Annotated in this window: 58 protein-coding genes and 1 tRNA gene (1 of these 59 only partly in view); 31 read left to right on the top strand and 28 right to left on the bottom strand. The window is 66.7% G+C overall.

The features are described from left to right. Nucleotides 1-131, top strand: partial view of a zinc ABC transporter substrate-binding protein gene (locus E1832_RS18745; RefSeq protein WP_133361312.1) — the end only. It extends 892 nt beyond the left edge of the window; only the last 131 of its 1,023 coding nucleotides appear in the window; the start codon falls outside the window, past its left edge; its stop codon occupies nt 129-131. Between the two features lie 49 nt (nt 132-180). Here E1832_RS18745 and E1832_RS18740 read toward each other — a convergent pair whose 3' ends face one another. The 3 genes from E1832_RS18740 to E1832_RS18730 all read right to left on the bottom strand — a co-directional run bounded on the left by E1832_RS18740 (nt 181) and on the right by E1832_RS18730 (nt 2,126). Continuing rightward, the gene (locus E1832_RS18740) at nt 181-1,239 is read right to left on the bottom strand and encodes a YeeE/YedE family protein (RefSeq protein ID WP_133361311.1); all 1,059 of its coding nucleotides are present in this window, start codon (nt 1,237-1,239) and stop codon (nt 181-183) included. 78 nt (nt 1,240-1,317) lie between these two features. After that, nucleotides 1,318-1,653 carry an ArsR/SmtB family transcription factor gene (locus tag E1832_RS18735; protein WP_133361310.1) on the bottom strand — a complete coding sequence of 112 codons (336 nt, stop codon included), beginning with the start codon at nt 1,651-1,653 and terminating at the stop codon, nt 1,318-1,320. Between the two features lie 92 nt (nt 1,654-1,745). Next, nucleotides 1,746-2,126: a thioredoxin domain-containing protein gene (locus E1832_RS18730; protein WP_245514048.1), complete on the bottom strand. Its 381-nt coding sequence runs from the start codon at nt 2,124-2,126 to the stop codon at nt 1,746-1,748. A gap of 107 nt (nt 2,127-2,233) precedes the next feature. On the opposite strand from E1832_RS18730, the gene E1832_RS18725 reads away from it, so the two are divergent. The 15 genes from E1832_RS18725 (at nt 2,234) to E1832_RS18655 (ending at nt 14,303) form a co-directional block, all read left to right on the top strand. Next, nucleotides 2,234-2,971, top strand: a complete 738-nt coding sequence (locus E1832_RS18725) for a cytochrome c biogenesis CcdA family protein (RefSeq protein ID WP_133361308.1) — start codon at nt 2,234-2,236, stop codon at nt 2,969-2,971. A 26-nt stretch (nt 2,972-2,997) separates the two neighbouring features. Further along, on the top strand, nt 2,998-3,579 hold the full coding sequence (locus E1832_RS18720; RefSeq protein WP_133361307.1) for a thioredoxin family protein: 582 nt from the start codon (nt 2,998-3,000) through the stop codon (nt 3,577-3,579). 207 nt (nt 3,580-3,786) lie between these two features. Next, complete coding sequence (gene soxX, locus E1832_RS18715; protein WP_133361306.1) at nt 3,787-4,260, top strand: sulfur oxidation c-type cytochrome SoxX; 474 nt, start codon at nt 3,787-3,789, stop codon at nt 4,258-4,260. Between the two features lie 50 nt (nt 4,261-4,310). Next, nucleotides 4,311-4,727 carry a thiosulfate oxidation carrier protein SoxY gene (gene soxY, locus E1832_RS18710; RefSeq protein WP_133361305.1) on the top strand — a complete coding sequence of 139 codons (417 nt, stop codon included), beginning with the start codon at nt 4,311-4,313 and terminating at the stop codon, nt 4,725-4,727. A 42-nt stretch (nt 4,728-4,769) separates the two neighbouring features. After that, on the top strand, nt 4,770-5,099 hold the full coding sequence (soxZ, locus tag E1832_RS18705; protein WP_133361304.1) for a thiosulfate oxidation carrier complex protein SoxZ: 330 nt from the start codon (nt 4,770-4,772) through the stop codon (nt 5,097-5,099). Nucleotides 5,100-5,169: 70 nt separating this feature from the next. After that, nucleotides 5,170-6,024 carry a sulfur oxidation c-type cytochrome SoxA gene (gene soxA, locus E1832_RS18700; protein ID WP_133361303.1) on the top strand — a complete coding sequence of 285 codons (855 nt, stop codon included), beginning with the start codon at nt 5,170-5,172 and terminating at the stop codon, nt 6,022-6,024. Nucleotides 6,025-6,128: 104 nt separating this feature from the next. Next, nucleotides 6,129-7,826 (top strand): thiosulfohydrolase SoxB, encoded by a 1,698-nt coding sequence (gene soxB, locus E1832_RS18695; protein ID WP_133361302.1) that lies wholly within the window; start codon nt 6,129-6,131, stop codon nt 7,824-7,826. Between the two features lie 49 nt (nt 7,827-7,875). Then, nucleotides 7,876-9,159 carry a sulfite dehydrogenase gene (soxC, locus tag E1832_RS18690; RefSeq protein WP_133361301.1) on the top strand — a complete coding sequence of 428 codons (1,284 nt, stop codon included), beginning with the start codon at nt 7,876-7,878 and terminating at the stop codon, nt 9,157-9,159. Next, complete coding sequence (locus tag E1832_RS18685) at nt 9,143-10,240, top strand: c-type cytochrome (RefSeq protein ID WP_133361300.1); 1,098 nt, start codon at nt 9,143-9,145, stop codon at nt 10,238-10,240. The genes soxC and E1832_RS18685 overlap by 17 nt, the downstream gene beginning before the upstream one ends. Before the next feature lie 220 nt (nt 10,241-10,460). Then, entirely contained in the window at nt 10,461-11,090 is a 630-nt protein-coding gene (locus E1832_RS18680; RefSeq protein ID WP_133361299.1) for an ATP-dependent Clp protease proteolytic subunit, read from the top strand. 151 nt (nt 11,091-11,241) lie between these two features. Continuing rightward, on the top strand, nt 11,242-12,510 hold the full coding sequence (clpX, locus tag E1832_RS18675) for an ATP-dependent Clp protease ATP-binding subunit ClpX (protein WP_133361298.1): 1,269 nt from the start codon (nt 11,242-11,244) through the stop codon (nt 12,508-12,510). A gap of 71 nt (nt 12,511-12,581) precedes the next feature. Then, on the top strand, nt 12,582-12,944 hold the full coding sequence (locus tag E1832_RS18670; RefSeq protein WP_133361297.1) for a RidA family protein: 363 nt from the start codon (nt 12,582-12,584) through the stop codon (nt 12,942-12,944). A 90-nt stretch (nt 12,945-13,034) separates the two neighbouring features. Continuing rightward, nucleotides 13,035-13,418, top strand: coding sequence for an NADH:ubiquinone oxidoreductase subunit NDUFA12 (locus tag E1832_RS18665; protein WP_133361296.1), 384 nt, complete (start codon nt 13,035-13,037; stop codon nt 13,416-13,418). Nucleotides 13,419-13,446: 28 nt separating this feature from the next. Beyond that, on the top strand, nt 13,447-13,926 hold the full coding sequence (gene mlaD, locus E1832_RS18660) for an outer membrane lipid asymmetry maintenance protein MlaD (protein ID WP_133361295.1): 480 nt from the start codon (nt 13,447-13,449) through the stop codon (nt 13,924-13,926). Then, the gene (locus E1832_RS18655) at nt 13,923-14,303 is read left to right on the top strand and encodes a DUF2155 domain-containing protein (protein WP_245514047.1); all 381 of its coding nucleotides are present in this window, start codon (nt 13,923-13,925) and stop codon (nt 14,301-14,303) included. The genes mlaD and E1832_RS18655 overlap by 4 nt, the downstream gene beginning before the upstream one ends. On the opposite strand, the gene aat is transcribed toward E1832_RS18655, so the two are convergent. The 4 genes from aat to E1832_RS18635 all read right to left on the bottom strand — a co-directional run bounded on the left by aat (nt 14,267) and on the right by E1832_RS18635 (nt 17,472). Next, on the bottom strand, nt 14,267-14,899 hold the full coding sequence (gene aat / locus E1832_RS18650; protein ID WP_133361294.1) for a leucyl/phenylalanyl-tRNA--protein transferase: 633 nt from the start codon (nt 14,897-14,899) through the stop codon (nt 14,267-14,269). The two genes, E1832_RS18655 and aat, sit on opposite strands and share 37 nt — an antisense overlap. Before the next feature lie 33 nt (nt 14,900-14,932). Further along, a complete protein-coding gene (gene accC, locus E1832_RS18645) occupies nt 14,933-16,282 on the bottom strand; it encodes an acetyl-CoA carboxylase biotin carboxylase subunit (protein ID WP_133361293.1) in 1,350 nt (449 codons plus the stop codon). A 9-nt stretch (nt 16,283-16,291) separates the two neighbouring features. Further along, nucleotides 16,292-16,789 (bottom strand): acetyl-CoA carboxylase biotin carboxyl carrier protein, encoded by a 498-nt coding sequence (accB, locus tag E1832_RS18640; RefSeq protein ID WP_133361292.1) that lies wholly within the window; start codon nt 16,787-16,789, stop codon nt 16,292-16,294. Between the two features lie 146 nt (nt 16,790-16,935). Next, nucleotides 16,936-17,472 (bottom strand): PAS and helix-turn-helix domain-containing protein, encoded by a 537-nt coding sequence (locus tag E1832_RS18635; RefSeq protein WP_133361291.1) that lies wholly within the window; start codon nt 17,470-17,472, stop codon nt 16,936-16,938. An 89-nt stretch (nt 17,473-17,561) separates the two neighbouring features. On the opposite strand from E1832_RS18635, the gene E1832_RS18630 reads away from it, so the two are divergent. From E1832_RS18630 to E1832_RS18620, 3 genes are read left to right on the top strand one after another with little or no spacing between them, the layout of a single operon-like run. Continuing rightward, entirely contained in the window at nt 17,562-18,722 is a 1,161-nt protein-coding gene (locus E1832_RS18630) for an acetyl-CoA acetyltransferase (protein ID WP_133361290.1), read from the top strand. Next, nucleotides 18,719-20,227: a class I adenylate-forming enzyme family protein gene (locus tag E1832_RS18625; RefSeq protein WP_133361289.1), complete on the top strand. Its 1,509-nt coding sequence runs from the start codon at nt 18,719-18,721 to the stop codon at nt 20,225-20,227. Before E1832_RS18630 ends, E1832_RS18625 begins: the two co-directional genes overlap by 4 nt. Further along, nucleotides 20,224-21,027, top strand: a complete 804-nt coding sequence (locus E1832_RS18620; protein WP_133361288.1) for a 3-hydroxybutyrate dehydrogenase — start codon at nt 20,224-20,226, stop codon at nt 21,025-21,027. Before E1832_RS18625 ends, E1832_RS18620 begins: the two co-directional genes overlap by 4 nt. Nucleotides 21,028-21,068: 41 nt before the next feature. On the opposite strand, the gene E1832_RS18615 is transcribed toward E1832_RS18620, so the two are convergent. Together E1832_RS18615 and E1832_RS18610 are read right to left on the bottom strand one after the other, a co-directional pair. Continuing rightward, complete coding sequence (locus E1832_RS18615; RefSeq protein ID WP_133361287.1) at nt 21,069-21,521, bottom strand: L,D-transpeptidase; 453 nt, start codon at nt 21,519-21,521, stop codon at nt 21,069-21,071. 5 nt (nt 21,522-21,526) lie between these two features. After that, nucleotides 21,527-21,895, bottom strand: a complete 369-nt coding sequence (locus E1832_RS18610) for a tellurite resistance TerB family protein (protein WP_245514057.1) — start codon at nt 21,893-21,895, stop codon at nt 21,527-21,529. 176 nt (nt 21,896-22,071) lie between these two features. Between E1832_RS18610 and E1832_RS18605 the strand changes: the two genes are divergently transcribed. After that, a complete protein-coding gene (locus E1832_RS18605; protein ID WP_133361285.1) occupies nt 22,072-23,646 on the top strand; it encodes a lysine--tRNA ligase in 1,575 nt (524 codons plus the stop codon). Between the two features lie 4 nt (nt 23,647-23,650). Here the strand turns inward: E1832_RS18605 and E1832_RS18600 are convergent, their stop codons facing one another. After that, the gene (locus tag E1832_RS18600; protein ID WP_165978929.1) at nt 23,651-24,541 is read right to left on the bottom strand and encodes a CHAD domain-containing protein; all 891 of its coding nucleotides are present in this window, start codon (nt 24,539-24,541) and stop codon (nt 23,651-23,653) included. Nucleotides 24,542-24,669: 128 nt separating this feature from the next. On the opposite strand from E1832_RS18600, the gene E1832_RS18595 reads away from it, so the two are divergent. Continuing rightward, a complete protein-coding gene (locus E1832_RS18595) occupies nt 24,670-26,952 on the top strand; it encodes a glycosyl hydrolase family 28-related protein (protein ID WP_133361283.1) in 2,283 nt (760 codons plus the stop codon). A gap of 18 nt (nt 26,953-26,970) precedes the next feature. On the opposite strand, the gene E1832_RS18590 is transcribed toward E1832_RS18595, so the two are convergent. Both E1832_RS18590 and E1832_RS18585 read right to left on the bottom strand, forming a co-directional pair. Beyond that, on the bottom strand, nt 26,971-27,474 hold the full coding sequence (locus E1832_RS18590; RefSeq protein ID WP_133361282.1) for a HugZ family pyridoxamine 5'-phosphate oxidase: 504 nt from the start codon (nt 27,472-27,474) through the stop codon (nt 26,971-26,973). Between the two features lie 45 nt (nt 27,475-27,519). Then, nucleotides 27,520-28,188, bottom strand: coding sequence for a hypothetical protein (locus E1832_RS18585; RefSeq protein ID WP_133361281.1), 669 nt, complete (start codon nt 28,186-28,188; stop codon nt 27,520-27,522). 129 nt (nt 28,189-28,317) lie between these two features. Here E1832_RS18585 and parA point away from each other — a divergent pair, with 129 nt between their 5' ends. From parA to E1832_RS18565, 4 genes are all read left to right on the top strand, one after another. Further along, complete coding sequence (gene parA, locus E1832_RS18580) at nt 28,318-28,977, top strand: ParA family partition ATPase (protein ID WP_133361280.1); 660 nt, start codon at nt 28,318-28,320, stop codon at nt 28,975-28,977. Between the two features lie 29 nt (nt 28,978-29,006). After that, nucleotides 29,007-29,327: an antibiotic biosynthesis monooxygenase family protein gene (locus E1832_RS18575; RefSeq protein WP_133361279.1), complete on the top strand. Its 321-nt coding sequence runs from the start codon at nt 29,007-29,009 to the stop codon at nt 29,325-29,327. Nucleotides 29,328-29,585: 258 nt separating this feature from the next. Further along, on the top strand, nt 29,586-29,993 hold the full coding sequence (locus E1832_RS18570; protein ID WP_133361278.1) for a universal stress protein: 408 nt from the start codon (nt 29,586-29,588) through the stop codon (nt 29,991-29,993). 36 nt (nt 29,994-30,029) lie between these two features. Continuing rightward, nucleotides 30,030-30,614, top strand: a complete 585-nt coding sequence (locus E1832_RS18565) for a rhodanese-like domain-containing protein (protein WP_133361277.1) — start codon at nt 30,030-30,032, stop codon at nt 30,612-30,614. 57 nt (nt 30,615-30,671) lie between these two features. Here the strand turns inward: E1832_RS18565 and E1832_RS18560 are convergent. The 5 genes from E1832_RS18560 to E1832_RS18540 all read right to left on the bottom strand — a co-directional run bounded on the left by E1832_RS18560 (nt 30,672) and on the right by E1832_RS18540 (nt 33,568). Further along, a tRNA-Arg gene (locus E1832_RS18560) sits at nt 30,672-30,748 on the bottom strand. An 82-nt stretch (nt 30,749-30,830) separates the two neighbouring features. Then, nucleotides 30,831-31,712 (bottom strand): LysR family transcriptional regulator, encoded by an 882-nt coding sequence (locus E1832_RS18555; protein ID WP_133361276.1) that lies wholly within the window; start codon nt 31,710-31,712, stop codon nt 30,831-30,833. After that, on the bottom strand, nt 31,709-32,761 hold the full coding sequence (locus tag E1832_RS18550; RefSeq protein ID WP_133361275.1) for a YeiH family protein: 1,053 nt from the start codon (nt 32,759-32,761) through the stop codon (nt 31,709-31,711). Before E1832_RS18550 ends, E1832_RS18555 begins: the two co-directional genes overlap by 4 nt. A gap of 239 nt (nt 32,762-33,000) precedes the next feature. Then, nucleotides 33,001-33,243, bottom strand: coding sequence for a GNAT family N-acetyltransferase (locus E1832_RS18545; RefSeq protein ID WP_245514046.1), 243 nt, complete (start codon nt 33,241-33,243; stop codon nt 33,001-33,003). 13 nt (nt 33,244-33,256) lie between these two features. Further along, nucleotides 33,257-33,568, bottom strand: a complete 312-nt coding sequence (locus E1832_RS18540) for an ETC complex I subunit (protein ID WP_133361273.1) — start codon at nt 33,566-33,568, stop codon at nt 33,257-33,259. A gap of 327 nt (nt 33,569-33,895) precedes the next feature. Between E1832_RS18540 and uvrB the strand changes: the two genes are divergently transcribed. After that, on the top strand, nt 33,896-36,091 hold the full coding sequence (gene uvrB / locus E1832_RS18535) for an excinuclease ABC subunit UvrB (protein WP_133361272.1): 2,196 nt from the start codon (nt 33,896-33,898) through the stop codon (nt 36,089-36,091). A gap of 202 nt (nt 36,092-36,293) precedes the next feature. Here the strand turns inward: uvrB and E1832_RS18530 are convergent, their stop codons facing one another. From E1832_RS18530 to E1832_RS18515, 4 genes are read right to left on the bottom strand one after another with little or no spacing between them, the layout of a single operon-like run. Beyond that, the gene (locus E1832_RS18530) at nt 36,294-37,535 is read right to left on the bottom strand and encodes an efflux RND transporter periplasmic adaptor subunit (RefSeq protein ID WP_245514045.1); all 1,242 of its coding nucleotides are present in this window, start codon (nt 37,533-37,535) and stop codon (nt 36,294-36,296) included. 3 nt (nt 37,536-37,538) lie between these two features. Next, complete coding sequence (locus E1832_RS18525; RefSeq protein WP_245514044.1) at nt 37,539-39,914, bottom strand: ABC transporter permease; 2,376 nt, start codon at nt 39,912-39,914, stop codon at nt 37,539-37,541. A 3-nt stretch (nt 39,915-39,917) separates the two neighbouring features. Beyond that, nucleotides 39,918-40,625 carry an ABC transporter ATP-binding protein gene (locus tag E1832_RS18520; protein ID WP_133361271.1) on the bottom strand — a complete coding sequence of 236 codons (708 nt, stop codon included), beginning with the start codon at nt 40,623-40,625 and terminating at the stop codon, nt 39,918-39,920. Between the two features lie 30 nt (nt 40,626-40,655). Then, complete coding sequence (locus E1832_RS18515) at nt 40,656-42,113, bottom strand: amidase (RefSeq protein WP_133361270.1); 1,458 nt, start codon at nt 42,111-42,113, stop codon at nt 40,656-40,658. Between the two features lie 132 nt (nt 42,114-42,245). On the opposite strand from E1832_RS18515, the gene E1832_RS18510 reads away from it, so the two are divergent. After that, nucleotides 42,246-42,773, top strand: coding sequence for a thioesterase family protein (locus tag E1832_RS18510; RefSeq protein WP_133361269.1), 528 nt, complete (start codon nt 42,246-42,248; stop codon nt 42,771-42,773). Nucleotides 42,774-42,780: 7 nt separating this feature from the next. Here E1832_RS18510 and E1832_RS18505 read toward each other — a convergent pair whose 3' ends face one another. After that, nucleotides 42,781-43,644, bottom strand: coding sequence for a 2-dehydro-3-deoxygalactonokinase (locus E1832_RS18505; RefSeq protein ID WP_133361268.1), 864 nt, complete (start codon nt 43,642-43,644; stop codon nt 42,781-42,783). 9 nt (nt 43,645-43,653) lie between these two features. Continuing rightward, a complete protein-coding gene (locus E1832_RS18500) occupies nt 43,654-43,962 on the bottom strand; it encodes an EthD family reductase (RefSeq protein ID WP_133361267.1) in 309 nt (102 codons plus the stop codon). 638 nt (nt 43,963-44,600) lie between these two features. Here E1832_RS18500 and E1832_RS18495 point away from each other — a divergent pair. The 3 genes from E1832_RS18495 (at nt 44,601) to E1832_RS18485 (ending at nt 47,700) form a co-directional block, all read left to right on the top strand. Further along, a complete protein-coding gene (locus E1832_RS18495) occupies nt 44,601-45,284 on the top strand; it encodes a sugar transferase (RefSeq protein WP_133361266.1) in 684 nt (227 codons plus the stop codon). A 40-nt stretch (nt 45,285-45,324) separates the two neighbouring features. Then, nucleotides 45,325-46,194, top strand: coding sequence for a CpsD/CapB family tyrosine-protein kinase (locus tag E1832_RS18490; RefSeq protein WP_133361265.1), 870 nt, complete (start codon nt 45,325-45,327; stop codon nt 46,192-46,194). Between the two features lie 222 nt (nt 46,195-46,416). After that, a complete protein-coding gene (locus tag E1832_RS18485; protein WP_133361264.1) occupies nt 46,417-47,700 on the top strand; it encodes a GumC domain-containing protein in 1,284 nt (427 codons plus the stop codon). A gap of 24 nt (nt 47,701-47,724) precedes the next feature. Here the strand turns inward: E1832_RS18485 and E1832_RS18480 are convergent, their stop codons facing one another. Continuing rightward, nucleotides 47,725-49,089 (bottom strand): oligosaccharide flippase family protein, encoded by a 1,365-nt coding sequence (locus tag E1832_RS18480; RefSeq protein ID WP_133361263.1) that lies wholly within the window; start codon nt 49,087-49,089, stop codon nt 47,725-47,727. A 250-nt stretch (nt 49,090-49,339) separates the two neighbouring features. Here E1832_RS18480 and E1832_RS18475 point away from each other — a divergent pair, with 250 nt between their 5' ends. Then, nucleotides 49,340-50,560 (top strand): glycosyltransferase, encoded by a 1,221-nt coding sequence (locus E1832_RS18475; protein ID WP_133361262.1) that lies wholly within the window; start codon nt 49,340-49,342, stop codon nt 50,558-50,560. Here the strand turns inward: E1832_RS18475 and E1832_RS18470 are convergent. The 4 genes from E1832_RS18470 to E1832_RS18455 form a co-directional block, all read right to left on the bottom strand. Further along, nucleotides 50,544-52,298, bottom strand: coding sequence for a hypothetical protein (locus E1832_RS18470; protein WP_133361261.1), 1,755 nt, complete (start codon nt 52,296-52,298; stop codon nt 50,544-50,546). The genes E1832_RS18475 and E1832_RS18470 overlap by 17 nt on opposite strands. After that, the gene (locus E1832_RS18465) at nt 52,295-53,248 is read right to left on the bottom strand and encodes a hypothetical protein (RefSeq protein ID WP_133361260.1); all 954 of its coding nucleotides are present in this window, start codon (nt 53,246-53,248) and stop codon (nt 52,295-52,297) included. Before E1832_RS18465 ends, E1832_RS18470 begins: the two co-directional genes overlap by 4 nt. Before the next feature lie 67 nt (nt 53,249-53,315). Further along, entirely contained in the window at nt 53,316-54,014 is a 699-nt protein-coding gene (locus E1832_RS18460; RefSeq protein WP_133361259.1) for a 4'-phosphopantetheinyl transferase family protein, read from the bottom strand. After that, nucleotides 54,011-54,402, bottom strand: a 392-nt coding sequence (locus tag E1832_RS18455; protein ID WP_133361258.1) for an acyl carrier protein, incomplete at its 5' end; no start/stop codon positions are given. The genes E1832_RS18460 and E1832_RS18455, both read right to left, overlap by 4 nt.

Below are 54,402 nucleotides of genomic sequence, written 5' to 3'. Positions count from 1 at the left end.
CGGTGGCCGGGCGCGATATTCCGATCCTGGAACTGGACCCGCTGGGGCGCGCGCATGAGCTGGGCAAGGATCTCTATCCCGCGCTGATCCGCGATCTGGGTGCGGGGTTTGCGGCCTGCGCAGGCAACTGACGGCCCAGGCTCAGGCAGGCGGGGCGGAGGCATCCGGTCCCGGCCCCTCCTATTCGGCGGGATTGAACCCCTCGATCAGTTGTCGCAGGCCAAGGGCAGCGCCGGCGAAGATCGACAGGAAGGTGACCGGGGCGCTGATCGCCAGCACCGAAAAGGCGGACATACCCTGACCGACGGTGCAGCCCATGGCGATCACAGCGCCGGCCCCCATCACCGCCGCGCCGATGATCTGGCGGCGCAGCTCGCGCGGGTCTTCGCAGGCCTCCCAGCGGAAATGCCCCTTGATCAGCGACCCGATGAAGGCCCCCAGCCAGACCCCGGCGACCGAGCCCACCGCGAAGCTGACCGGGCGCAGGCTGCCGGTCATCGCCCAGAGGATGGATTCGCCCACCGGGGCGGAAAAGCTGTGCGACACCACCGGCAGCGCCTCGAAGCCGTGAGACGAGATGTATTGCGTCCCGCCCCAGCCCGAAACGATGGCGAGCCCGACCATGACGGACCAGAACATCGCCTTGGGATCGCGCCGCAGCGCCGGAGCCCAAAGGGCCGCGGCGGCGATCGCCAGCCCCACCGCAATGCCGATCACATGCACCGGCAGGCCGGTCAGCGCGGCGGCGTGGTGGGCCAGCCCGGGCGGAATATCCGAGGTGACGTCGACCTGTTCGAAAAAGAAATTGCGGATCGGGGCCAGCGGGCCGGCCAGCACCACATAGGTGGAGACCCCCATCACCAGCACGATCACGAATGAGCGAAGATCGCCGCCGCCCAGACGGGCAATGGTGCCAAATCCGCAATTGCCGGCCAGCGCCATGCCATAACCGAACATCAGCCCGCCGAGAACCGAGGCGACCGGCATCCAGCGGATGGAGAGATAGAAGCTCCGGGATTCGTCGAGCAGTCCGGCGCCGGTCAGGGCAAAGGTGCCTGTGACCGCCGTGCCGATGGCCAGGGCCCACATGCGCATCCGGGTGTCGCTGCCGCCGTAGAGCAGATCCTCGATCGCGCCCAGCGTGCAGAACCGCCCCAGCCGGGCGGCCAGCCCCAGCAACAGTCCGCCGAAGACCCCGACAAGGGCCACGGCCTGGCTCTCCGTCAGCCAATCAGGCATGCGGCTCCTCCCATCGGCGCGCGTTGCGCCGGGTTCAGCTTGTTGGAAATCGCGGCGACCCGCAAGGGGGCGCGGAGGTTAGTCGGCGTCGCAGAACAGGTCGTAGACCACCTCGAGGATGCGGCGCGGCTTGTCATCCGCCAGCCGGTAGTAGATCGCCTTGCCCTCGCGCCGGGGCACCACCAGCCCCTCGAGCCGCAGCCGCGACAGCTGCTGCGACACCGCAGCCTGACGCGCCGCAAGCAGCTCTTCCAGCTCGGTCACCGATTTTTCGCCCGTCACAAGGTGGCACAGGATCATCATCCGGCCTTCGTGGCTGATCGCCTTGAGGAAGTTGGACGCATCGGTGGCGTTTTCGACCATCTTGTCCAGTTCGTCCTCGGACATGTCCGTGGAGAATTGCGGGAGCGCCATGGGTTCGGTCCTCGTACTTGTCGCGGTTCAGGCCCTTACAGGGTGATCATGGTCTTGTCAGCCGTGCCGTCGGGGCGTCGTTCATTTTATTGTTACCCGTTGCCCTCCGTCCCGGCCGGGGCGTAATCGGTGTATCGGGTCAGCATCTGATCGAGCAGCGGCCAGAAGAAATCCTCTCCCGGATAGCCCTCCATGCGGGCGATCTCGCGGTTGTCCTCGACCAGCAGGAAGGTGGGGGTAAAAGTGACGCGGCGGGCAATTTCCAGATCGTCCGGCATGTTGCGCAGATCGACCCGGCGCAGCGGCGCGAATTTACCCTCGTCGGTCTTGGGGTAGGCCGGCGCGATCTCTTCGTTCCAGCGCGCGCACCAGGCGCAGCCGGTCTGCTCGACCATCACCAGATCGGTGGCATGCGCGGGAGCGGCGAGCATCAGCACGGCAAGCAGGCCCCCGAAAACTTTGTCGCGCAACATCAAACCACCCATTGACCTTAAATCGTTACACAAGATAATTTGAATATTTGAATAGATCAAGCCAAAGCCCGTCTGACGCGGCGGCTGAGGCCCTGGGAGGGGTTTAAATGCTGGAAATTTCGTTGTTCGGCGCCTTGGCGGCCGGTTTGCTGAGCTTTTTCACGCCCTGCATCCTGCCGATGGTCCCCTTCTATCTGTCCTACATGGGCGGGCTGAGCATGGCGGAACTGCGCGGCGACGGCGAGATTGCGCCGGGGGCCCAAAGGCGGCTGATCACCTCGGCGGTGTTCTTTGCGCTGGGGGTTACCACGATCTTCATGCTGCTGGGCATGGGCGCCACCGCGCTCGGCTCCATGTTCGGCCAATACCTGGATACGCTTGCCTATGTTGCGGCGGCGATCCTGCTGGTGTTCGGTCTGCATTTCCTCGGCGTGATCCGGGTGCCGCTGCTGTATCGCGAGGCGCGGATGGAAAGCAGCGCCGAGGCCAGCACGATCCTGGGCGCCTATCTGATGGGGCTGGCCTTTGGATTCGGCTGGACGCCCTGCGTCGGTCCGGCGCTGGCGTCGATCCTGATGATCGCCAGCGGCATGGGCGATATTTGGCGCGGGGCGCTGCTGCTGTTCGTCTATGGCGTCGGGATGACGGCGCCCTTCATCGTGGCGGCGTTCTTCGCCCGGCCCTTTCTGGCCTGGGTTCAGCGACATCGCACCGCCTTTGCCTGGGTGGAAAAAGGCATGGGGGCAATGCTGATCGTTTTTGCTATCCTGATCGCCACGGGGGGCGTGAATTTGATCGCCGACGCGATGATCCGGTGGATCCCGGGCTTTGCCAGCGTCGTCTGATGTCAACGAGTATTGGAGGACTACCCATGAAACGCATGTTTGCAATGCTGGCCGCCGTGGCGATGCTGGCGCTGCCGGTTGCGGCGGCCGAGGTCGGCGACGACGGGCTGCACAAGGAAGACTGGATGCGCGATACCTTCAAGGATCTGCGCGAGGACTTTGCCGAGGCAAGCGCCGAGGGCAAGCGCCTGCTTCTGATCGTCGAACAGCGCGGCTGCATCTACTGCAAGGAGATGCACGAGAAAACCTTTCCCGACCCGCGCATCCGCAAGCTCATGCACGAGACCTATTTCGTCGTGCAGCTGAACCTGCATGGCGACACCGAGATCGTCGATACCGATGGCGAGTCGCTGTCGGAAAAGGCCGCGGCGCGGAAATGGAACGTGATGTTCACGCCGACGATGGTCTTTCTGCCGCCGGAGCTGGACGAGAGCAGGCCGGCCGCCGCACAGGCGGTGTCGATCATGCCCGGCGCCTTTGGTCCGGGCACAACTTTCGACATGCTGACCTGGGTCGCCGAGGAGCGGTATCTGGACCAGTCGGAGGAGGATTTCCAGCGCTATCACGCGCGGATGATTCGAGAGCGTTCGGACGGAAGCACCGAGTAGGGAGGCGGTCTCCGGGGCGTCTCGGAGGCGGATGAGACGGCGAGGGGGCAGGAAAATATTCCGAAAATATCGACCCCTTGCGGCAAAACTTTCTAACAATTCACAATCGTGAATTTGTTGTTGCGACGCTGCTTTCGGTAGCCTACGGTATGCAGTGAGATAAAATAGCAGGCCGTTCCGGCAGGGCGGCAGCAATCGGGAGGAAACATGAAACTTACATCTGTGACATTGGCGGCGGCCCTGATCGGAAGCGCAGCCTTCGCGGCCGAGGTTGGTCCCAAAGAGGTCAAGTTCAATGACGACAGCGCCATTGAGATGTCCCTGACCGGCGTGGCCGGGGATGCGGCCAACGGGGCTGTGATCATGGCCACCAGATCGAAGGGCAACTGCGTTGCCTGTCACCAGATCACCGCGCTGAGCGCGCCCTTCCAGGGCAACGTGGGTCCGAGTCTGGACGGCGCCAGCGATCGCTGGAGCGCGGGAGAGCTGCGCGGTCTGGTGGTGAACGCCAAGATGATGTTCGAGGGAAGCGTGATGCCGGCCTTTTATCGGGTCGACGGATTCACCCGCCCTGGCGACGGCTATACCGGCAAGGCCGGCACGGAGCCGCTGCCGCCGATCCTGACGGCGCAGGAAATCGAGGATGTCGTCGCCTTCCTGACGACGCTCAAAGACGAATAAAATACCGCACGGGGCAGCCCGGGCGGATCGAAACGCAAAGGAGAGAGTAAATGGAGTTCACACGTCGCGATACCCTGGCCATGGGTCTGGGCGCTGCGGTTCTGACCCTGGTTCCGTTCCGGGCCTCGGCCGCGGTGGATGCCGCTGTCGAAGCCTTCACCGGCGGTGCCGCAATGGCCGATACCGGGGTGGAGCTGACCGCACCGGAGATCGCCGAGAACGGCAACACCGTGCCGATCGCGGTCAACGCGCCGGGCGCAACCGCGATCATGGTGCTGGCGGCCGGCAACCCGACCCCGGGCGTGGCCACCTTCAACTTCGGCCCGCTGTCCGGCAGCCAGAGCGCATCCACCCGGATCCGTCTGGCCGGCACGCAGGACGTCGTTGCGATCGCCAAGATGGCCGACGGCAGCTTTGCCCGCGCCTCGTCCACCGTGAAAGTCACCATCGGGGGCTGTGGCGGCTAAGCCCGCCTGGTCATCCAAACCCGAGACAAGGAGAATCTGAATATGGCATCTGGTGTTAAACCCCGCGTCAAAGCCCCGAAAAGCGCCGCAGCGGGCGAAGTGGTGACGATCAAGACCCTCATCAGCCACAAGATGGAAAGCGGTCAGCGCAAGGACAAAGAGGGCAACCTCATCCCGCGTTCGATCATCAACCGCTTCACCTGCGACTTCAACGGGCAGAACGTGATCGACGTGGAACTGTTCCCGGCGATCTCGACCAACCCGTACTTCGAGTTCGAAGCCACGATCCCCGAAGCCGGTGACATGAAGTTCACCTGGTACGACGACGACGGCTCCGTCTACGAAGATTCCAAGTCGATCCAGGTGGGCTGAGATAACAACATAATACGGCGCCCTGCTTCCGGTCCGTCCGGGGCAGGGTGATCCAAAGGGAGGATGTTTCATGAAGTTCAAGGCACTGACGGCAGCGGCAGCACTTATTGTTGCGATGCCCGTGATGTCGCTGGCCGATCCGGATGACGACCAGCTGGTGATCAACGGCGATCTTGAGATCACCACCAAGGCCGCCGCTCCTGCGCATATGGAAGAGACCGGCATCGACACCATCATGTCGGGCTGGCATTTTCGTTCGGACGAGACCCAGGCGCTGGAGATGGACGATTTCGACAACCCGGGCATGATCTTCGTCGACAAGGCGATCGATACCTGGAACGCGGTCGAGGGCAGCGCAGGTAAGTCCTGTGCAAGCTGCCATGACGATCCGTCCAGCATGAAGGGCGTTCGCGCGGTCTATCCCAAGTGGAACGAAGAGGCCGGCGAGGTGCGGACCATCGCGGCGCAGGTCAATGACTGCCGCAAGACCCGTATGGGCGCCGAGACCTGGAAGTACGACGGTGACGATATGGCCGCGATGGAAGCGCTGATCACGCTGCAATCGCGCGGCATGCCGGTGAATGTCGCGATCGACGGCCCGGTCCAGGCAGTCTGGGAGCAAGGCAAGGATCTGTACTACACCCGGACCGGTCAGCTTGATCTGTCCTGCGCCTCCTGCCACGAGCAGAACTATGGCAACATGATCCGCGCTGACCATCTGAGCCAGGGCCAGATCAACGCGTTCCCGACCTACCGGCTCAAGAACGCCAAGCTGAACACCGTGCATGCCCGCTTCAAGGGCTGTGTCCGCGACACCCGCGCCGAGACCTACAAGCCCGGCTCGTCCGAGTTCGTCGCGCTGGAGCTTTATGTCGCCAGCCGTGGCAACGGCCTGTCGGTCGAAGGACCCTCGGTCCGCAACTAAGTCAACCCGACCCCGCGCTTCGAATTCCGGAGCGCGGGGTCGTTTTCGCAATAGGTATTCACATATGCGAATGTGTGTGCCGCAGGAACGGAAAGCTGTTTTCCATGATTTCTCGTCGTGATTTTCTTCAGGTTTCGATGGCGGCCTCGTCTTTGGTCGGGGCGTCGGGGTTTGGCAACTGGGCGCGCCTGGCGGCGCAGCAATCGCTGAGCCAGGACCAGCTGCTGCAATTCGATACGTTCGGCAATATCAGCCTGATCCACGTCACCGACATTCATGCGCAGCTGAAACCGATCTATTTCCGCGAGCCCTCGATCAACCTGGGCGTCGGCGCCAACAAAGGGCAGGTGCCGCACATCACCGGCGCCGATTTCCGCAAGGCCTACGGCATCGCCGACGGCTCGCCCTCGGCCTATGCGCTGACCTATGACGATTTCTCCTCGCTGGCCGGGACCTATGGCCGCGTCGGCGGGCTGGACCGGGTGTCCACCGTGATCAACGCGATCCGCGCCGACCGCCCCGACGCGCTGCTGCTGGACGGCGGCGACACCTGGCATGGCTCGATGACCTGCTACAAGACCGCCGGCCAGGACATGGTCAACGTGATGAACGCACTCAAGCCTGACGCGATGACCTTCCACTGGGAGTTCACGCTGGGCAGCGACCGGGTGAACGAGATCGTCGAAGGGCTGCCCTTCGCCGCCCTTGGCCAGAACATCTTCGATGCCGAATGGGACGAGCCGGCCGAGCTGTTCAAGCCCTACAAGTTCTTCGAACGCGGCGGCGCCAAGGTGGCGGTGATCGGTCAGGCCTTCCCCTATATGCCGATCGCCAACCCGGGCTGGATGTTCCCGGAATACTCCTTCGGCATCCGCGACGAGCACATGCAGGAGATGGTGGACGAGGTCCGCGCCGCTGGCGCCGATGTTGTCGTCCTGCTCAGCCACAACGGTTTCGACGTCGACAAGAAGATGGCAAGCGTGGTTTCGGGCATCGACGTGATCCTGTCGGGCCACACCCATGACGCGCTGCCCGAGCCGGTGCAGGTGGGCCAGACCTTCATCATCGCGTCCGGCTCCAACGGCAAATTCGTCAGCCGCGTCGATCTTGACGTGCGCGACGGTCGGATGATGGGGCTGCGGCACAAGCTGATCCCGATCTTCTCGGACGTGATCGCGCCCGATCCCGTGATCACCAGGCTGATCGACGAGCAGCGCGCGCCCTTCAAGGCCGAGCTGGAAGAGGTGATCGGCAAGACCGACAGCCTGCTCTACCGCCGCGGCAACTTCAACGGCACCTGGGACGATCTGATCTGCGACGCGCTGCTGGCCGAGCGCGAGGCGGATATCGCCATGTCGCCCGGTGTGCGCTGGGGGCCGTCGATCCTGCCCGGCCAGGACATCACCCGCGAGGATATCTTCAACGTCACCTCGATGACCTACGGCAAGGCCTATCGCACCGAGATGACCGGCGAGTTCATCAAGGTGGTGCTGGAGGATGTCGGTGACAACCTGTTCAATCCCGATCCCTATTACCAGCAGGGCGGCGACATGGTCCGCGTCGGCGGCATGGGCTTCAGGATGGATATTTCCAAGCCGCAGGGCGAACGGATTTCCGAGATGACCCTGCTCAAGACCGGCGAAATGATCGATCCGGCGAAGACATATGTCGTCGCCGGCTGGGCCTCGGTCAACGAAGGCACCGAAGGGCCGCAGATCTGGGACGTGGTGGAAAACCACATCCGCAAGCAGGGCACCGTGACGGTCGCCCCCAACAATTCGGTCAAGGTCGTGGGCGCCTGAGCGTCCCCGGCCCGACCTGATGACGAAATCTCAAAGGAGGCAAATCCAGATGAGTGACAGCTCCAATGCAAAGTCGCCCTCTCGCCGCCAGTTCCTGACCGGGGCGGCGGCAGCGGGCGCCGGCGCGGTCGCGGCGGGCGCTGCCCGCGGCGCTACCGCCGATCCTCTGATCACCGAGGTTCAGTCCTGGGCATCGGGCACCGGCGAGGGCGTGGACGCCACCCCCTACGGCATGCCGATCCGTTTTGAGACCGATGTGCGCCGCCGCAACGTGGAATGGCTGACCGCCGACACCATCAGTTCGATCAACTTTACCCCGATCCATGCGCTGGACGGGACCATCACGCCGCAGGGCTGCGCCTTTGAGCGTCACCACTCCGGTGCGATCGAGATGCGCAAGCAGGACTACCGGCTGATGATCAACGGGCTGGTCGATACGCCACTGGTCTTCACCTATGAGGATCTGGAGCGGTTCCCGCGCGAAAACCGCGTCTATTTCTGCGAGTGCGCGGCAAATACCGGCATGGAATGGGCTGGTGCCCAGCTCAACGGCGCGCAGTTCACCCATGGCATGATCCACAACATGGAGTATTCCGGCGTGTCGCTGCGCACCCTGCTGGAAGAGGCCGGACTGGATGCGGCGGGCGATCTCAAGGACAAATGGGTTTATGTCGAGGGCGCCGACGCCTCGTCGAACGGCCGCTCGATCCCGATGGAAAAGGCGCTGGACGATGTGCTGGTGGCCTTCAAGGCCAACGGCGAGGCCCTGCGCAAGGAGCACGGCTATCCGGTGCGCCTGGTCGTTCCCGGCTGGGAAGGCAACATGTGGGTCAAATGGCTGCGCCGCATCGAGGTGACCGACCAGCCGGTGCAAAGCCGCGAGGAAACCAGCAAGTACACCGACACCCTGGCCAACGGCACCAGCCGCAAATGGACCTGGGCGATGGACGCCAAGTCGGTGGTCACCAGCCCCAGCCCGCAGGCGCCGATCAAACATGGCAACGGGCCGCTGGTCATCACCGGTCTGGCCTGGTCGGGCCGCGGTGCGATCAAGCGTGTCGATGTCTCCAAGGATGGCGGCACGACCTGGGAAACCGCCCGTCTGGCCGCCCCGGGCGAAAAGATGGCGCTGACGCGCTTCTATCTGGATACCGAATGGAACGGCGAGGAGATGCTGCTGCAATCGCGCGCCATGGACGAGACCGGCTATGTCCAGCCCACCAAGGCCGAGCTGCGCGACGTGCGCGGCGAGAACTCGATCTATCACAACAACTGCATCCAGACCTGGTGGGTCAAGCCGAACGGAGAGGCCGAGAATGTCGAAGTATCGTAAGCTGATCGTCACCACGGCGCTGGCGGCAACCCTGACAGCCGGCCCGGCGCTGGCCGAGAAACTGGGTCTGGGCCGTCCCGCCCTGCCCGAAGAGGTCGCCGCCTGGAACCTCGATGTCAGCCCCGACGGCACCGGACTGCCGGATGGCTCGGGCTCGGTCGAGGAGGGCGATGCGCTGTTCGCCGACTATTGCGCCGTCTGCCATGGCGACTTTGCCGAAGGCGTGGACAACTGGCCGAAACTGGCGGGCGGCGCCGGCACGCTGGCCGACAAGGATCCGCTCAAGACCGTGGGGTCCTACTGGCCCTATCTGTCGACCACCTGGGACTATGTGCATCGGTCGATGCCCTTCGGCAACGCGCAGACGCTGGCGCCGGACGAGGTCTATGCCATCGTCGCCTATATCCTCTATTCCAACGATCTGGTCGAGGATGACTTCGTGCTGTCCAAGGACAATTTCCTGGATGTCGAGATGCCCAACAAGGACGGGTTCATCATCGACGACCGGGAGTCCGCCGAGGCGCATTTCTGGAAAGACGAGCCTTGCATGACCGACTGCAAGGAGACCGTCGAAATCACCATGCAGGCTGCGGTTCTGGACGTGACGCCGGAAGAGACCAAGGCGCGCAAGGTCCAGGAGATGATGGACGCCACCAACCCCGCCAACAAGGCTGGCGATGCTGAGGCCAAAACCGAAGAGCCGGCGGCGGCGGACGAGGCCGCGGCAGCGGAACCGGCCGCCGAGGAGACCGCATCGGTGGATCCGGCGCTGGTCGCCGAGGGCGAAAAGGTGTTCAAGAAATGCAAGGCCTGCCACCAGATCGGTGACGGGGCCAAGCACCGCACCGGGCCGATCCTGACCGGCATCGTCGGTCATGGCGCCGGCGTCGCCGAGGGCTTCAAGTATTCCAAGGACATGGCGCAGGCCGGCCAGGACGGTCTGATCTGGACCGAGGAAGAGCTGGCCGCGTTCCTGACCAAGCCCAAGGCCTATATGAAAAAGACCAAGATGTCCTTTGCGGGCCTGAAAAAGGAAGATGACGTTCAGGCGGTCATCGCCTATCTGAAGTCCTTCAACTGAGCGGACTCCTCCCGCGTGCCCCCGTGGCACGCCCGCCCCGGTGCCCTGTGGCGCCGGGGTTTTCCGTTGGCTGTCGCGCGGCCGAGGGCCGGTGGCGTCTGGGACCCTTGCGGGAGGGCCCCGGCGCCACGCCCCCTTGCAGCCCCCACCGGGCGACACTAAGACTCATGTAACGCAGCATCGGGTATGGTCCCGATCCTTCAGAAGACAGGCAGTTTACATGTTCGATCCGAAAGAAACCTACATGAACACCCTGGTCCCGATGGTTGTCGAACAGACCAGCCGCGGCGAGCGGGCCTATGACATCTTCTCGCGCCTGCTCAAGGAGCGTATCATTTTCATCAACGGCCCGATCCATGACGGCATGAGCCACCTGATCGTGGCGCAGCTGCTGCATCTGGAAGCGGAGAATCCGAACAAGGAAATCAGCATCTACATCAACTCGCCCGGCGGTGTGGTGACCTCTGGCCTGTCGATCTACGACACCATGCAGTACATCAAGCCGAAATGCTCGACCCTGGTGATCGGGCAGGCGGCCTCGATGGGATCGCTGCTGTTGGTGGGCGGCGAGCCGGGGATGCGCTTTTCCCTGCCCAACAGCCGCATCATGGTGCACCAGCCCTCCGGCGGCTATCAGGGCCAGGCCAGCGACATCATGATCCACGCGGCCGAAACCCAGAAACTGAAAGACCGGCTGTACGAAATCTATGTCAAGCATACCGGCCAGTCGAAAAAGGCCGTGGAAAAGGCGCTCGACCGGGACAACTTCATGTCTCCGGAAGAGGCCAAGGACTGGGGCCACATCGACGAAATCGTCGAAAGCCGTGTCAAACCGGGCGAAGATGGCTGATTGTGCGGGGCTCGCCGCACCGCAAACCGGTGCCGGCGGCCTTGGCAATTTGCGATTGTGGTGCCCGGATCGCTGTCTTAAGCTGACCGGAATCCGGGGGAATCCGCCCGGCAGCAGGGGCAACGCGGAACTCGAAGCCGAAAGGTAAATCATGGCAACGAACTCAAGCGGCGACAGCAAGAATACGCTTTACTGCAGCTTCTGCGGCAAGAGTCAGCACGAGGTGCGCAAACTCATCGCAGGTCCGACCGTGTTCATCTGTGATGAATGCGTTGAACTGTGCATGGACATCATCCGCGAGGAAACCAAGGCCAGCGGGCTGAAAGCCACCGACGGCGTGCCCACGCCCAAGGACATCTGCAAGGTGCTGGACGATTATGTGATCGGTCAGGCAATGGCCAAGCGGGTGCTCTCGGTCGCTGTGCACAATCATTACAAGCGTCTGAACCACGCCCAGAAGGCCGGCAACGATATCGAACTGGCGAAGTCCAACATCCTGCTGATCGGCCCCACCGGCTGCGGCAAGACGCTGCTGGCGCAGACGCTGGCGCGCATTCTCGACGTGCCCTTCACCATGGCCGACGCCACCACGCTGACCGAGGCCGGTTACGTGGGCGAGGATGTTGAGAACATCATCCTCAAGCTGCTGCAATCGAGCGAATACAACGTCGAACGGGCGCAGCGCGGCATCGTCTATATCGACGAGGTCGACAAGATCACCCGCAAGTCGGAAAACCCCTCGATCACCCGCGACGTCTCGGGCGAGGGGGTGCAGCAGGCGCTGCTGAAACTGATGGAGGGAACCGTTGCCTCGGTCCCGCCGCAGGGCGGGCGCAAGCATCCGCAGCAGGAATTCCTGCAGGTGGACACCACCAACATCCTGTTCATCTGCGGCGGCGCCTTTGCCGGGCTCGACAAGATCATCGCGCAGCGCGGCAAGGGCAGCGCAATGGGCTTTGGCGCCGATGTGCGCGACAATGACGAGCGGGGCGTGGGCGAGATATTCCAGGATCTGGAGCCTGAGGATCTGCTGAAATTCGGCCTGATTCCCGAATTCGTCGGCCGCTTGCCGGTTCTGGCGACTCTGGAGGATCTGGACGAGGAGGCGCTGGTGACCATCCTGACCCAGCCCAAGAACGCCCTGGTCAAGCAATACCAGCGCCTGTTCGAGCTGGAGGATACCGAGCTTCAGTTCACCGACGACGCGCTCAAGGCGATCGCGAAACGCGCCATCCAGCGCAAGACCGGCGCGCGCGGGCTGCGCTCGATCCTCGAGGACATCCTGCTCGACACGATGTTCGACCTGCCCAGCATGGAGAACGTGACCAAGGTGGTGGTGAACGAAGAGGCGGTCATCTCGGACGCGCAACCGCTGAAGATCTATGCCGACGCCGATAAGGAATCCGCGACGGCGGGCTGATCTCGGTGACCGGTGTGACGTAATCGCGGCGCGGGGCCTTCCCGCGCCGTTTCTTCTTTCAAGGGGGTATCATGACAGTCAGGCGCATCTCATCCGGGGGGGAGTTCGAGGCGAAAATCGGCTATTGCCGCGCGGTCGTCGCCGGTGGTTTCGTGCATGTGGCAGGCACCGTCGGGCAGGGCACGGACGTGGTCGCGCAATGCGATGCGGCGCTGGAAATCATAGGCAAGGCGCTGACCGAGGCGGGCGCCGGGTTCGCGGATGTCGTGCGGGTGAATTACTACCTGCCCGACGCGGCGGAGTTCGAACCCTGCTGGCCGCTGTTGCGGGCGGCGTTCGGGGACAACCCGCCGGCGGCGACGATGATCGAATGCAACCTGATCGACCCGAAATTCCGCATCGAAATCGAAGTGACCGCCCTGCTGCCCGCATAGGCGGCAGGGCGCGGCCGATCGGTCCTTGGGCACTGGACCTTGGCGCGCGCTTGGTCCATACCTGCGCTCAGCGAAAGGCCGGAGATACCAATGGGAATCCTCAACACTCTTCTGCGCGCCGTGACCTGGTGGAACGGGCAGACCCTGAATACCCAGATCTGGACCGCCCGACATGGCGTCAGGGTCGGTGAGGACAATCAGGGCAACGTGTTCTACCGCACCGCCGATGACAGCCGCCGCTGGGTGATCTTCAACGGCGAGATCGAAGCGAGCCGGGTTGATCCCGACTGGCACGGCTGGCTCCACCGCACCTGGGACGAGCCGCCCACCGAACGGCCGCTGGCGCACAAGCCCTGGGAAAAACCGCATCACGAAAACCTGACGGGCACGGCGATGGCCTATGCCCCGGCGGGGTCGATTCGCAAACCGCACCCGGTCGAGCGTAGCGATTACGAGGCCTGGAGCCCGGAATGACCGGCCCCGATTGAACGGAGCGCGCGCGATGTCGCACAACACGACCGAGGTTCTTGTCGGGGGCGCCGTTCTGGCCGCCGCGATCGTCTTTGCAGTCTATGCCGGCCAGACCACCGGCTTCAGCACCAGCAGCCGCGGGTATGAGCTTACGGCCTCATTCCGCTCGCTCGAAGGGGTGACCGTCGGCACCGACGTGCGGCTTGCCGGGGTCAAGATCGGCACCGTCACCGGCGTCATCCTCAACCCCGAGACATACCGCGCCGACACCATGCTTTCGGTGCAGGAGGGGGTCGTGATCCCCGATGACAGCTCTGCCGTGGTCTCGTCCGAGGGCCTTCTGGGCGGCAATTTCGTCGAGATCATGCCAGGCGGTTCGCCCGGGTATTTCGTGCCCGGCTCCGAGATTATCGACACTCAGGGCGCGGTCAGCCTGGTGTCGCTTCTGTTGAAATTCGTCTCTGGCGGCAGCGGCTCGGGCAGCGGGGCCGACAGCGGGGCGACCAATTGAGACGCCGGCTCGCGGCTGCGATTCCCGCTGCGATCCTGACCCTGGTCCTGGCCGCCCCCCTTGCCGCGCAGAATAACGAGGCGAAGTCGGGCAGCGGCGCGGTTCTGCGCGGGCTCGACAAGGTCAATGGCGAAACCCGCGACATCGATATCGCACGGGGCGAAACCGGATCTGTTTTCGGACTGGACCTTGCGCTGGCCGATTGCCGCTATCCGGCCGAGAACCCCACCGGCGATGCCTTTGCCTATCTGACCATATGGGAGCATGGCACGGAGCAGGCGATGTTCGATGGCTGGATGATCGCCTCGTCGCCCGCGCTCAACGCGCTCGATCACAGCCGTTACGACATCTGGGTGTTGCGCTGTATCACCCCCTGAGCGGTGGGGGGCGGCGGGCCGGTGAAATCGGCCTCCATCCGGATCGCGCGGCGCAGTTGCCGGTGGTACTCGGCACGCGGGATCTCCACCGCGCCAAGGCTGGCCAGATGCTTGGTCAGGAACTGCGTATCGAACAGCTGAAAGCCCCCCTGCCGCAGCCGGTCGACCAGATAGGCCAGCGCGATCTTTGACGCATCGGTACGGCGCGAGAACATGCTTTCACCGAAAAAGGCCGCCCCCAGTACCACGCCATAGACGCCGCCGATCAGCGCGTCGCCCTCCCAGACTTCCAGGGAATGGGCTAGGCCACGCGCGTGCAGCTCCAGATACAACGCCCGGATCTCGGCGCTGATCCAGGTCTCGGCGCGGTCGGCGCAGCCGTCCAGCACGCCGGCGAAATCGCGGTCGATGGTGACGCTGTAGCCGCCTCGCCGCATCCGGCGGGCCAGCGAGCGCGAGATGTGGAACCCGTCCAGCGGGACCACTCCGCGCCGCTTGGGATCGACCCAGAAGATCTCCGGGTCGTCCCTGTGCTCGGCCATCGGAAACACACCGATGGAATAGCCGTGCAGCAGCAGTTCTGGGCTGATCGACATCAGCGCGTCCGCACGCCCGACGGCATCATCCGTTCACCCGCCGAGATTTTCCTCAAGCCACTTTTCCAGCCAGTGGATATTGTACTGCCCGCTTTGAATGGCGGGCTCCTGCAGCAGCGCGCTGAACAGCGGCACGGTGGTATCCACGCCGTCCACGATCAGCTCGCCCAGCGCCCGGTTGAGCCGCGCCAGCGCCTCGGGGCGATCGCGGCCATGCACGATCAGCTTGCCGATCAGGCTGTCGTAGTAGGGCGGGATCACATAGCCGTCGTACAGCGCGCTGTCCATCCGCACACCCAGGCCGCCGGGGGCGTGGAAATGGCTGATCGTCCCGGGGCAGGGCGAGAAATTCGGCAGTTTCTCGGCGTTGATCCGAACCTCGATCGCGTGCCCTTTCAGCCGCAGATCCTCCTGGCTGAACGACAGCGGCTCGCCCGCCGCGACGCGGATCTGCTCGCGCACCAGATCGACGCCAAAGATCGCCTCGGTCACCGGGTGTTCCACCTGCAGCCGGGTGTTCATCTCGATGAAATAGAACTCGCCGTTCTCATAAAGGAACTCGATCGTGCCGGCGCCGATATAGTTGATCCTGGCCACCGCATCGGCACAGACCTTGCCGATCCGTGCGCGCTCCTGCGGCGTGATGACCGGACCCGGCGCTTCTTCCAGAACCTTCTGGTGACGGCGCTGCAGCGAACAGTCGCGCTCGGCCAGATGCACCGCCTTGCCCTTGCCGTCGCCGAACACCTGGATCTCGATGTGACGCGGCGTGGTCAGGTATTTCTCGATATAGACCTCGTCGTTGCCAAAGGCCGCCTTGGCCTCGGCCCGCGCGGTCTGAAAGGCGCGCTCGATATCGGCCTCGGTGTGGGCCACCTTCATGCCGCGGCCGCCGCCGCCGGCGGTGGCCTTGATGATGACGGGATAGCCGATCTCGGCCCCCAGACGTCTGGCGGTCTCCACGTCCGGGACGCCGCCGTCCGAGCCGGGCACGCAGGGAACCCCCAGCGCCTTCATCGTGTCCTTGGCGGTGATCTTGTCGCCCATCAGGCGGATGTGCTCGGCGGTCGGCCCGATGAAGGTGATGCCGTGATCCTCGACGATCTGCACGAAATTGGCGTTCTCGGACAGAAACCCATAGCCGGGGTGAATCGCCTGCGCGCCGGTAATCTCGCAGGCCGAGATGATCGCCGGGATCTTGAGATAGCTTTCGGTGCCGGGGGGCGGGCCGATGCAGATCGATTCGTCGGCCATGCGCACATGCATCGCGTCGCTGTCGGCGGTGGAATGCACCGCTACGCTGGCGATGCCCATCTCGCGTGCGGCGCGTACCACGCGCAGGGCGATCTCGCCCCGGTTGGCAATCAGGATCTTGTCGAACATCTGTGCCCCTTACTCGAGGATGACCAGCGGCGTGCCGAACTCGACCGCTGCGCCGTCATCGACCAGGATGCGCTTGACCGTGCCGGCCTTGGGCGCGTGGATGTGGTTCATCGTCTTCATCGCCTCGACGATCAGCAGCGTGTCGCCCTCGTCCACGGTGCTGCCCACCTTGATAAAGGCGGGCGCGCCCGGCTCGGGCTGCAGATAGATCGTGCCCACCATCGGCGAGGTGACCGCGCCGGGATGGCTGGCGGGATCCTCGGCAACGGCTGCGGCTTCCGCCTGGGGGGCGGGGGCGGCAGCGGCCGGCGCTGCGGCCATGGCCGCCGGGGCCGGTGCATAGGCGGCGGGGGCGGCGGCGGGGGCCGCGCGGCTTACCCGGACATTCAGGCTGTCATCCTCGCCGAATTCGCGTTTGACCTCCAACTCTGTCAGATCGTTCTCGCGCAGAAGCTCGGCCAGCGCCTTGATGAATGCCACGTCCGCGTCGGTAGTCTTCTCTGTCATCTGTGTCCTCGACCGGTTTCGCCCGCGCCGCTCGCCCGCGCCGGCATGCAAATCCTTCGCGCTTATAGGCCATGGCGCCTGATGTGAAAAGCGCCGTTACCCGATCCTGCCCTGCCGAGGCAAGGGCGAACCGGTCCGCGCGCGGCCTAAAGCGGCATTCCCGACAGTTTGGCCACCAGTTCCGGCAACTTGCGGGCGCCGAACTTTTCCAGCAGCCGGGCGCGATGCGCCTCGACCGTGCGATAGGACAGCGCCAGATCGACGCCGATCTCCTTGGCCGAGAGTCCGCGGCAGGTCAGAATCGCCACCTCGCGCTCGCGCGGGGTCAGATGGACCACCGGCCGTTCGTCCGAGATGTCGGCAAAGGACCAGATGCCGTGCCGGAACGGATTCTCGGGGGTCAGCGACTGACCACGGACCCGGCACCAGAACAGATCGCCATCGGCACGGCGCATGATGCGCTCGTCGTGGTACTCGCCGGTTTCGCGCATCGCCGCCAGCCCGCGCGCGCCGATCCGCTCGAACTCGGCCTCCGAGGGGTAGAAATCGCGCAGCGGCCGGTCCTCGTAATCCGCCGGCGCCCCGCGAAAAATGCGGACAAAGCAAAGATTGGCGCGCCGGATCACCCGGTTTTCCAGCTCGACCAGACCGATCGGGGCGTTTTGAAAGGCGATGTCGCTCATATGCGTGAGAGTGCCGGGTATTTCTACGGAATTGAAGAGGGCGCGCATCGGGGTCTACTCTTCGCCCGACATGAAATAGGAGAAGTACCATGGTCTATATCGCAGGCTGGGGCCACACGAAATTCGGCAAACTGACTGACCAGAGCCTTGAGGATCTGGTGATCGAGGCCGGTGGCCAGGCGCTGGCCGATGCCGGGATCGCGGGCGCGGACGTCGACGGCATCTGGATGGGGCATTTCAATGCCGGCATGGTGCCCGACGGCTTCCCCTCGTCGCTGGCAATGGGGATCGACCCTGGGCTGCGCTACAAGCCCGCCAACCGGCTGGAAAATGCCTGCGCCTCCGGCTCGGCGGCGGTCTTTGCCGCGCGTCAGGCGATTATGGCGGGCGAGGCCAAGGTCGCGCTGGTGATCGGGGTCGAAAAAATGACCCACCTGCCCGGCGCCGATGTCACCGCCGCGCTCGGCCATGCCTCGTACCAGAAGGAAGAGGCCGGAGTGTCCTTTCCCGGCATCTTCGCGCAGTTCGCGCAGGCCTATTTCGACAAATACGGCGATCACAGCCGGGCGCTGGCCCGGATCGCCGCCAAGAACCACGGCAATTCGGTCAACAACCCGCTGGCGCAGCTGCAAAAGCCGATGGATGAGGAGTTCTGCGCCACCGTCTCCGACCGCAACCCGATGATCGCCGCGCCGCTGAAAAAGACCGACTGTTCGCTGGTCTCCGACGGCGCCGCCGCCATCGTTCTGGTCGCCGACGACGTGCTGGGCAGCGTTCAGAAGGCGGTGAAGATGCGCGGCGTGGCGCAGGTCAACGACGTGATGGCGATGTCGCAGCGCGATCTGCTGGCCTTCGAGGGGCCGCGCAAGGCGATCCACTCGGCCTATGCCCGCGCCGGGATCACCGTCGATGATGTCGATGTGGCCGAGGTGCACGATTGCTTCACCATCGCCGAGCTGCTGATCTACGAGGCGATGGGGCTGGCCGCCCACGGCCATGCCGCCGATCTGCTCGAAGGCGGCGTGGTCCATGCGGGCGGACGGCTGCCGGTGAACCTTTCCGGCGGGCTCAAGGCCAAGGGGCACCCGGTGGGGGCCACCGGCGTGTCGATGCATGCGCTGATCGCCCGGCAGGTTCTGGGGCAGGCTGACGCGATGCAGCATCCGGGCGCCGAACTGGGGCTGGTGTTCAACATGGGCGGCTCGGGCGTGGCCAACTATGCCAGTATCCTCGAAGGCGTGAAGGGATGAACCTGGGAAACTGGCTGCGCCGGACGGCGCAGCTTTCCCCGAACCGGCCGGCGCTGTTTCTGGGGGAGGAGGAGATCGCCGATTATCGCTGCTTTGACGCGGGCGCGGCCCATGTGGCCGGCTGGCTGCGGTCGCAGGGCATCTCCCCCGGTGACCGCGTCGGGATCTTCATGAAGAACTGCCCCGACTACCTGATCGCCTTCTACGGAATCTGGTACGCGGGCGCGGTGGCGGTGCCGATCAATGCCAAGCTGCACGGGCGCGAGGCGGCCTTCATTCTGGAGAACTCCGGAACCGGGCTCTGCTTCACCTCGCCGGGGCTCGCCGAGGCGCTGGAGGAGGCCGGCGCACCGGGACTGCGGGTCGACATTTCCGGTGCGGATTTCGCCGCGGCGCTGGATCACGACCCGGTGGCGGACCCCGCACCGCGCGACCCGGACGACCTCGCGTGGCTGTTCTATACCTCCGGCACCACCGGGCGGCCCAAGGGGGTGCAGATCACCCACCGGATGCTGATGGCGGTGTCGCTGTGCTATCAAACGGATGTGGATCAGGCGACCGCTGCGGATGCGATCCTCTACGCCGCGCCGATGAGCCATGGGGCGGGCCTTTACAACATGGTCCACGTGCTGCTCGGCGCGCGCCATGTCTGCCCGGCCTCGGGCGGGTTCGACCCGGCGGAGATCTTCGCGCTCGCCCGTCAGCACCGCAATATCCAGATGTTCGCCGCCCCGACCATGGTTCACCGCATGACCGCCGCCGCCAAGGCCGCGGGCGAGAGTGGCGAGGGGCTGCGCACCATCGTCTATGGCGGCGGTCCGATGTACCTGGCCGATATCACCGAGGCGGTTGAACATTTCGGGCCGATTTTTGTACAGATCTACGGTCAGGGCGAATGCCCGATGGGGATCACCGCGCTGCCCCGCGATCTGGTCGCCGACCGCGACCACCCGCGCTGGCGCGAACGGCTGCTCAGCGTCGGCCGGGCGCAATCCCCGGTGCAGGTGAGGATCGGCGATGCGAACGGCAACCCGGTGCCGCCGGGCGCGCATGGCGAGATCATGGTCAAGGGCGACATCGTGATGCCGGGATACTGGAACAACCCCGAGGCCAACGCCAAGACGTTGGTGAACGGCTGGTTGATGACCGGCGACATGGGCTTCATGGACGCGGACGGCTTCGTCACCATGCAGGACCGCTCCAAGGACATGATCATCACCGGTGGCACCAACGTCTATCCGCGTGAGGTCGAGGAGGTGCTGTTGACCCATCCGGCGGTGAGTGAGGCCTCGGTGGTGGGGCGGCCGCATCCCGACTGGGGCGAGGAGGTGGTCGCCTTTGTCGTCGGCGCGGCCCCCGAGGCCGAGCTCGACGCGCTATGCAACGACAACATCGCGCGGTTCAAGCGGCCGAAAGCGTACATTTTCGCCCTCGAACTGCCCAAGAACAACTATGGTAAGGTCCTCAAGACCGAGCTGCGCAAGATGCTGGAGGAAGACACATGACGGATCTGACGGGAAAGACGGCGCTGATCACCGGCTCGGTACAGGGCATCGGGCTGGCGATCGCCGAGGTGCTGGCCAGGGCCGGCGCGCGCATCGCCGTTCACGGCATCGCGGGGGATGCCCAGATCGACGAGGTCTGCGCTCATCTGCGCGATCTTGGTGCGCCGCAGGCAGAGTTCTTCGACGGCGATCTGCGCAATCCCGACCGCAACACCGATCTGATGGCGGCGGTCTCGGCCTGGGGCGGGCCGGATATTCTGGTCAACAACGCCGGCATCCAGCACACCGCGCCGCTGGCCGAGATGCCGCGCGAGACCTGGGATGCGATTCTGTCGGTCAACCTCAGCGCCGCCTTCGACACCATGCGCGCGGCGATGCCGGGCATGGCCGCGCGCGGCTATGGCAGGGTGATCAACATCGCCAGCGTGCACGGGCTGGTCGCCAGCCGCGACAAGGCGCCCTATGTGGCGGCCAAGTTCGGTCTGGTCGGCCTCTCCCGCGTGGCGGCGCTGGAATATGCCGCGACGGGGGATCGGGCCAAGGGCGGGGTGACGGTGAACTGCATCTGCCCCGGCTGGACCGAAACCGCCATCCTCGATCCGCAGATCGAGGCGCGCGCGGCGCAGTTCGGCGGCGACCGGGAGGCCGGCATCGCCGATCTGCTGTCGGAGAAGCAACCCTCCCGCCGGATGTCCGACCCGTCCGAGATCGGCGAGCTGGCGCTGTGGCTGTGCAACCCGATCGCCCATAACGTTACCGGCACCGCGATCCCTGTCGACGGCGGCTGGACCGCGCAGTGAGGCGATGGCAGGCCCCGCGCAGGGCGCGCGGGGCCTGCCGCTCAGTCGCGGATGACGATCAGGGTCCGCTCGGGGCCGATGGCCCGGACAAGGCCGAACAGGATCCGGGCGTATTCTGGATGCAGGCGGATGCAACCGGCCGAGGCAGGGCGGCCGAGCCGGGCGGTCTCGGTGGTGCCGTGGATGGCGTAATCACCGGAAAAGAATATGGAAAATGGCATCGGCGCATTGTCGTATAGGGTCGAGTAATGCATCCGCGCCAGCGACTGCGGCTGAAAGGTTCCGCTTGGGGTTTCCTTGCCCGGCCTGCCGGTCGAGACCGCCCAGAGATAGGCCGGTCGATGGTCGATATAGACCGTCATCGTTTGGGCGGACTTGTCGATCCAGGCCTCCAGCGGGTCGGCGAAGGTCTGGCCGCAAAGCGCGAGGACGGCGCACAGCGCCGCCCCGAGCCACAGGACCGGGCGTAACAGGTGTCTGCGCCGCCCGTTCATCCCGCTCAGGTCAGGTGCCGGGCCCGGGCGCCGCGTTCGATGGCGGCGGCGTGCAGCCGGTCGATGTCCAGCTCATAGCGGATCTCTTCGAGCAGGCGCAGTTCCGCCGCCGCCAGCTTGCCGTCGGCGGCAGCCACGTCGCAGGCCAGCGCATAGGCGGTTTCGAACAGCCGCTCGGGCAGGTCGTCACGGATAAGGCCGAAGAGGGCGTCCAGCCCATCCTCCTGCTCGAACAGGTCGAACACCATCTGCGACATGGTGTTCATGCGGTCGATGTCGTAGCCGGCAAAGACCGGCAGGTGATTGACCGCCGCCTGGATCTTGACCAGTTCGGCAGTGCGGATGTTCTCGTCCGAGGCGGAAACGGCGATCATCAGCGCGACGAGACAGTCCTGTGCGCTGAGCACATGTTGGTTGGTGCTGGTCACGGGGGGCGCTCCTTTGGTTTGCGCATGTTGCAGTGCAGAATATTGACGCGCCAGCGCCAGCACAATAGGTAGCGGCGCATGGTCGCGCGCCATTGCGTGGCCCAAATTCTTCGGAGAATGTGATGTCGGAATTGCGCGAAGCCGCCCTGCAATCGAAAGCCTGGCCTTTTGAAGAAGCGCGCCGCGTGCTCAAACGGTATCAGAAGACGCCGCCGGAAAAGGGCCATGTCCTGTTCGAGACCGGCTATGGGCCGTCGGGGCTGCCGCATATCGGCACCTTTGGCGAGGTGTTGCGCACCACGATGATCCGCCACGCCTTTGAGGTGATCAGCGACATTCCCACCCGGATGATCTGTTTTTCCGACGATCTGGACGGGATGCGCAAGGTGCCGGGCAACGTGCCCGATCAGGAGATGCTGAAGGAGCATCTGCAAAAGCCGCTGACCAGCGTGCCCGACCCGTTCGGCACGCATGACAGCTTTGGCGACCACAACAACGCCATGCTGCGCCGGTTCCTCGATACCTTCGGGTTCGAGTACGAGTTCTATTCGGCGACCGATTTCTACAAATCCGGTCAGTTCGACGAGGTGCTGAAACGCGCGGTCGAGAAATACGACGACATCATGCAGGTGATGCTGAAGAGCCTGCGCGAGGAGCGCCGGCAGACCTATTCGATCTTTCTGCCGATCCATCCGGAAACCGGCCGCGTGCTTTACGTGCCGATGAAGGAGGTGAACGCGCAGGATTACACAATCACCTTCGACGACGAGGACGGGCGGGAATGGACGCTGCCGGTCACCGGCGGCAACGTCAAGCTGCAGTGGAAGCCCGATTTCGGCGCCCGCTGGGCGGCGCTGGGCGTGGATTTCGAGATGTACGGCAAGGACCATTCGACCAACACGCCGATCTATGACCGGATCTGCGAGATCCTGGGTCAGCGCAAGCCCGAGCATTTCACCTATGAGCTGTTCCTGGACGAGAACGGGCAGAAGATCTCCAAGTCGTCGGGCAACGGCATCAGCATCGACGAATGGCTGACCTATGCCAGCACCGAGAGCCTGAGCTATTTCATGTATCTCAAGCCGAAGACGGCCAAGCGGCTGTATTTCGACGTGATCCCCAAGGCGGTGGACGAGTATCACCAGCAGCTTCGGGCCTATGCCGGGCAGGACGTCAAGGCGCGGCTGAACAACCCGGTCTATCACATTCATGGCGGCGAGGTGCCCGAGAGCTATATGGTGGTGCCCTTTGCCATGCTGCTGAACCTGGCCTCGGTGGCCTCGGCGCATGACAAGGACACGCTGTGGGGATTCATCCGCCGCTATGCGCCCGAGGCCAGCCCCGAGACCCATCCCGACCTGGATGCCGCCGCCGGGTTCGCGGTGAAGTATTTCGAGGACTTTGTGCAGCCGCACCGGGTTTACCGCGCGCCGACCGAGCTTGAGCGCGAGGCGCTGGTGGAGTTGCGGGACGTGCTGGCCGGGTATGACGGGCCGGTCGAGGACGAGGCGCTGCAATCGATCGTCTACGCGGTCGGGCGGGATCGGTTCGACCCGCTGCGCGACTGGTTCAAGGCCCTCTACGAGGTGCTGCTGGGCGCCAGTCAGGGGCCGCGGTTCGGCGGGTTCATCGCGCTTTACGGCGTTGCCGAGACCGTGGCGCTGATCGACAAGGCGCTGGCCGGGGAGCTGGGCTGAGGGGTCAGCCCCTGCGCCAGTCTTTCCACCAGCGGATCCAGAGTTTGGGGAGTTTTCCTGGCTTTTCGTACGTCATCGCGGCGCCGATCGCGAGGGCATCGGCCTCAAGCCGGGATTTGCGGTCGAGGGCGCGGGATTTCAGATCCGCGATCAGCGCAGGCGTGATCGCGGGCAGGGCGTTTTGCGCCAGCCGGTCGAGTTCGTCCAGATAGACGGCGATGTCGTGATGCTCGCCCAGCAGGCCGGCCAATCGTTTGGCCGCCTCGCGGTGGGGCTGCACCCGGCGCTTGTTGATGTCGCGCAGCAGGCGGCTGTGATACCAGTTGTATTTCACCCGCTTGCGCCATTCGTGGATATTGGCGGGGCTGGAATCCTTGCTCGCGGCGCGGTAGCCGGCGGCAGCGCGGGCCCAGGTCAGGGCCAGCCCTGCGCGCAGGATCGCCCCGTCCTTGCCCCTGAGTGTCCAGGCCGAGGCGCGATCGCGCAGCGCCCGCAGCGCATCGCAAAAGCCCTCGGGCAGGGGGAGGGGGGCCTTGCCGCCGGGCGCCCGCGCCACTAGATGCGCGCGCACGGGATCGAACCGGGTGCCATCGGCGGCGGTCACCATCAGCCGGTCATGGGTTTCCACCAGCGCGCCGGTGTCGCGCAGACCCGAGAGGGTGGCGGCCAGATCGCGGATCGCGGCGTTTTCCCTGTCGTAGTCGTCAAAGCCGGGGCGCACCAGCCGCAGCAGCCCGCGCAGTTTCTTGAAATGCTTGCGGGTCTGGTGGATCGCCTCGTTCGGATCGGCCTGCGGCGCTGTCAGCTCGGCCAGGGCGGCGTCGATCTGTTCGCACGCGATGCGGCGGAATGCCTTTTGCAGGCTGCGATCTTTGCGGGTGATGCGATAGGCCAAATGCTCGGTTCCCGGGGCTGCTCCCGGGGGGCACCGTAACGGTGGTCTCAGCCGGTGTTAACCCCTTGCCGATACCCGTTTGCGCCGACCGGAACGGCCCTGCGGGGGGCCTGGGAAAGGGATGTTTCATGAACAAGGCGATTACCGAGGCTCTGGTGTTGATGCCGCCGGCGTTTGCGGAGGGGCTGGATGTCTGGTCGAGCGGCAATGGAACGCCCGGCTCGGACACCTATGACGGGGCGGTGAACGCGGCGCTGGTGGCCGCCGATCAGGATTTCGGCGGCTGTCTGGAGTTGCAGAAGACCGACATCACCCAGCAGCTGCGCTACATGGGGCAGACGCCGCTGATTCCGGGCTGCTACCTGCAGATCCGGGTGCGGGTGAAGGCGTTGAGCGGGGCGCTGCCGACGGTGCGGATCGCTGGCTGGCCGGGCGGGTCCGGCGGCCATGTGGCCGGGCTGACCGAGACCGCGGCCGCCGTCACGCTGACCACCTATGGCCAGGTGGTCGAGCTGAGCGCCATCGTGGGCACCGGCGCCCGCGGCGGGGTCGATATGGTCTGGGGCATGGCCGCCCAGTACGGGTATTTCGGCATCGACCTGACCGGCGCCAACGGCGGCGTGGTCCGGGTCGATGACATCGAGATCGCCGACGTGACCGGGGTGTTCCTGCGCGATATGCTGAGCCAGGTCGATGTGCGCGATTATGGCGCGCTGGGCGACGGGGTGAGCGACGACAGCGCCGCCTTTGCCGCCGCCGATGCCGATGCCGACGGGCGGCGGGTGTTCGTGCCGGCGGGCAGCTATTTCCTGGCCGAGTCGGTGACGCTGGATGCCGAGGTCGCCTTTGAGGGCACCGTCACGATGCCCGACGACAAGATGCTGCTGCTGACCAAGAGTTTCGATCTGCCGCATTACATCGCCGCCTTTGACGATGAGGAGCTGGCCTTTAAAAAGGCGTTTCAGGCGCTGTTGAACAATGCCGATCACGAGAGCCTGGACATGGGCGGGCGCAAGGTGACGGTCACCGGCCCGATCGACATGCAGGCGGCGGTGCCCAACAAGAGCAGCTATTCCACCCGCAGGGTGGTCCGCAACGGTCAGCTGGAGGCCAGCGCCGGCGCGGCCTGGGACACCGATGTGGTGACCTCGCAGGCGACCTATTCGGTGTCGGATTCGAAGACGCTGAGCAATGTGACCAATGTGGCGAATGTGCCGGTGGGGGCGCTGGTCGGGGGCACCGGCGTGGGGCGTGAGGTCTATGTCACCGACAAGCGGGTCGGCGCGCAGGAGATCACGCTGAGCCGGCCGCTTTACGATGCGGTGGGCACGCAGAATTTCACCTTTCGCGATTTCAAGTACATGTTGGATTTCAGCGGTTTTTCCAACCTGAGCAAGTTCGCGCTGTCGGATGTCGAGGTGCAGTGCGAGGGGCTGTGCAGCGGCATCCGCCTGGCGGTGACCGGCACCGCCTTTCAGCTGCGCGACTGTTTCGTCAGCCGGCCCAGGGATCGCGGCGTCACCTCGATCGGGACCGGCTGTCAGGGGATGCTGATCGACCGCTGTCAGTTTCTGTCGGACGAGAACGCCGGGGATGTCGCCGATCGCAGCTCCATCGCGCTTAATGCCAATGCCAATGACGTCAAGCTGCGCAACAACCGGGCCGAGAAGTTCCGGCACTTTGCGGTGCTGGCCGGCAGCAACAACGTGGTGACCGGAAACCATTTCTTTCAGGGCGACGGGGTGTCGGGCGGGGTGCGCACCGGTGGACTGGTGCTGACCGCCAGCTACAGCAGTTCGACCATCACCAGCAATTACGTGGACAACTGTTTCATCGAATGGACCAACGAGCATGACTCCAAGCCCGATTTCGTCTCGGGCTTTTCCTTCAGCGCGCTGAGCATCGCCGACAACATCTTTCTGTCCGGCGATGTGGCGCCCTGGTTCAGCTATGTGGTGATCAAACCGCATGGGACCGGGAATTTCCTGAACGGGGTGAATGTGACCGGCAACATGTTCCGCAGCATCAACGGCACCATCGACCGGGCCGAGCGGGTGGATACCAGTTTTGCCGATCTGGATTATGCCCGGTTCAAGAACGTGACCTTTGCCGGCAACACCTATCACGCGGTGACCTATCAGGTGATGAACCCGCTGCGGGTGCGCCACAGCGAGGGCAGCGCGGCGGCGAGCTGGACCATCGAGGCCGGCGGCGAGCTGCCGTTCGGCGGCCGGGCGCGGGGGGTGGACGGGATCGTGACGCTGGACCCGGTCAAGACCGGGGGCGGCGCCACCGTGCACGATCTGCCCTATGTCATGCTGGAGCAGGGATCGAACGGCGACAAGGTCAAGCTGGTCTGGTCCGAGGCGGTCAAGGGCGAGGTGGCGCTGAGCCTGCGGATCGACACCTGACCCGGTTCCTGGACAGGCTCAGCCGGGCAGGCCCATATCGGCGGCGGTCAGGCGAAAGGCCTTGCCGAAGCCGCCGTTGAGGTGGCCGGCCCGCACGGAGAACAGCGCAAAGCCGAAATCGGCAAAGCCGATGTAGATCCGGGCCTTGGGGTGATCGGTCAGATAGTGCGCGGCCAGCGTGTCGTGGCCCTGTTCGCCCTTTCCGACAAAGCGGGCGGTTGCCTGTAGCGTCAGGCGCGGGTGGGTCAGCGGATCGCCCTTCGGCCCCGGTTCGCCCAGCAGCAGCGAGCAGGCGGGGCTGGCGCGCAGCGCCCCGGTATGGGCCGACAGGTCGGAGACCAGGGTCAGGGGGGCACCCTCGGGCGAGAGGCCGAAGGCGACGCGGGTGACCATCGGCGTGCCATCCGCCAGCCCCACCGCCAGCGCGGCGAAGCGGGCGCGCGTCAGCAGGTCGCGGGCCATCCCGCGGGCCTCGTCGTCGGTGGGGCGAATGGTCTGGGCGGGGCGGATCGGATCGGTCATGGCCGTCTGTCTAGGGCCGGTGGACGGGGGGCGCAACCGGACCGGTCAGAACCAGCGCCACAGGGCGATCTTGAGGCCGACGGTGTCGCGGCCGGCGGATTTACGCTCCAGCCCAATCAGCCAGGTGGCGTTGCGGCGGCTGTCGATCAGGACGCCGGGCGTCACCGCCCAGATCAGCGGCTGGCCCGGGATATGGGCGGTCTCGACCTGAAGGATCGGGCGCAGGCGGCCGGGCGCCGAAAGGCCCAGGGTGGCGTCGAGCTTGTAGATCGGAACGTTCATGCCCAGCCGCCGCTCATAGGCGGCGTCCAGCGCGAGCCAGCCGGTCGCGCCGGAACGGGTGGTGGAGCCGCGGCCGTAGGAGAGCGTCAGCCGGTACATCGGATCCCAGGCGCCGCGCCAGTGGTGGCCGCCAAAGGCCGCCTCGGCGGCCAGTCGGGCGCGGGCGCCGGGGCGGGACAGCGGCAGGCGGGCGAAGAGCACCGCGTGCCCGGCGATGCCGGGGCGTTCGTTGACATCGGCCCCGATCGTCAGGCGCGGGGCAAGCCCGTAATCGGCATAGACCGAGAGTTCCTGCCGGGCGTCCGGGTCGCCCTGCCGCAGCGTGCCGGTGGTCGAGACAAAGCCGCGGCCGGTCTCGCGCTGCCAGGCCCCGGCCCCGGCGGGCGGGGCGGCGCAGGACAGCGCGATCAGCAACGGGACCAGGCGGCGCATGCGGGGGCTCCTTTCACGGCAGGGTCGAGGGAGATGGTTAATGAACGGTTATCCCCGGCCGGGCGGATTTCCGTTGCGCCGGTCCGCAGGTGGTCTATGCTGCAATGCAGCATATTGCGGAGGCCCCGGATGGCACATGTGATCACCGTCGCGCAGCAAAAGGGCGGGTCGGGCAAGACCACGCTGGCGGTCAACCTGGCGGTGGGATTCGCCCGCGCCGGCAGGTCGGTGGCGTTGATGGACACGGACCCGCAGGGCAGCGCCGGGCGCTGGTTCATGACCCGGCTGGAGGCGCTGGACTCGGGGGCCGGCGGCGCGCTGGCCGCGACGCCGGAGATCAATTTCTCCACCGCCTCGGCCTGGGGGGTGAGCTATGAGCTGCGCAAGCTCTCCCAGTCCCATGACATCGTGATCATCGACACCCCGCCCAAGGCCGACAGCGATCTGCGTCCGGCGCTGCGCGCCAGCGATCTGGTGCTGGTTCCGGTGGCCTCGTCGCATCTGGATCTCTGGGCGGTCGAGATGGTGCTCTATCTGGCCGGGCGCGAGGAGGTGCCGGCCATGATCGTGATGACGCGGGCGCGTCCGGGCACCCGGCTGGCCGCGGACGTGGCCGGCAAGGCCGCGGAACTGGACGCCGAGGTCGCCGTGACGACGATGGCCAACCGGGTGACCTATGCCGAGACGTTGGGGCAGGGGCGCGCGGCGCTGGAGGCGCCGAAGGGGCCGGCGCACGACGAGGTGACGCGGCTGGTGCAGGAGGTGCAGACGGCGCTGGACCGGCTGTGATAGGCTTGTCTCCGCAAAAGGAGGAGTCGATGCCGAGAATTTCCAAGGATGCCCGCGTACAGACCGTGATCACCACCTTCGAGATGACGCCGGGCACCTGCCAGGACCTGCTGGACGCCCTGACAGACGCCTATTCCGAGTTCATCTCGAAACAGCCGGGATTCATCGCCGCCGGGCTGCATGTGAACGACGCGCAGACGCGGATAGCCAATTATTCACAATGGGAGCGGCGCGAGGATTTCCAGGCCATGCTGCGCACCCCGGAGATGCGCCGGCGCAACCGCGAAATCAACGAGCTGTGCAAAAGCTTCGAGCCGGTGATGTACGACGTGGCGGCGAGTTTCGGGTGACGGGGCCGCGCCTGACCGGCGCAAGGTCAGGCGCGCCGCCCCCTGCCAGACCCGGTGGCGTTCCGGGGGGCATCGGCAGCGCGGTTCCGGGCCGGGCCGCCGGAAAACCCGTTTCAATTTCGCAAATTATCAATAGTCTGAACCGCAACATGATCCCACCTGCGCCGCGCTGCGCGGGTGGAGAGGCATGATATGGATCAAGGCCGGGCCGGCGCTCTGCGGCGCAGAATGGCGGCGAACCCAAGAGGAGGTTAAATAATGTATCACAATATCCTGATTCCGGTGTCCTTCGACTCCGACCGCGACGTGACCGCGCCGATGAAACTGGCCGAGGTTCTGGCCACGCCGGAGGCGCAGGTGACCCTGCTGCATGTGGTCGAGCATATTCCGGGCTATGCGATTTCCTACATGCCCGAGGATTACCTGGCCGAGGCGCGTCAGGCGATCCAGCAGGAACTGGAGGATATGGCGGCCAAGCTGCCCAACGCGAGGGCCGTGGTGATCGAGGGACATTCGGGCCGGTCGATCCTGGAATGGGCCGAGATCAACAAGCCCGACCTGATTATCATCGCCTCGCACCGCCCGGGGATGTCGGATCTGCTGCTCGGCTCGACCGCGGCGCAGGTGGTGCGCCATGCGCAATGCGCGGTGCATGTGGTGCGCTGAGCTGAGTCACGGATCTGGCAAGAAAGGGAAACTGTCATGAAAACCGCTTTGTCCATGCTGGCGGCTTTGGCACTGGCGGTGCCGGCGCTGGCCGATCCGGTGGGGATCACCAAGGAGATGATGGAGGTGGCGGTGCCGCTGCCCGAGGGCGGCAGCGCCACGATCTCGCGCATCCAGGACAACGACAACAAGGTGACGGGCGACTGGGCGCTGACCTCGCGCGCCTGCCCGCCGTTCTGCATCCAGCCCCATGCGCCCGCCGAGGGGGTGACCACCATTGGCGAGCTGGAGCTGATCGAGATGCTCAAGGATCCGAACGCGGTGGTCGTGGACGGCCGCGTGCGAAGCAATTTCGAGGGCGGCTCGATCCCGGGGGCGATCAGCATTCCCTATACCGAGGCCGCCGACCGGCTGGGCGAGCTGGGCTGCGAGATCGATTTCGACGGCTTCGATTGCGAGAATGCCAGGCCGGTGGCGCTGTTCTGCAACGGGCCGTGGTGCGGCCAGTCGCCGGCCGCCGCCCGGCGGATGATCGAGGCCGGCTATCCAGCCGAGAAGATCCATTACTATCGCGGCGGCATGCAGGTGTGGCGGATGCTGGGCCTGACGGTCACCGAATAGGACGCAGGGGGCGCTGCAAGGCGCCCCCGGTTCCGTCGCTTTCGCGTCTTGGGGCAATGGCGATCCCAGAAGGACTCGAACCCTCAACCTGCTGATTAGAAGTCAGCTGCTCTATCCAGTTGAGCTATGGGACCGCTTGCGGTGACTTTTGCGGGCTTTGGCGCGCGGGTTCAAGTGAAACCTTGTCCGCCAGTGTGCCGGTGGGACCAGGTCCGCTCAAGCCCGGCCAGCGAGGTCGAGAAACCGCTGTTCGGCCTGGGAAAGATGCCGCGCCTTGTGGCGCAGCGCGTGGAAGTGGCGCGGCGGCAGGTCGAAGGGCACCCGGACAAGCTGCCCTGTCCTGAGCGAGGGCGCCACCACCAGCGTCGACAGGACCGTCGCGCCGGCTCCGGCCTCGACCGCAGAGCGCACCGCCTCGTTCGAGGGCAGTTCAAGGGCGATCTCGATATCGTCGGTGGCCAGCCCGTGCAGGGACAGCGCCGCGGCGCAGACCGCACGGGTGCCGGAGCCGGGCTCGCGCAGCACCCAGGGCCCGGCCTGCAGCGCGGCGCGGGTGATCGGCAGCTGTTCGGCCCAGTCATGGCCGGGCGCGACGACCAGCGCCAGTTCGTCGCCGGGGAAGGAATGGACAGACAGGGCAGGATCGTCGATGTCGCCCTCGACAAAGCCCAGATCGACGGTTGCCGCCTGCACCATCCGCGCGACATCTTCGGTGTTGCCGGTGGTCAGGTCCAGGGTGAAACCGGGGTGGGCGGCGTGGAACCGGTGCATCAGCGGCGGCAGCCAGTAGTTCGCCACGGTCTGGCTGGCGGCCAGCCGCAGCGTGCCGCGCCGGAGCCCGGCCAGATCGCCCAGAACGCGCTCGGCCTGTTCGGCGCGGGCCAGGACCGAGCGTGCCTCGTCCAGAAACAGCCGGCCGGGGTCGGTCAGCAAGATGCGCCGCCCGACCCGGTCGAACAGGCGCACGGCGTGACGCTCCTCCAGCGCGGCGACGGCGGCGCTCACGGCGCTTTGGGTCAGGTTCAGCGCCGCCGCCGCGCGGGTGATATGTTCCCGCTCGGCGACGGCGATGAAGATGCGGAGTTGGTCGAGCGTCATGCGACGATCAAAATCAGACCCAGACTGAAAAGAGAAATGAAAACCCACGCTCCTGCCCCAAGCAGCGCCGGGCGAAGCCCCTCGGCGGCCAGTTTGCGGACGCCGGTTTCCAGCCCCATCGCGGCCAGCGCGGTCGCCAGCAGGAACTGGGTCAGCGTCGTGGTGGCCGGTCTGGTCGCCTCGGGGATCCAGCCGGTGCTGGCCAGGCAGACCATGGCGATGAACCCGAACACGAACCACGGCACCGGCGCGCCGCAGCGGCGGACCTCGCCGCCGTTGCGGCGCAGCCGGCGCGCGGCGATCGCGCCAAGCGTCAGCACCACCGGCGCCAGCATCATCACCCGGGTCAGCTTGGCGATGGTGCCGAATTCGCCGGCCTCCTGACCGCGTGCATAGGCGGCGGCGATGACCTGGGCCACCTCATGGATCGAGGCGCCGGCCCACAGGCCGAAGGCGTGCGGGCCCAGTGCCAGCCCGCCGGCGGCCAGCGGCATCACGATCATCGATACCGTGCCGAAGACGGTGACGCAGGCGATGGCATAGGCGACATCCTCGTCCCGCGCGCGGGTCACGGTGTTGGTGGCGATGACGGCAGAGGCGCCGCAGATCGAACTGCCCGCCGCGATCAGCTGGGTCAGCGCCGGATCGACGCGCATCACCCGCCCCAGCCAGGTGGTAAAGGCAAAGGTGGCCAGCAGGGTCGCGGCGATCAGCGCGACGCCGCCGGCGCCGACGGCGGCCACCTGTTGCACGGTCAGTTGCAGGCCCAGCAGGATGATGCCGGCGCGCAACAGCTGCCGGAGGCTGAAGGCCACGCCCGGTTTGGCGCGGGCGGGGGTGCCGACCAGATTGTGGAACGCCATGCCGATGAGGATGGCAAGGATCAGCGGGCTGAGCACCCCGACGCCGGGCAATTGCCGCATTGCAAAGGCGGCTGCCGCGATCGCCGCCGCCAGGGCCAGACCGGGCAGGACGCTGCCCGGGCCGGTGGCGAGAGAGGCCCGAACGCCGGGGCCGCTGCTGTCGGGGTGTGTGGCGAGAGGTTGCATCTGGCGGTCCTTTCGTGGTTCCGCCAGACCATCCGCATCTTTAATCAATCAATCCAACGGATTGTTTTTCTGCATTCAATCGAAAAAGTCGATTGGTTTGGCCTGCCCTTACCCAGGGCGGCAGGGCGCCCCCAAAAGGGCGATGGCCCGGACCCCGCCGGTGAGGTCTCGGCGGCTCGATCGGGGGCGCACACCGGGGCCGCCGGGAACGTGACCTTGGCGGTCTTCGCGACCCGGGTTCAGGCGGGCCCCGGGCACGGGCGGGTCATGAAGGTGCTGTGGGGGTCGGGGAGGTAATCCCCGAAGGGCGGGCATTCGACGAAGCCGCGCTGCCCGTAGAGGCGACGTGCGGGGGCGAAATCCGGCCCGCTGCCGGTTTCGAGGCTGACCCGCGACAGGCCCATGTCGGCGGCCTGGGCCAGCAGATGCTCGAGCATGGCGGCCCCGGCGCCGCGTCCGCGCGCCTCGGCGATCACATGCATGGACTTGACAGGGTCAGTGGGTCCAGGGCGTGCGGCGGTCGGTGGCGAAGTTCTCGCCATAGCCGCGCGGGCGGACAATGGCCTTGCGCCGATGCGGCTCGATCACCTGGGCGTCGATGCCGTGGGCCTCGGCATAGTCGAGCGCGGCCTCTTTGCTTTCGAACCGCAGCCGCACCTGCGTCTGGGTGTCCGACGAGGAGGTCCAGCCCATCAGCGGATCGACGTCGCGGGCCGAGGCGGGGGCATAATCCAGCACCCAGTTGCGTGTCTTGGCCATGCCCGAGGTCATGGCGTTTCGGGCCGGTCGGTATATCCGCGCGCGCATGGTCGTCTCCGTCCTGTCTAGCTGGTCCCTATATGCGACAGCCGGCGTGGCGCGGCAAGGCTCGTTTTTGCCTCAGGCGCGGTGCCGGCCAGGGGCCGCCCGAAGCCGAGCGCGGGCCCGGTATGGATCATGATCGGCACGCCTGCCGAGGACGGCCTGGCGCGGGAGATGCGGTGTCCGTCCGGGCCGGTGACCGATGGTCTTTCCCCCGCCATTGGCGCGGCAGGACAGCTTGCCGGCAGAGGGAATTGAACCTGCCGGGGCGCGGTGCCCTTGAACTGGAACAAAAAGTGACCAAAATCAGGGGAAGAAAAGGATTCCCCCCCCATGGCCTACGCCCACTCCGACAAGTCCCAGCCGATGATGCACGCGCCCGCGCCGGACGTGAAATCACGCCCCAAGCTGGAGGGCGGCAAGCGGTTCGTCATGCAGACCGAGTTTCAGCCGGCCGGCGACCAGCCGACGGCGATCGTGGAACTGAGCCGGGGGGTGCAGGAGGGCGAGCAGAACCAGGTGCTGCTGGGCGCGACCGGGACCGGCAAGACCTTTACCATGGCCAAGGTGATCGAAGAGACCCAGCGCCCGGCGATCATCCTGGCGCCGAACAAGACGCTGGCGGCGCAGCTCTACGGCGAATTCAAGGGGTTCTTCCCGGACAACGCGGTCGAGTATTTCGTGTCCTACTATGACTACTACCAGCCCGAGGCCTATGTGGCGCGCTCGGACACCTACATCGAGAAGGAATCCCAGATCAACGAGCAGATCGACCGCATGCGCCACTCGGCCACGCGGGCGCTGCTGGAACGCGACGACGTGATCATCGTCGCCTCGGTCTCCTGCATCTATGGCATCGGCAGCGTCGAGACCTATGGCGCGATGACCCAGGATCTGGAGGTGGGCAAGGAATACGACCAGCGCGCGGTGATCGGCGATCTGGTGACCCAGCAGTACCGCCGCAACGACCATGCCTTTCAGCGCGGCAGTTTCCGGGTGCGCGGCGACGTGCTGGAGATCTTTCCCGCCCACCTTGAGGACCGCGCCTGGAAACTGTCGTTCTTCGGCGAGGAACTGGAGGCGATCACCGAGTTCGATCCGCTGACCGGCGAGAAGACCGATACGTTCGAGCGCATCCGGGTCTATGCCAATTCACACTATGTCACGCCGAAGCCGACCATGCAGCAGGCCATCCTGGGCATCAAGAAAGAGCTGCGCCAGCGGCTGGATCAACTGGTCGGCGAGGGCAAGCTGCTGGAGGCGCAGCGGCTGGAGCAGCGCACCAATTTCGATCTGGAAATGCTCGAGGCGACCGGCGTGTGCAACGGGATCGAGAACTATTCGCGCTATCTGACGGGGCGCGCGCCGGGCGAGCCGCCGCCGACGCTGTTCGAGTTCATTCCAGATCATGCCATTGTTTTCGCCGATGAATCCCATGTCTCGGTGCCGCAGATCGGGGCCATGTACAAGGGCGACTACCGGCGCAAGTTCACCCTGGCCGAACATGGGTTCCGCCTGCCCAGTTGCATGGACAACCGCCCGCTGAAGTTCGAGGAATGGGACGCGATGCGGCCGCAATCGGTGTTCGTCAGCGCCACGCCGGCCAGGTGGGAGATGGAGCAGACGGGCGGCGTTTTCACCGAACAGGTGATCCGGCCCACCGGCCTGCTCGACCCGCAGATCGAGATTCGCCCGGTACAGATGCAGGTGGACGATCTGCTGGACGAGGTGCGCCGGGTGGCGGAGAAAGGGTTCCGCACGCTGGTCACCACGCTGACCAAGCGGATGGCCGAGGATCTGACCGAATACATGCACGAGCAGGGGATCAGGGTCCGCTACATGCATTCGGACATCGACACCATCGAGCGGATCGAGATCCTGCGCGACCTGCGCCTCGGCGCTTTCGACGTGCTGATCGGCATCAACCTGCTGCGCGAGGGGCTGGATATTCCCGAATGCGGGCTGGTGGCGATCCTGGACGCCGACAAGGAGGGGTTCCTGCGCTCGGAAACCTCGCTGATCCAGACCATCGGGCGGGCGGCGCGCAACGTCGAGGGGCGGGTGATCATGTATGCCGACCGGATCACCGGCTCGATGGAACGCGCGCTGGCCGAGACCGACCGGCGGCGGGCAAAGCAGATCGCCTATAACGAGGAGCACGACATCACCCCGGCGACGATCAAGAAGAACGTCGAGGACATCCTGTCGGGCCTCTACAAGGGCGACGTGGACATGAACCGGGTGACCGCCAAGGTCGACAGGCCGCTGCACGGCGCCAACCTCGAGGCGCATCTGGACGGGCTGCGCACCGAGATGCGCAAGGCCGCCGAGAACCTGGAATTCGAGGAGGCCGCCCGCCTGCGCGACGAGATCAAACGGCTGGAGGCGGTCGACCTGGCGATCTCCGACGACCCGCTGGCGCGGCAATCGGCGGTGGAGGCGGCCAGCGAGGCGGCGGTGCAATCGCGCGGCCGGTCGACGGCAGGGCGGCCGGGACAGCGGGGCGGGGTGAGGCGGAAGGGCCGGTAAATTTCCGGCGACTGCATGCTTAACCGGCCATCGTAAGGCCGGTGCCCGGCGCCGCCTGGAGGCCTGGTTCACGAGGTGGCTGTGTTCAGGGGGCAAAGCAGACGCGCGCAAACTCTGACAACCGCCGGGGCGGGTTGGGCCGCATTGCAGTAAACCCGCAGCCCATCGTCATGAACGGGGGACCGGCGGGGATCGCATCGGGTTATTCGATCTGGCGCTGCGCCACCCGCTGCCCGTCGATCAGGCTGGCCGAGGGGAACAGCACCACCAGATGGCCGGGGGAAAGCCCGTCCAGCACCTCTGCGACAATGCCGTTGTCGTGGCCGATCCGCACCTGTTGCAGCCGCGCGACGCCGTCCTCGGCGCGGAACACCGCCCAGTCCTCCCGATCGCGGAACAGCGCGCTGGAGGGGACCAGAACCGCGTCCTCGCTTTGCCAGACCACGATCCGCACCTCGACCCGGTAGCCATGGCCCAGCCCGGCGCGGGCGGCGCTGCCGCCGGTGAAGCGGATGGTCACCCTGACCCGCTGTTCCTCGACGCCCAGGGCCGAATATTTGGTATAGCCGTAGGGGTCGATCCGGGTGATCCGGCCCTCCAGATCCTCCGGCCCGCCCCAGTTGGTGACAATCACCGGATCGCCGATACGGACCTGCACCGCGTCCGAGGACAAAAGCTCGGCCTCGATCTCAAGATCGCGTTCCACATCGCCGATCTCCAGCAGGGCCTCGCCGGCGGGCAGGGTGGTCTCGCTCTTGCGGATCACCTTGAGGATGGTGCCGTCGATGGGGGCGAGGATCGGGATGCCCGGTTCGGACGGGCGGTCCTCTTCGAGCGCCTTGGCCAGCCCCTTGTCATCGAAGCTGATCATTTGGGCGCTGGCGCTGTTCAGCTCGGCAACCCGCATGGCGATGGCGGCGCGGGCGGTGGTGACGGCGGCATGGGCGACGCGGGACTCCTGCTCGGCGCGCTCCAGCGCCACCTTGCTGGTGATCTGGCGTTCGACCAGCCGGCGCATGCGCTCCAGCTCGCTGTCGGCGAATTCCAGGTTGGCCATGGCGGCGTTGAGGTCGGCATGGGCCACCTGCACCGCGGCCTCGGCGGCGGTGACCGCCGCCTGCGCCTGCTCGCGGGTGCGCAGGTCCAGTGCCGAGGGGTTGATCGGATGCATCCGCGCCACCACGGTTTCATTGCCGACCACGGTGTCGCCCGGCTGTACGGTGACCCGCTGCAACTCGCCCGCGACGGGGGAGGAGACGACATAGGGCTCATGCACCTGGGTGCGGCCCTCCTCGTCGATGGTCACCCGCATCGCGCCGCGGCGCACCTCGTCCATGTCGACCAGCACCGGGCGCGGCCAGAACGCCGCCGCCATCGCCGCGCCGATCAGCGCCAGCGCGGCCAGCGTCAGGACCAGACGGGAGTGTTTACGTTTCTGAGCCACCGGTCATTCCCTCGTTTTCAGCGCCGTTACCATGTCTGCACGGTCGATGTCGCGTTTGACAAGCCAGCCCGAGATCAGCGCGGCGGCCAGAACCACGCCCATCGCCTGTCCATAGCTCTCCGGGCTGAACACCGGGCGGATCTGATAGATGTCGGTGCTGAACCCCGCCGCGATCGCAAAGGTCAGCCCGTATCCCAGCGCCGCACCCAGCGGCAGCGCCAGCAGGGTCACTGCCGCCAGCTCGCCCAGCAGCACAAATCCGACCTCGCCACTGGTAAAGCCCAGCACGCGCAGGCTGGCCAGGTCGCGGGCGCGTTCCGCCTGGGCGACGCGGGCGGCGTTGTAGATCACGCCAAAGGTGATCACGGCGGCGATCAGCGCCATCACATAGCGCATCGCGCCGGCGCCCTGATCCATCACCCGTTGCAGCGCCGCCAGGCTGTCCGATTTCACGCTGACGCCGGCGACCATCGGCATGTCCTTGAGCGTCTGGTAGAGCTTTTCGGCCTGCGCCGCGTCCACCCGCAGATAGGCGCCCGAGACGCGCAGCGGCTCCTTCAGCGCCCGGTTCAGCCCCTCCATTTCCATATAGGCGGGCGAGCCCAGAAGGCTTTCGGCCACCGCGATCACCGGCAGATCGAGCCGCGGCCGCCGCCCCTCGCGCACATCGACGCTGAGCATCTCTCCGGCGCTGATGTCCAGCGTGCGCGCCAGCCCGACCGACAGGAACACGCCGCCCGGGCGCATGTCTATGGGCTGTTCGTCGGCGTCCACCGCCCGGTTCAGGCGCGGCTGCGCGGTCAGGCCGAAGATGGCGCCGTGATACCGCTCCCGCCCGTTGCGCAGGATCGCCGGCACGGTGCGCACCGGCTCCACCTCGATCACGCCGCGCAGGCGTTTCAGCTCATGGATGCTGTGCATCTCCAGCGGCTGGGTGAAGCTCACATTCAGGTCGCTGCGGTCGATCACGTCAAATGTCAGCGCCTGCATGGCGTCGAAACTGTTCAGGATCGAGGCCATGGACACCGAAACCGACAGCCCCGCCGCCACCCCCAGGACGGCGCCGCCCATGCGCAGCGGCTGCCGGGTGAGGCGGCGCAGCACCATGCGCGTCGGTTGGTCGAGCACCCGGTCCAGCGCTGCGCCGAACCTTCCGCTGCCGCTGTAGTCGGGCGGCTGCGCCGCGCGCATCGCCACCGCCGGCGTCAGCGCAAAGACCCGCCGCAGCACCAGCAGCCCGCCGGCCGACGCGGCCAGGATGCTGACGCCGAACCCCACCAGGAACGAGGCCGGGTCGAGCCGGAACACCAGAAAGGGAAACTTGTAGTAGATCAGGTATAGATCGACCATCCACCGCCCCACCGCGATCCCCAGCAGGCACCCGGCCAGCGCGCCGCCCGCCGCAATGGCGAGGATCATGCGAAAGTAATGGCCGCCCACCTCCATGTTGGTATAGCCGAAGGCCTTCATCAGGCCGATTTCCTCGCGCTCGGACTGCACCATGCGCGAGATCACGATGTAGAGAAGGAACGCCGCCACGGCGAGGAACACCGGCGGCACGCTGCCGGCGCTGCGCCTCAGCCCGCCGATCTCTTCGCTGATGAACCGGTCTGATTCCAGATTGGACAGCGCATAGGCCCCGGTGGCGCCGTAACGGTCCAGCAGCCGGTCGGCGGCGGCGATCACCGCCTCGGGTTCGGCGCCGCGCGCGAGCGCGAACAGAACCTCGTTGAACGCGCCCTGCATGTCGTATGCGGCGGCGAGCGCGGTGCGGCTCATCCACAGCACGGCAAAGCGGGCATCGTCCGGCACCAGCTCTCCCGGGGCGGTGGAATAGAGGAATTCAGGCGACTGGGCAAAGCCCACCACGGTCAGCTCACGGCGGAACCCGTTCATCGTCGCCGAGATGCGGTCGCCGGGCCGCAGCCCGTGCGCCAGGGCGAAACTGCGCAGGATCACCACCTCGCCCGCGCGCTCGCCGTCGAACATGCGCCCATCGGTCAGATACACGGTGTTGAGCGCGGGGCTGCGGTAATCGGGCAGCGACAGCGCGCGGGCCTGGATCGGCAGCGCGGTGCCGTCCAGATCGATCAGGGCGCTGCCCGCCACCCGGGTCTGGATCGCCGCTACGCCGGGAAGCTGGCGCAGTCCGGCGGCGACCGCCTGAGGCGCGCGGGCCACCGGCGCAAAGACATCCGCCAGCCGGTAGCGTTCGTAATAGGCGCGCCGCGTCTCGCCCAGCGAGGCGACCAGCCCGGTCATCATCACCAGCATCATCACGCCCACCGCGATCACCGCGCCGATCGCCGCGGCCTGGCCCTTGATTCGCCACAGATCGCGTATCAGCTTGCGGGTGAGGGGGCCGGGATGAACCATCATCGCCTACCACTCGATATCGTCGGGCGAACATTTCGCCGTGTTGACGACGACCTCACGGACATCGCCATCGGCGAAATGGATCACCCGGTCGGCCATGCCGGCCTGGGCGGCGGCATGGGTCACGATCAGCACCGTGGTGCCCATCTTCTCGTTCACCTCCCTGAGCACATGCAGCACCGCGCGGCCGGTGGTGCTGTCCAGCGCGCCTGTGGGCTCGTCGCAGAACAACACGTCCGGCTGCTTGGCCAGCGCCCGCGCAATGGCGACGCGCTGCTGCTCGCCGCCCGAAAGCTGGGCGGGAAAGTGATCGGCGCGCTTATCCAGTCCGACCAGCGCCAACGCCGCGCCCGGGTCCATCGGGTCGCGGGAGATCTCGGTCACCAGCTCGACATTTTCGCGCGCGGTCAGGCTGGGCATCAGGTTGTAGAACTGAAAGACGAACCCGACATGATCCCGGCGATAGCGGGTGAGTTCCTTGTCGCTCATCGCCGCGAGGTCGCGGTCGCGAAAGAACACCTCGCCGTCGGTGCCACGATCCAGCCCGCCAAGAATGTTCAGCAGGGTGGACTTGCCGCTGCCCGAGGGGCCCAGCAGCACCACGATCTCGCCCTCGGGGATCTCCAGCGAGACGCCGCGCAGCGCCTGCACGGCCGCCGGTCCCTCGCCGTAGATCTTGCGCAGGTTGCGCGTGGTATAGGTGCTGTCGGGCACCGGGGCCTCCTTTGTCAGCGCTGCCCGGGATCAGGACGGGCGGATACCGCCCAGGATCAGGCTGAGCTGCTTGTCGGTCCAGGGCGCCGCGCGCTCGATCTGGCCGCACAGCGATATCAGCCGCTCGTCCTCACCAAAGGCCATGGCCAGATGCACCCCCACCGGCAGATCCTCGGCGCTCCAGTGCAGTGGCAGCGACACCGCCGGCTGGCCGCTGGCGTTGAAGATCGCGGTGAAGGGCGAATATTCGAACACACCGCCCGGCCCGTTGCGATAGGCGACGAAATCCTCGTTCACCGGGGCAAGCTGGCCGACCCGTGCCGGCGGCGTGGCCAGCGTCGGCGTCAGCAGTACGTCGCAGTCCAGGAACACATGCGCCATGCGCCGGCCAAAGGCATGCACCTCGCCCACCGCGTCGAGGTAATCGGCGCCGGAAATCTCGCGCGCATAGGCGATTGCGCCGCGCGTCACCCCGTCGACCATTTCGGGGTCGAGCGGCCGCCCCTTCAGCACCTTTTCGACGCTCAGCGCGGTGCCGCAGGCGACGATCCGGGTCCAGGCCAGCATCATCGCCTCGACATCCAGATCGGCGGCGGGGCGGAACTCGGCGACCTCGTGGCCCAGATCCTGCAGCAGGCGCGCGGTCTTCTCGACCGCCGCGACGCAGTCGGGATGCAGCGGATCGCCGCTCAGAGTCTCGTGGCTGAACCGCACCCGCAGCTGGCCCGGATCGCGTTGCATCGCCTCCATATAGCTGCCCTGCATCGGCGGCGCCCAATAGGGCGCGCCCAGATCCGGCCCGGCGCAGGCATCCAGCATCGCGGCGCTGTCGCGCAGGCTGCGCGTCAGCACCCCGTCGATCGCCATGCCGGCCCAGCCCTCGCCCGAGGCCGGCCCGTCGGGCAGCCGCGCGCGGGTCGGCTTGAACCCCACCAGCCCGCAGGAGGAGGCCGGGATGCGCACCGATCCGCCGCCGTCCGAGCCATGCGCCATCGGCACGATGCCGGCCGCCACCGCCGCCCCCGACCCGCCGGAGGAGCCGCCGGAGGTATGCCCGGTGTTCCATGGGTTGCGGGTGGGGCCGTCATAGACGCCCGCCTCGGTCACCGGCCCGACCCCCAGTTCGGGCGAGGCGGTGCGCGCATAGGTCACCACGCCGGTCGCCTGCATCCGCAGGAAGATCTCGGAGTCATAGCTCCACTCCATCCCCCGCATCAGCCGTGAGCCGTTGTTGGTGGGATAGGCGCGCGCCTCGGCGCCCAGATCCTTGATCAGAAAGGGCACGCCGCGAAACGGCCCCTCGGGCAGCCCGTCGCGGATCGCCTGGCGCGCCACCTCCTCGCGCCGCATCACCACCGCGTTCAGCGCCGGGTTCAGCGCCTCGGTCAGCTCCAGCGCGATATCCAGCAGCTCCTCTGCCGTCGCCTCGCCGCTGCTTACCATTCCGGCCAATCCGGTGCCGTCCTGCCGCAGATAGGTCTCTTTCATCGTCGGGCACTCCTCGTGCTGCACAGCTTGGTTTTCCGGCATCCTCGGCGGCTTGATGGAAAAAGGCAACCGCGGGGGTTGGCCCCCGTGCGCCCCCGGGGCAAGGTGCCGCCGGTTTCAGACAGGAAGATGATGACGCATATGACCCACCCGCCGCAAAGTGGCCACGACGGCCCCTATCCCGCCCCCATCCTGGTTTCCGACCGCAGGGTCGAGCCCGACTGGATCGATGCCAACGGCCACATGAACGTGGGCTATTACGGGATCGCCTTCGATCTGGCCGCCGACATGATGTTCGAGGAGCATCTGGGCGTCGGCTGGGACTATGTCGCGCGCAGCGGGCAGGGCTCCTTCGTGCTGCAGGCCCATACCCATTTTCTCGACGAGTTGCGCGAGGGCGAGGGGTTTTCCGTCCGCTTCCGGCTGATCGATCACGACCGCAAGCGGCTGCATGTCTTTGCCGAGATGGTCCGCGACGCCGATGGCGCGGTCTGCGCCACCCAGGAAACCGTGTCGATGAATGTCGATCACGCGGCCCGACGCGCCACCGACTATCCCGACTGGGCGGTGCAACGGTTTGCCCGGATGAAACAGGACCACGCCGGGCTGGAGCCGCCCGCCCAACTCGGCGCGCCGATCGGTCTGCGGCGCAAGAGCTAGGGCGGCCTCAGCCCGCCCCGGCAATCCGGCGCCGCGCGGCGACAAGGCCGGCCAGCGTCATCCGCGCCTCATCCGCGAGGGTGGTCGGCACGCCCTGCCGCTGCAATGCCTCTGCATAGGGGCGCGCCGCCGCGTCCGGTCCGATCAGCGCCACCTGCTGACCCAGCCAGTAGGGCCGCGCCGCAGTCAGTTCCGCACCGGTGAGCAGGCCGTAAAGGCGCGCCCGCGCCTGTCCCGGCCCGAGCCGGTCCAGCACCGCCTCGGCGGCGATCGCCGCCAGCCCGGCGGCCAGCCGCTCGGGCCGCGACATCGCCGTCTCCAGCGCCGCGCCAAAGGCGGCGTTGTCCCAGCCCTCGCCGGCACCGGCGGCGCGCAGCGAAGGGGCCGCAGCCAGCGCGGTCGCCGTCTCGCCGGTCAGGAAACTTTGAAAACTTACCACCTCATCGGCGCTGATCTGAGCCCAGTGTGTCACCTGACCCGGCAGGCAGATCACCCCGTCCCAGCGCGGATTGAGCGCGAGAAAGCCGGCGATGCGCGCCGCGTCCGCGTCCATCAGCGCCGGCGGGCTGTCCTGGCGCAGACCGGGCAGGGCATGGACCAGCCCATCGGCCAGCGGCACCGGCACGATCATTCCCGGTTTCGCGGGCACCGCGACGGCAGCCGCGCCGAGGCCCGGCCCGCAGACCATGGCCGGCATCCCGTCGCAGAGCCGGCGCAGAAGATCCACCGCGCTCTGCCCGCCCGGGCCCTCGTCCGGCATCTCGATCTGACGGGTTCCGGTGACGGTTTCGCCCAGCAGATGCCAGGCCCGCGCACGCCCCGGGGTCAGGTCGACGGCGCACCAGGCCGCACTGTCTGAACCTGCCGTCATCGCCGGCGCCTATGCGATCACGTCGCCGACCAGAACCTGCGGCTGAACATCGGTGAAATTGGCCACATCCTGCATCACCGGGGCCGAGGCCCGCATCGCCGCGCCCATCGCCTCCTTGTCGGCGAAGACGATGGTCGCAACCGCGTAAAAGCCCGGCGGTGTGTCCGGCCCGCCGGAAACGCCCCGCGTCACCAGCGTCCGTTCGATATGCGGACCCATGTGCTCGGCGACCAGCGGCATATGCGTGCCGAGGTAATAGTCATAGTCGAAATGCGTGCCGTCCGAGATCGGGTAGATGACCTGAAGCGAAAGAGACATGGCGGTTCCTCTCCTGTGCCGCGGCCCGATGCCGCGAAGACTGACCTTTGCATGTCACATCCGCCGCCATCCGGGCAAGGGTCAGGATCAGGAGCGCGGCCACGCCGACCGGCGCCGCCCTTATTGTGCCACAGTTCGGCGCGGGGTCCGACCCCAAGGCAAGGCCGCCACATTCGAAAACCTGTTAACCGATTCTGAGGCCGTCAAGGTTTCCAAAATCTGAACAATCATCTGGAAACAGAGGGAATGGTGACCTAGATTACTGAGAATTAGGCAACTTTGTGGCCGTTTCAGGGTGGAAACAGACTGTTTCCGCCGTAGTTGTTAAAAGTCTATATGTCAGTGGTAAATTCAATCATGGCAAAAACAGGGCAACAACCAGACCTGATTTTGCCAGCGGATCAACCGGTTTGTCTGTGGGGGGCACCGGGGTCTGAGATCCGCACCTGAAGGCCCGGCCGAGCTGCTTGGACGGGTACCAGAACATTGAGTGTGAATTGAGTGCGACAGGCCGGGCTGTCCGCAGCATGCGGTGTGCGGCCATCTGTCAGGAGAGCACGGTAATGGAAAGAGTCTATTTTTCGCAAGGCGCTGCACTGCGTTTCCCCCCCGCGCCCCGGCGCCACAGGATGCGGTTCATGATTTCGGCGCCCGCCAACCTCGACCGCCCGTTTCCCGGCTATGCGGAAGCGATCGCGTCGCGGTCCACCGAGGGATGGTATGCGCGCGCCGGCAAGCGGGCGCTGGATATCGTTCTGGTCCTGCTGACCCTGCCGCTGACCCTGCCGCTGATCGCGCTCTGTGCGCTGGCGCTGTGGATGGAAGGCGGCCAGCCGTTCTACTGGCAGGACCGCGTGGGGCAGCGTGGACGCCGGTTCTCGATCGCCAAGCTGCGCACGATGGTGCGCGATGCCGATGCCCGGCTGGCCCATCTGCTGGCCACGGACCCGGCGATCCGCGACGAGTGGAACCACGCGCAAAAGCTGCGCAACGATCCGCGCATCACGCCGATGGGCCGGATTCTGCGCGCGACCTCTTTCGACGAGCTGCCGCAGCTGTGGAACGTGCTCAAGGGCGAGATGAGCCTGGTTGGCCCGCGCCCGATGCTGCCGGAACAACGGCGCCTTTACGGCGATGCCGCCTTCTACGAGGCGCTGCGCCCCGGCATCACCGGGCTTTGGCAGGTCTCGATGCGCAACGACAAGGAATTCACCTACCGTGCCCGGATCGATGCCGCCTATTGCCGCTCGCTGTCGCTGGGACGCGACCTGAAGCTGATGGTTCGCACGCTGGCCGTGGTGGCCCGTCGTACCGGAATTTGACAGGCGCTTTCCGCCGCAACGCAGGTTTGGAGGACAGGGCATGCGAGACTATCTTGATACGGAAATGGCCACTGGCGAAGGCATGGTTCTGCCGCTGGCGGGGATGAGCGAAACGGAACGGATGGCCCGCGAAAAGCGAAAAATTTTCCGGCGCAAGGCGGCCCGCCGTCAGGCCGAGGAGGCGCTTCACGTGCAACCGTCGGTCCACAATCTGCCGGCCACGCTGCCGGATGCCTGGGACCGGCTGCGCCGGGTCAAGCCGGGCCTGCGCGACGCAAAGGCTCAGCCCAAGCCGCTGGTCAGCCTGTTCCGCGAGGATCCCGCCGCCCGTGCCTTTGACCTGCTGCGCACGCGGCTGATGCACACCCTGCGCAGCAACGGCTGGCGCCGGGTGGCGATCGCCGCGCCCACCGCGGGGTGCGGGGCGACCTTCACGGCGGTGAACCTCGCGCTCAGCCTGGCGCGCGTGCCGGATACCCGGACCGTCCTGATGGACATGAACCGCCGCGACCCCGGGGTTGCGCGGATGCTGGAGCTGCCGGTGGAAGGGGACATGGAGGCGTTCCTGCGCGGGGAGTGCCCCGCCGGAGACCATTTGGTGCGCTGCTCCAACGGGCTGGCGCTGGGCCTTGCCGCCGGCCCTGACCGCAACGCGGCCGAAACCCTGCACGATCCCAGCTGCGCCCGGGCGCTGGACGACATGATCCTGACGATGGACCCGGATGTGGTTCTGTACGATCTGCCGCCGGTTCTGTCCTTTGACGATGCCGCCGCGTTCCTGCCGCAGGTCGATGCGCTGCTGCTGGTCGCCGACGGCACCCGGACCACCGCCGCCCAGATCCGCGCCTGCGAAGAGCTGCTGGGCGATCAGGCCGAGCTGCTGGGGGTGGTCCTGAACCAGGCGCGCTGAGCGCGCGCCGGCCAGCCTAGGCCAGTCTCGGCCCGCCTTTGACCGCCTTTGGCCCGCCCGCTGCCGTTGCCGCCACCGCCCTGTCTTTGGCGCGGCGATCCCGGAATCGCCTTAGTTTCGCCTGTTTGCTATGGTGTTGTGCCGGGCAACGGCCCGGATTACGGGCGGACAACGGGCGGCACGCGGGCGCGCGCAGCCCCGCGCGGATTTGAGGTAGGGTGCATGGGTCCGATTCTTTCTTTTGCGGATTTTCTCGACATGGTGCGGCGGCGCGCGGGTCTGATCTTGCTGCTGGTGATACTGGGCTGCGGGCTGTCGGTTCTGGTGGCAGGGGCGCAAAGCCACCTCTATCGCTCGGTCGAGGTGATCCAGGTGGTTCAGCCCAAGGTCGCCGGCGATCTGGCGCGCACCACGGTCGAGGGGTCGGCGGCGCGGCGCCTGCAATCGATCGAGCAGCGCGTGATGGCCCGCGACAATGTGCTGGAGGTGATCTCGCGATACGGCCTTTTCACCGACGACCCGTCGATGACGGACAATGAAAAGGTCGACGTTCTGCGGACCGCGGTCCAGATCAAGAGCAAGGCGGCGGCGGGTGAGGGCCGCAGCGGCGATGGCGCGCTGTCGATCCTCACCGTCAAGGCCGAGATGCGCAGCGCGTTGCTGGCGCAGCGGATCGCCCATGAATTCGCCCGCCAGACCATCGACCTCAGCCGCGAGGGCCGGCTTCAGCAGGCGCGCGAAACGCTCGCCTTCTTCACCGCGCGCGAAGAGACATTGCGCGCGCGCGTCGCCCGGATCGACGAGGACATGGCCGCCTTTCGCAAGGCCAACGATCTGGCGCTTCCCGGAACGCTGAATTTCCGCCGCGACGAGATCGCCTCGATCAATCAGGAACTGCTGAGCATCGCGCGCGAGCGTATCCGGATTCAGCGCGCCGCGGATCAGGTCCGGCAGACCGCGCGCAAGGCCACCGCGGACCGCAAGATTGCCGATTTCGAAGAGGAACTGGGCACGCTCGACGCGCAGACGCGGCTGCTGGAGGCGCGCAAGGCCGAACTGGAAAGCTCGATCCAGACCTCGCCGCAGGTCGAACGGCAGATCGGCGCCTATGAGCGCGAGCTGGAACAGGTTCGGGCCGAACTGAACGCGGCTATCTCCGCCCGCACCGAGGCCGAGGTCGGCTATCGGCTGGAAACCGAGGGCCAGGGCGAGCAACTGACGGTGATCGAACCGGCGACGGTGCCGGATTATCCCTTTACCCGCAGCCGCCGGAAACTGGCCATCGCCGGTGCGTTCGTCAGCGTTATCGTGGCGCTGGGGGTGGCCTTTCTGGCCGAGTTGAGGAACCCGGTTATGCGCACCGCCGCGCATATGGAGCGGGATCTGGGCATCAAGCCGGTGGTCTCGGTGCCGCGGATGAACACGCGGATCCACCGGCGCGGCCTGCTGGCGAGGATTTTCGGCCGCCGGTCCACACGGCGTCGCCGGTCCCGCGACGCGGTCTGAGGCCGGATCCGGGGCATGGACGGTTCAGGAAATCACCCCGATCAGCCCCGCCACCTCGTCCCAGTGCAGCCAGAGCGCCAGCCCGCAGAGCGTGCCGGTCACGATTGCGAACACCAGGTCCAGCAGCGGATCCCACACCCGGTGCCGCCGCGCCAGCCAGACCAGCACCGGATAGGTAAGCAGGCTGGTCAGCCCCATCGCCAGAATCGCGCCGAACAGCCCGTACCAGATCACCCCGGTCAGGATCAGCCCGATCTGCGTCACCGCGCGGGCGGTGGAAAAGATGAAATACGACCGGCTGTCGCCCGCCGCCAGCGGCGCCTGCTCATAGGTCATGGCCAGCGCTGAGGGGGCCATCGCGCAGGCCATCAGCGTCACGATCTGCGCCGAGGCGAGATAGCGGTCGTCATACAGAAACTCGACCAGCGCGGGACCGATCAGCGCCATCACGATCGACAGTCCGGCGATGCCGCCGGCCAGACCGGCGCGCAGCAGCCGCTGCTTGCGGAAATTTTCCAGCGAGGCGTGTGCGGGGCGGTCGCGGTAGATCGGGATCATCAGTCCGCCGGTCACCGAATGGCCCAACATGGTGGGGAAACTGGCCAGAAAGAAGCCGATATTGTACAGCCCCAGCATCTCCAGCGACAGGTAACGGCCCAGCACCACCCGGTCGCCCTGGCTGGTGAAGAACCACAGCGCGGTGCTGAGAAAGATCCACTTGCCGAACCGCATCAGTTCGCCCGCGATCTCGCGGTTCCAGCGCAGGCGGTTGCCGCGTCCGGGCAGGAACAGGTTGGTCAGCACCACCCGGGCGGCGGCCTGCAACACCCCGCCCAGAACCAGCGCGGTCACCGATTGGGTGATCAGCGCCAGCACCACCATGGCGCCGATGCCGATCGCCTGCGAGGCCAGCTCGAGCGCGGTCAGCCGGCCCAGCAGCAGGTGGCGGTGGGCGGTTTCGATCTTGGTCGGGGCGAACCCGTTGAAGATCGAGGCCAGCCCGGCCAGCGGCAGGAAATAGGCCAGCGACGGCTCGCCATAGAACTGCGCCGCGGGCAGCGCCAGGGCGCAGGTGCCCAGCCACAGCCCGATTCCACGGGTGATCTGCAACACCCAGGCGGTATCGAGAAACTCCGGATCGTCGCCGCGCGGGTTCTGCTGGATCGCGGGGCCCAGCCCGATGTCGGAAAACAGCGCCAGCCCCACCGTCACCACCGAGACCAGCGCCATCAGACCGAACGCCTCGGGATAGAGCAGCCGGGTCAGGACCAGGTTCGAGAGCAGCCGCAGCCCCTGCGCGCCGCCGTATTTCATCATCAGCCAAGCCATGCTGCGCAGCGCGCGCGCCATCAGTCCGGTGCCTTTGAATGCGGAAATGACTCGGGTCACGCGGGGCCGATCTCTTGCTGGGTCCGGCCGCAGGCTAGGGCGCGGTTGCGGGGGGGTCAATCGGCCAACGGTCCGGCCCGGAAACGGCGGCGCATCTGTTGCGCTTGCGGCGGAAGATCGGGGCGGGGCCCGCCATTCCGAAGCGGGGCGAAACAATCGGGCGGCCCGGGCGGCGGCACGGCGCGCGCGGCTTTCCTCATGCGCCGCCAGCGGTTAGGAAGGTTACACTCCGCCGCAAAGGTCGCGCCCCGTGAAGATCGCATATGTGCTGAACACCTATCCCTTGCCCTCGCACAGCTTCATCCGCCGTGAGGTGCGGGCGCTGGAGCGGGGCGGTTCGCAGGTGCTGCGGCTGGCGATGCGGCGCAGCGCGCTGCCGCTGGTCGACGCCCAGGACCGCGAGGAGGAGGCGCAGACGCAATATGTGCTGGAGCGTGGCGCCGGCCGGCTTCTGTTGGCGCTGGCGGGCCGCGCCCTGCGCCATCCGGGGCGCACCTGGGCGGCGCTGCGGCAGGCGATCCGCGCCGGGCGCGCCTCGCAGGTGGGGGTGCTGCGCCATCTGATCTATCTGGCCGAGGCGGCAGAGGTGGCCAACCGCTGCGCCGCCGAAGGGGTGGCGCATATGCACGCCCATTTCGGCACCAACGCCACCACGGTTGCGATGCTGGCCCATGCGTTGGGCGGGCCGGGCTACAGTTTCACCACCCATGGCCCCGAAGAGTTCGACGCGCCCGCCGCGCTGTCGCTGGGCGACAAGCTGGACCGTTCCGCCTTTGCCGTGGCGATCAGCCAGTTCGGCCGCAGCCAGCTGTGCCGCTGGGCCGCGTTCGAGACCTGGGAGCGGATAAAGGTGGTCCATTGCGGCATCGAGCCGGGCGCCTTCGCCGATCCCACGCCACTGCCGGGCGGGCCGCTGCGGCTGGTCAACATCGGACGGTTTTCCGAACAGAAGGGGCAGGTGCTGCTGATCGAGGCGATGGCGGCGCTGCACGCGGCGCATCCCGGTCTGCACCTGACGCTGGTGGGCGACGGCGAGCTGCGCGGCGCGCTGGAGCGCGCCATTGCCGCCCATGGGCTGGATGATGCGGTCACCCTCACCGGCTGGCTCGACGAGGCCGGCGTGCGCCGCGAGCTGGCGGCGGCGCATGCGCTGATCCTGCCCAGTTTCGCCGAGGGGCTGCCGATGGTGGTGATGGAGGCGATGGCCGCCGCGCGGCCGGTGATCGCCACCTATATCGCCGGCATACCCGAGCTGGTGCGTCCGGGCGAAACCGGCTGGCTGGTGCCGGCGGGCGATGCGCAGGCGCTGACCGATTCCGTGGCAGAGATGGCCGCGACCCCGCCCGCGGCGCTGACGGCGATGGGGCAGGCGGGCCGCGCCCGGGTGCTGGCTCGCCACGATGCCGAGACCGAGGCGGCGCGGCTCGCCGCCCATATTGCGGCTGTCTGCGCGGTTACTGAAACGCCCTGACCGCGTCCCAGCGCGGATTGTCGTCGGACAGGTGCCGCAGCGTGCCCCAGCTGCCCCATTTGCTGGGTGCGGCGACGTCCAGAAAGACGTTGAACAGCTTGCCGCCCGTCGCCTGCCAGCCATTGATCAGCTCGGTATAAAGTGCGCCCATCTCGGCGCTGTAATTGATGTGAATGAAGAAATCTGTGAGGGTTTCGTCCTCCATCGCCTCGCCCTGGCCAAGCAGATGGGTGCCCCCCTCGTACATGATGAGGTCGAGCCGGTGCGCTGCCGCCACCCCGGCGTGATAGGGGAACAGCGTGTTCACCAGTTGCGCCAGTGTGCTCTCTTGTTCGCCGCTGCTCAGCCCGTCGCGCAGTTCGGCCCAGGCGAGGGCGGTGGCCACGTCGTATTGATGCGCCGCGACATAGGCCGCGCGTGCCGCCTCGGTCAGCCCCTGCTGTTCGGCCGCCCGCTCGGCCAGCGCGCGGCTGTCCTCGATCCATTCGCGCACCATCGGCGCGCGGCTGTTCCGGCCCAGCGAATGACCGAAATAGCCGGTGATCGCATAGGCGTCGAAATAGCTGGCGATGGGCGCCCGGTCCGGCTGTTCGCGCATCAGGCGCGAGGGGGTGAGGATGTTGTCCTCCAGCCCCATCCAGCCGGTCTGGGTCGAGATCACGTTGACCAGCCGCGTCTCCGCATCGGCGCCGTAGACCCCGGACCAGATCGCCGCCACCTCGCTGGCGCGCAGGGCATAGTACTGCACCCAGCCGTTGTCCTTGCCCCAGCGCGCCCGCGCCATGCGGTCGGCCCATTGGGCCTGTTCGAACTGCCAGTTCCAGACCTCGTTGGAAAACTCCACATAGGCCGCCAGATCGGGCCAGAGGGTGCCCTGCACCAGCGTCGCAAAGCGGCGGACATAGTCGTCGTCGGCCAGATGCGGCATGTTGAACCAGGGGTTCACCCCCAGCAGGTTGGCCAGATCGACCATCACCTCGACCGGCACGCCGCGCAGGGCATAGGTATAGTCGTCGACCCGAGGCCGGTCGGCCCAATGCGCCTGTTCGGACCCGTTGGTCTGCATCCAGTCCATGAAGCGCAGCGTGCCGAACCCCTCGAGCACCTGCAGGAAATCGGGGTTGAAGACCGCGCCGGCCTCGAAGACGCGCAGATTGTCCTCTTTCACGACGGTGATGTTGCGCAGGTAGTCGCCGGTTTTCTTGCGGTCGGTGCGCTGGATGCGGATGTCGACCGGGCCGGAGCCGGGGGCATAGTCAAATCGCACCTCATTCGCGCCATAGCGGACGTTCCGCGCCCGGCCGCCCACCTCGAGGATGCCGTCGCCCTCGAAGCGCAGCACATAGCGCCCGGCAAGGCTGGTCGCCTCCTGCGGCAGGTCGGTCAGCACCACGGTGCCGATCGAGCCCAGCTCGGGCGGGATTTCCAGCGGCCAGCCGTTGTCGTCCAGATAGCCCGCCTGCGCCAGGTCGTCATGGCCGGCGCCGCCCCATTGGCCGGGCAGATGCCCGATCCAGGGCCGGGCCGTCTTCATCACGTCGACAAAGGGTTGCTCGGCGCTCCAGTCGGCGACCGTGGCCAGCCCGATGGCCAGCGGCACCGGACCCACGGGGCGCGGCGGGGTGCCGTCGTCGGGTTGCAGCAGCGGGGCGGTCCGGCTCTCCCGCGCCGGCGCGGCGGTGGCGAGCGTCAGGCAGGTGGCAAGCAGGAGAAGGGCGAAACGAAACGGGCCGGTCATGGGGCAACTCCGGTCTTGGGATAGGTGGTGACGACCTGCCAGACGATCCGTTGCATCAGCCGGGCGGAGTCGGCGCCGGGCGCCGTGGCGGCGGTGCCGTCGGCGCGGACGAGCTGGCGCGGCAGGCCCTGCGGGTTGCGGCCATAGAGGACCGCGTAGTGGGTCAGCGCCACCAGGTAATGGCCAAGGTCGTTGAGGTGGATGTCGTCGCGCTTTCCGGCCTCGTCGCGGCGGAAGAGGTCGTCGCGGCTGGCGATATTGTCGAGGCCTCCCGCCGCCTCGACCGCGCGCACGAAAGCGGCCATGACCTGACCGGCCGGGATCACGTGGATCGGACGCGCGGCGCCGCCACCGGCCAGATCGGGCAGCAGAACCTTGTTTTCCCACAAGTCTTCCAGATCGCGGTCGAGCCGGTCGAGCCAGCCCTCCGGATCGTCCAGCCGGTGCCAGGTCTCGTAGAGATAGACACGGGTTTCCGGCGCCGCCTGCCGGGCCAGATCGGCCCATTGTGACAGGTAGCGCGCGCTGTCGTGGTATTTGATCGCATCGCGCAACTCGACCATCTCGGTCAGCACCACGGCATCGTACTCGCCCGAGCCGATGGCCACGCGCGCGGGGCGGAATTGTGGCGTGTCGTTCTCGGCCTCGAAGCCGTTGATCTCCAGATCCGGCTCCCAATGCTGTTTCAGCGTGGTGCCCCAGCCCAGTTGCAGCGCATAGCGGTGGCCCGGTCCGGCCAGTTGCGCCAGCATCGCGGGCATGTCGCGGCCAACCAGGCTGTGGCCCAGGTGATAGACGGTGATCGGTCCCGGCGGCGGTGTCAGCGGCGTGTCATAGGCGGCGGCGACGGAAGCCGCGCCGGGTGTCCGGGGTTTGGACATGTACCACCAGACCGACCCGGCAAGCAGCAGCGCGGCGGCGATGAGGACAACGAGCAGGCGGAGGGTCATCGGGCGGGCGGCCTCTGGCGGTTGGAACGTATCGGTCCCTGTGATCTAGTGCGGATCGGGTCGGGTTTCACGCCGCAAGCACCACCGCTGTCACGATCCGCCCGCCGCCGATGGCATAGCGGCCCGAAAGGCGGCTGCCGGCGGCAAAGGGGGCGACGGCGCGCAGGAACCGGGCGGTGAAGTGGCCGGCCCCCCCGGCATCCAATTCGATCTCCAGCGTCTGGAAATCGAACAGCGTCCGGCTCAACGGATATTGCGCCTTATAGGCGGCCTCCTTGGCGGAAAAGATCAGCTTGGCGATCTGGCCGCGCCGGCCCGGCGGCACGGCGGCGAGGCGGTCCAGCTCCGACGGGGTGCAGATGGTGGCCAACAGGTCGGGGGCAAGCGGGTTGTCGTCCTCCAGGTCCAGGCCCAGGGCGCGGAAATTCTCGGCGCGGGCCACCGCCGCAAGGCAGGCGGTATCGCAATGGGTGATCGTCCCGGCCAGTCCCCCGGGCCAGACCGGTGCGCGGTCTGGGCCATGCAGGACCGGGGCAGGGGGGACGCCCAGCTGCGCCATCGCCCGGCGTGCCGCGGCGCGTCCGGCATCGAATTCGCGCAAACGCCGGGGCCGCGCATGAGCCAGGGCGGCACGTTCTTCCGGCAGGGCCGGCGGCTGCGGCGCCCGGGGATCGCTGGCCGCCAGCACCACCGCCGCGGGCAGCAAGGGGCGGGCCAGCGTCCAGGCGTCGGCCTCATGGAGGGAGGGGGCCGCCGCCATGCTCATCCCGCGCGCATCCGCCGCCGGTCGCGCATGGCGCGGCGTTTCGAGATCGTCTCGCTGCGGTCCTGATCGGGGACCACGGGCGGTTCCGGCTCGGTGCCGCCGGCATCCAGATGCCCGGCCAGCCCGCCCAGCGTGGGAAAGCGGAAGATGTCGGTGATCGACAGATCCGGCCGGCCCAGCGTGCTGCGGATCTCGCGATGGGCCTGCACCGCCAGCAGGGAATGGCCGCCGAGGGCAAAGAAATTGTCCCCCGCCCCGATCCCGGCGGGGTCGAGGCCCAGGATACGGCCCCAGATCGCCGCGATCTGCGCCTGCGGCCCGTTGCCCGCCGGCGGGGCAACCGGCGCCGCGCCCGCCGCCGGACGCGGCGCGCGCGCCGGGGCCGGGT

It is taken from the genome of Antarcticimicrobium luteum, assembly GCF_004358185.1.
Lineage (GTDB): Bacteria > Pseudomonadota > Alphaproteobacteria > Rhodobacterales > Rhodobacteraceae > Antarcticimicrobium > Antarcticimicrobium luteum.
This window is presented reverse-complemented; position numbering and strand designations above follow the sequence as displayed.

Excerpts from the sequence above, each read along its gene's own strand:
- soxB (WP_133361302.1), top strand. The coding sequence starts at position 6,129 with ATGATTTCTCGTCGTGATTTTCTTCAGGTTTCGATGGCGGCCTCGTCT.
- E1832_RS18620 (WP_133361288.1), top strand. The coding sequence starts at position 20,224 with ATGACGGATCTGACGGGAAAGACGGCGCTGATCACCGGCTCGGTACAG.
- E1832_RS18630 (WP_133361290.1), top strand. The coding sequence starts at position 17,562 with ATGGTCTATATCGCAGGCTGGGGCCACACGAAATTCGGCAAACTGACT.
- E1832_RS18510 (WP_133361269.1), top strand. The coding sequence starts at position 42,246 with ATGACGCATATGACCCACCCGCCGCAAAGTGGCCACGACGGCCCCTAT.
- soxA (WP_133361303.1), top strand. The coding sequence starts at position 5,170 with ATGAAGTTCAAGGCACTGACGGCAGCGGCAGCACTTATTGTTGCGATG.
- uvrB (WP_133361272.1), top strand. The coding sequence starts at position 33,896 with ATGGCCTACGCCCACTCCGACAAGTCCCAGCCGATGATGCACGCGCCC.
- E1832_RS18615 (WP_133361287.1), bottom strand. The coding sequence starts at position 21,521 with ATGAACGGGCGGCGCAGACACCTGTTACGCCCGGTCCTGTGGCTCGGG.
- E1832_RS18460 (WP_133361259.1), bottom strand. The coding sequence starts at position 54,014 with ATGAGCATGGCGGCGGCCCCCTCCCTCCATGAGGCCGACGCCTGGACG.
- E1832_RS18550 (WP_133361275.1), bottom strand. The coding sequence starts at position 32,761 with ATGCAACCTCTCGCCACACACCCCGACAGCAGCGGCCCCGGCGTTCGG.
- soxZ (WP_133361304.1), top strand. The coding sequence starts at position 4,770 with ATGGCATCTGGTGTTAAACCCCGCGTCAAAGCCCCGAAAAGCGCCGCA.
- E1832_RS18605 (WP_133361285.1), top strand. The coding sequence starts at position 22,072 with ATGTCGGAATTGCGCGAAGCCGCCCTGCAATCGAAAGCCTGGCCTTTT.
- E1832_RS18670 (WP_133361297.1), top strand. The coding sequence starts at position 12,582 with ATGACAGTCAGGCGCATCTCATCCGGGGGGGAGTTCGAGGCGAAAATC.
- soxY (WP_133361305.1), top strand. The coding sequence starts at position 4,311 with ATGGAGTTCACACGTCGCGATACCCTGGCCATGGGTCTGGGCGCTGCG.
- E1832_RS18720 (WP_133361307.1), top strand. The coding sequence starts at position 2,998 with ATGAAACGCATGTTTGCAATGCTGGCCGCCGTGGCGATGCTGGCGCTG.
- aat (WP_133361294.1), bottom strand. The coding sequence starts at position 14,899 with ATGTCGATCAGCCCAGAACTGCTGCTGCACGGCTATTCCATCGGTGTG.
- E1832_RS18595 (WP_133361283.1), top strand. The coding sequence starts at position 24,670 with ATGAACAAGGCGATTACCGAGGCTCTGGTGTTGATGCCGCCGGCGTTT.
- E1832_RS18735 (WP_133361310.1), bottom strand. The coding sequence starts at position 1,653 with ATGGCGCTCCCGCAATTCTCCACGGACATGTCCGAGGACGAACTGGAC.
- E1832_RS18625 (WP_133361289.1), top strand. The coding sequence starts at position 18,719 with ATGAACCTGGGAAACTGGCTGCGCCGGACGGCGCAGCTTTCCCCGAAC.
- E1832_RS18610 (WP_245514057.1), bottom strand. The coding sequence starts at position 21,895 with ATGATCGCCGTTTCCGCCTCGGACGAGAACATCCGCACTGCCGAACTG.
- soxX (WP_133361306.1), top strand. The coding sequence starts at position 3,787 with ATGAAACTTACATCTGTGACATTGGCGGCGGCCCTGATCGGAAGCGCA.
- accB (WP_133361292.1), bottom strand. The coding sequence starts at position 16,789 with ATGACAGAGAAGACTACCGACGCGGACGTGGCATTCATCAAGGCGCTG.
- E1832_RS18515 (WP_133361270.1), bottom strand. The coding sequence starts at position 42,113 with ATGAAAGAGACCTATCTGCGGCAGGACGGCACCGGATTGGCCGGAATG.
- E1832_RS18485 (WP_133361264.1), top strand. The coding sequence starts at position 46,417 with ATGGGTCCGATTCTTTCTTTTGCGGATTTTCTCGACATGGTGCGGCGG.
- E1832_RS18730 (WP_245514048.1), bottom strand. The coding sequence starts at position 2,126 with ATGTTGCGCGACAAAGTTTTCGGGGGCCTGCTTGCCGTGCTGATGCTC.
- E1832_RS18590 (WP_133361282.1), bottom strand. The coding sequence starts at position 27,474 with ATGACCGATCCGATCCGCCCCGCCCAGACCATTCGCCCCACCGACGAC.
- E1832_RS18585 (WP_133361281.1), bottom strand. The coding sequence starts at position 28,188 with ATGCGCCGCCTGGTCCCGTTGCTGATCGCGCTGTCCTGCGCCGCCCCG.
- E1832_RS18465 (WP_133361260.1), bottom strand. The coding sequence starts at position 53,248 with ATGACCCTCCGCCTGCTCGTTGTCCTCATCGCCGCCGCGCTGCTGCTT.
- E1832_RS18575 (WP_133361279.1), top strand. The coding sequence starts at position 29,007 with ATGCCGAGAATTTCCAAGGATGCCCGCGTACAGACCGTGATCACCACC.
- E1832_RS18680 (WP_133361299.1), top strand. The coding sequence starts at position 10,461 with ATGTTCGATCCGAAAGAAACCTACATGAACACCCTGGTCCCGATGGTT.
- E1832_RS18500 (WP_133361267.1), bottom strand. The coding sequence starts at position 43,962 with ATGTCTCTTTCGCTTCAGGTCATCTACCCGATCTCGGACGGCACGCAT.
- clpX (WP_133361298.1), top strand. The coding sequence starts at position 11,242 with ATGGCAACGAACTCAAGCGGCGACAGCAAGAATACGCTTTACTGCAGC.
- E1832_RS18490 (WP_133361265.1), top strand. The coding sequence starts at position 45,325 with ATGCGAGACTATCTTGATACGGAAATGGCCACTGGCGAAGGCATGGTT.
- E1832_RS18495 (WP_133361266.1), top strand. The coding sequence starts at position 44,601 with ATGATTTCGGCGCCCGCCAACCTCGACCGCCCGTTTCCCGGCTATGCG.
- E1832_RS18545 (WP_245514046.1), bottom strand. The coding sequence starts at position 33,243 with ATGCATGTGATCGCCGAGGCGCGCGGACGCGGCGCCGGGGCCGCCATG.
- E1832_RS18685 (WP_133361300.1), top strand. The coding sequence starts at position 9,143 with ATGTCGAAGTATCGTAAGCTGATCGTCACCACGGCGCTGGCGGCAACC.
- E1832_RS18570 (WP_133361278.1), top strand. The coding sequence starts at position 29,586 with ATGTATCACAATATCCTGATTCCGGTGTCCTTCGACTCCGACCGCGAC.
- E1832_RS18555 (WP_133361276.1), bottom strand. The coding sequence starts at position 31,712 with ATGACGCTCGACCAACTCCGCATCTTCATCGCCGTCGCCGAGCGGGAA.
- E1832_RS18635 (WP_133361291.1), bottom strand. The coding sequence starts at position 17,472 with ATGAGCGACATCGCCTTTCAAAACGCCCCGATCGGTCTGGTCGAGCTG.
- mlaD (WP_133361295.1), top strand. The coding sequence starts at position 13,447 with ATGTCGCACAACACGACCGAGGTTCTTGTCGGGGGCGCCGTTCTGGCC.
- soxC (WP_133361301.1), top strand. The coding sequence starts at position 7,876 with ATGAGTGACAGCTCCAATGCAAAGTCGCCCTCTCGCCGCCAGTTCCTG.
- parA (WP_133361280.1), top strand. The coding sequence starts at position 28,318 with ATGGCACATGTGATCACCGTCGCGCAGCAAAAGGGCGGGTCGGGCAAG.
- E1832_RS18740 (WP_133361311.1), bottom strand. The coding sequence starts at position 1,239 with ATGCCTGATTGGCTGACGGAGAGCCAGGCCGTGGCCCTTGTCGGGGTC.
- E1832_RS18540 (WP_133361273.1), bottom strand. The coding sequence starts at position 33,568 with ATGCGCGCGCGGATATACCGACCGGCCCGAAACGCCATGACCTCGGGC.
- E1832_RS18470 (WP_133361261.1), bottom strand. The coding sequence starts at position 52,298 with ATGACCGGCCCGTTTCGTTTCGCCCTTCTCCTGCTTGCCACCTGCCTG.
- E1832_RS18665 (WP_133361296.1), top strand. The coding sequence starts at position 13,035 with ATGGGAATCCTCAACACTCTTCTGCGCGCCGTGACCTGGTGGAACGGG.
- E1832_RS18565 (WP_133361277.1), top strand. The coding sequence starts at position 30,030 with ATGAAAACCGCTTTGTCCATGCTGGCGGCTTTGGCACTGGCGGTGCCG.
- accC (WP_133361293.1), bottom strand. The coding sequence starts at position 16,282 with ATGTTCGACAAGATCCTGATTGCCAACCGGGGCGAGATCGCCCTGCGC.
- E1832_RS18725 (WP_133361308.1), top strand. The coding sequence starts at position 2,234 with ATGCTGGAAATTTCGTTGTTCGGCGCCTTGGCGGCCGGTTTGCTGAGC.
- E1832_RS18525 (WP_245514044.1), bottom strand. The coding sequence starts at position 39,914 with ATGATGGTTCATCCCGGCCCCCTCACCCGCAAGCTGATACGCGATCTG.
- E1832_RS18505 (WP_133361268.1), bottom strand. The coding sequence starts at position 43,644 with ATGACGGCAGGTTCAGACAGTGCGGCCTGGTGCGCCGTCGACCTGACC.